The following is a 57,671-nucleotide window of genomic DNA, read 5'->3' as shown; positions in this document are numbered from 1 at the left end:
GGACACGCTTTACGGCATCGACGCGCAGCTGCAGCCGCAGCGGCAGATGGTCGAGTCCGAGGAGACTTCGGACGACGGCAAGATCTGGACGTTCAAGCTGCGCCCCGGTCTCAAGTTCCACGACGGCGAGCCGGTGCTGAGCAAGGATGTCGTCGCGAGCCTGTCGCGCTGGGCTGCGCGCGATCCGATGGGGCTGATGATCCTCGCCAACCAGCAGGAATTGACCGTCGTCGACGACCGCACCTTCAAATGGGTCTTGAAGCAGCCCTTCCCGAAAATGCTCTACGCGCTCGCCAAGAACAACGCGCCGTGCTCCTTCGTCATGCCCGAGCGCATTGCCAAGACGGATCCGTTCAAGCAGATCACCGAGTATGTCGGCTCCGGGCCGATGAAGTTCGCCAAGGGCGAATGGGTGCCAGGCGCCAAGGCCGTGTTCGAGAAGTTCACCGACTACGTGCCGCGCCAGGAGAAGCCGTCGTGGCTCGCAGGCGGCAAGCAGATGCAGCTCGATCGCATCGAATGGATCGTGATGCCGGATCCGGCCACCGCGGCCGCCGCCCTGCAGAACGGCGAGGTCGACTGGTGGGAGAACCCGATCGCCGATCTCGTGCCCGTGCTGAAGAAGAACAAGAACATCAGCGTCGATATCGGCGATCCCCTCGGCAATATCGGCTCGTTCCGCATGAACCATCTGTTCGCGCCGTTCAACGACGTGCGGGCGCGGCGCGCGGTGCTGATGGCGATGAGCCAGGAAGACTACATGCGCGCGATCGTCGGCGACGACAACGCATTGTGGAAATCGCTGCCTGGCTTCTTCACGCCGGACACCCCGCTCTACAGCGAGTTGGGTGGCGAGATCCTGAAGGGCAAGCGCGATCTCGATGCGGCCAAGAAGCTGCTGGCCGAGAGCGGTTATTCCGGCCAGCCGGTGACGTGCCTCGTGGCGCAGGATCAGCCGATCACCAAGGCGCAAGGCGACGTCACCGCGGATCTCCTGAAGCGGCTCGGCATGAATGTCGACTTCGTCGCGACGGACTGGGGCACGGTCGGCTCGCGCCGCGCGGCGAAGACGCCGCCCGGGCAGGGTGGCTGGAACATGTTCCACAGCTGGCATGCCGGCGCCGACTGCATCACGCCCGCCGCCTACACCGCCATCCGCGCCAATGGCGAGAAGGCCTGGTTCGGCTGGCCCAATAGCCCGAATACCGAGAAGGAGATCACGACCTGGTTCGACGCCAAGAATCTCGAGGAGGAGAAGGCGGCGATCGGGCGGGTCAACAAGGCCGCGCTCGAGGATGTCGTCTATGCGCCGACCGGCTTCTTCCTGACCTACACAGCCTGGCGCAAGAACGTCTCCGGCATCACCAAGGGGCCGCTGCCGTTCTTCTGGGGCGTGTCGAAGTCTGCATGATCGTGCGTTGAGGCCAGATGCTCTCCTACATCCTCCGTCGCATCGTCGCGACCCTGCCGGTCATGGCCATCGTCGCGCTGTTCGTGTTCAGCCTGCTCTACATCGCGCCGGGCGATCCCGCCGTGGTGATCGCGGGCGACCAGGCGAGCCCGGAGGATGTGGAGCGCATCCGCCAGAGCCTCGGTCTCGATCGCCCCTTCCTGGTCCAGTTCGGAAGCTGGGTCTGGCGTATCCTGCACGGCGATCTCGGCACCTCGATCTTCACCAATTTGCCGGTCTCGGCGATGATCGGGCAGCGCCTCGGACCGACGCTGTCGCTGATGATCGTCACGCTGCTGCTCACGATCGTGGTGGCGGTGCCGCTCGGCGTGGTGGCGGCCTGGAAGGCCGGCAGCCTGATCGACCGCGTCATCATGGGCTTTGCCGTGTTCGGTTTCTCGCTGCCCGTCTTCGTGGTCGGCTACATGCTCGCCTACATCTTCGCGCTCGAGCTCGAATGGCTGCCGGTGCAGGGCTATACGCCGCTCAACCAAGGCTTCTGGCCCTGGCTCGAGAACCTGATCCTGCCGGCGATCGCCCTCGGCTGCGTCTACATTGCCCTGGTCGCGCGCATCACCCGCGCCGCCATGCTCGAAGTCTTGCAGCAGGACTATATTCGCACCGCCAAGGCCAAGGGCTTGGGGCAGGGCGGCATCCTGTTCATCCACGCGCTGAAGAACGCGGCGGTGCCGATCGTGACCGTGATCGGGATCGGTATCGCGCTGCTGATCGGCGGCGCGGTGGTGACCGAGAGCGTGTTCGCGATTCCCGGCCTCGGCCGGCTCACGATCGATGCCATCCTGCGCCGCGACTATCCCGTCATCCAGGGCATCGTCCTGCTGTTCAGCTTCGTCTACGTCCTCGTCAATCTGATGATCGACGTCATTTACACGCTCGTTGACCCGAGGATCCGCTATTGACCGATACGACCGTCAATCCGCAATCGCTTCCGGCCGGGCTCGTTCTTGCGCCACAACTGCCTGAAATCCTGCGGCCGGTCACGATCCGGCGCGGCTTCGTCGGGTTCTTGCGCGGCCATCCCACGGTCGCGATCGGCGGCGCGCTGCTGCTGGCGCTCGTCCTGATCGCGATCTTTGCGCCCTATCTCTGGACGGTCGACCCGACCGCGCTCGCCCCCGCCAAGCGCACCCGGGCGCCGTCGGCCGATTTCTGGTTCGGCACCGACGTGCTCGGCCGCGACATCTATTCACGCGTACTGTTCGGTGCGCGGGTCTCGCTCACGGTCGGCCTGTCGGTCGCTATCTTCGCATCCGTGGCCGGCCTGGCCATCGGCATGGTCTCCGGCTTCATCCGCTGGGCCGACGGCATTCTGATGCGCTTCATGGACGGCTTGATGTCGATCCCGCCGATCCTGCTGGCGATCGCGCTGATGGCGCTGACGCGGGGGAGCGTCGGCAACGTCATCCTCGCCATCACCGTTGCCGAGATCCCGCGCGTTTCGAGGCTCGTGCGCAGCGTGGTGCTGTCGTTGCGCGAGCAGCCTTATGTGGATGCCGCAATCGCCTGCGGCACGCGCACGCCGATGATCATCCTGCGCCACATCCTGCCCAATACGCTTGCGCCCATGCTGGTGCAGGCGACCTATATCTGCGCCAGCGCCATGATCACCGAGGCGATCCTGTCCTTCATCGGCGCCGGCACGCCGCCGACCATTCCGTCCTGGGGCAACATCATGGCCGAGGGCCGCGCGCTGTGGCAGGTCAAGCCCTACATCGTGTTCTTTCCGGCGGCCTTCCTCTCGGTCACCGTGCTTGCGGTGAATCTACTCGGCGACGGTCTCCGCGATGCGCTCGATCCGCGCATGGCCAAGCGTCTCTGACCGGGGTTGATCGCGATGGCGCTGCTCGAAGTCGAAAACCTCCAGACCCACTTTCGTACCCCGGGCGGCATCAACCGCGCGGTGGATGGGGTGTCCTTCCATGTCAACGAGGGCGAGACGCTCGCCATCGTCGGTGAATCCGGCTGCGGCAAGTCGGTGACATCGATGTCCTTGATGCGGCTGATCCCGGAGCCGCCGGGCAGGATCGCAGGCGCGATCCGCTTTGCAGGGAGAGACCTGCTGCAACTCTCCGATCGCGAGATGCGCGCGATCCGCGGCAACGACATCTCGATGATCTTTCAGGAGCCGATGACGAGCCTCAATCCGGTGCTGACCGTCGGCCGGCAGATCCGCGAGACCTTGATGATCCATCAGGGCCTGGACAAGCAGGCCGCCGAGGCGCACGCGATCGAGATGCTGACGCTGGTTGGCATCCCCGAGCCGAAACGCCGCGTGCGCGAATATCCGCACCAGCTCTCCGGCGGCATGCGCCAGCGCGTCATGATCGCGATTGCGCTGGCCTGCAATCCCAAGCTTCTCATTGCCGACGAGCCGACCACCGCGCTCGACGTGACGATCCAGGCGCAGATCCTGAAGCTGATGCTGGACCTCAAGCGACGGGTCGGCGCGGCCATCATCCTGATCACCCACGATCTCGGCGTCGTCGCGGAGATCGCTGAGCGCGTCATGGTGATGTATGCGGGCCGCAAGGTCGAGGAGGCGCTGGTGGCAGAACTGTTCCGCGCGCCGCGGCATCCCTATACGCAAGGCTTATTAGGTGCGGTGCCGCGGCTCGGCTCGTCGCTGACGGGCACGGCAAGACGGCTCGCCGAAATTCCCGGGCAGGTGCCCGATCTCAGAAAGCCGATCACCGGCTGCGTCTTTGCCGGCCGCTGCGCGCTTGCGACCGATCTCTGTCGTCAATATGCGCCGGGGCTCGAAGAGAAAGGCCCTCGTCACGTCGCCGCCTGCCACTATGCGGCCAAGGGAGCTGTCGCGGCATGAGCCCTCCGCTGCTCCAGGTCAACGACCTCAAGAAGCACTTTCCGGTCAAGTCCGGCCTGTTCGGCCGCAAGTCCGAATTCGTCTATGCGGTCGATGGCGTCTCCTTCGAGATCGCGCGCGGCGAGACGCTGTCGCTGGTCGGTGAGTCCGGCTGCGGCAAGTCGACGGTCGGGCGCGCCATTTTGCGGCTGTTCGACATCACCGCAGGGCAGGTCATCCTCGACGGCCAGCGTATCGACGACGCACATCCGGGCACGATGCGCCAGATGCGCCGGCGCGTGCAGGTGGTGTTCCAGGACCCGTTCTCCAGCCTCAATCCGCGCATGCGGGTGCGCGACATCCTGGCCGAACCGATCCGGAATTTCGGCCTCGCCAAATCCGCCGAGGATCTCGAGGTCCGCGTCACCTCTCTGATGGACACCGTGCGCCTGCCGCGCGAGGCGCTGAACCGCAGGCCGCACGAGTTCTCCGGCGGCCAGCGCCAGCGCATCGGCATCGCCCGCGCGCTCGCGGCCGAGCCCGAGCTGATCGTGTGCGACGAGGCGGTCTCGGCGCTCGACGTCTCGGTCAAGGCGCAGATCGTCAATTTGCTGCAGGATCTCCAGAGCGAGTTCGGCCTCGCGTTGCTGTTCATCAGCCACGACCTCGCGATCGTCGAGCACATGACCCACCGCGTGGCCGTGATGTATCTCGGCAAGATCGTCGAGATAGCGCCGCGCCGAGAGATCTTTGCCGCGCCAAGGCATCCCTACACCAGAGCGCTGCTGTCCGCGGTGCCGCTCCCCGAGCCCGGCGCCCAGCGCAATCCCATCATCCTCAAGGGTGACGTGCCGAGCCCGATCAATCCGCCGAAGGGATGCCGCTTCCACACCCGCTGCCCGCTCGTCTTCGATCGCTGCCGGGTCGAAGAGCCGGTGCTTCGCGCAGTTGGGACCGAGCAGTGGGTGGCCTGTCATCTCGAAGACGGAACTGTGGCGACGAGCGGCTGAAGGGTGAGATTCGCGCCGGAAATTCGTCAGCAAAAACAACCCCATTCTACTGTGCATGGGGTTGTTCTCGCATTTTTGATGGGGCCCGGCCTCAACCCTGCCGGCGCAGGAAGCCCGTGATCGTCACCTTTTCCCAGATGCCGGCCGCGGCAAAGGGGTCGGCACGGTTGAAGGCCTCGACGTCGCCACGGCCGGGGGCCTCGATCAGGAACAGGCTGCCGATCATGGTTTGACCATCGTCGGAGACGAGCGGCCCCGACATCACGATCTTGACGCCGAAGCGCGAGGTGTCGCTCAGGAACGCCTTGTGGGCATCGTAGTTGGCGAGCCGGGTCGGCAGCGCGCCGGCGCGGTCGACGGCGTGAATGGCGAACAGCATGGTGGTCTCCGTTTCTTGACTTTGGTTCTTGGGACGGCCGCGAGAGGCGGCCGTCCGGACGTGATGGGTGGACTTACTTCGCGCTGAGCTTGCCGGCATCCTCGAAGGTCGGGCAGGTCCGCTGCTCCAGCGGCACGTCGAAAGGCCCAAAATTGTCCTTGGTGATGACGGTCGGCTTCAGCACGATCTCGGCGATGACCGGCTGATTGCGCAGGGACCGGATCGCCATCATGGTGCCGAGGCAGCCTTGCGCAAATCCGTTATAGTCGCCGCTGGCGAGCAGCTTGCCGGATTTGATCGCGTCGATGGCCTCCTTGGTGCCGTTGATGCCGATCACCTGGGCCTTGCGGTTGGCGCCGTCGAGCGCCTCGATCGCACCGACCGCCATGGCGTCGTTGGCCGCCAGCACGCCGTCGATCTGCGAATTCGACTGCATTAAATTTTCCATGACCTGGAGCGCCTGGAGCCGCTGGTAGTTGCCCGGCTGCGAGGCCAGGAGTTTCGCACCGGGGGTCTCCTTCAGCGCGTCGTTGAAGCCGCGGACGCGGTCGACATTGGTCAGCGAACCCTTGACGCCCTCGATGATGACGATGTTGCCCTTGCCGCCGAGCGTCTTGAGCAGGAACCGCGCGGTCTCGAGCCCGAGGCTGTAATCGTCGGCGCCGACGAAGGAGAGGAACTTGCCGCCCGCGGAGCGGTCGGTGATGTTGACGACGGGGATCTTGGCTTCGTTGATCTTCTCGACCCCTGGCACCATCGCCTTGTAGTCGACCGGCGTGAACACGATCGCGCTCGGCTTCTTCACCACGACGTCCTCGATCTGGCTCAGCTGCTCCGGGATCGAATCCGGCTTGGTCGGGATGTATTGCAGCGTCTTGGCGTTCAGCGTCTTCGCCATGTTGTCGGCGCCGACGCGCACCGTCTGGAAGAACGGGTTGGTCTGGTTCTTGGTGAAGACGGCGATGGTCTCGCCGTCGGCGCGCGCCTGCGTGGTGAACGCGGCCGCCATCAGCAACGGCAGCGCCAGATAGCCCAGTTTCTGTCTCATATTGCCTCCATCCCTCGTTTTGCTTGTTGGATATCGAAAAACACTTACTGCGCGCGGCGGCGGGTCTTCATGTCGAGCCAGACCGCGAGAATGACGATGATGCCGGTAACCAGCGGCTGCCAGTTGGCGCTGACCGAAAGCAGGTTCATGCCGTTCAGCACCAGCGTCAGGATCAGCGCCCCGATGAAGGTGCCGAACACGGTGCCGACGCCGCCGAACAGCGAGGTGCCGCCGATCAGCACGGCCGCGATCGCGGGCAGCGTCAGGCTCTCGCCGATATCGGCCTCGGCCGAATTGAGCCGCGACAGGAAGATGATCGATGCAAGGCCCGCCATGGTGCCCGAGACCGCGTAGACCAGCAGCAGGCGGCGCGCGACCGGGATACCGGAGAGGCGGGCCGCGACCGGATTGGCGCCGATCGCATAGATCTCCTGGCCCCAGATCGTGCGCTGCGCAAACAGCGTCCCGATCCCGAGGAACACCAGCAGCAGATAGACCGGGATGGGCAGGCCGAACAGATAGCCGCTACCGATCTGGCGGAAGCCCGCGGGGAAGCCGTGAAGGGTCTCGCCCGCCATGTACCAGTAGGTGAGGCCGTTCAGCACCCACAGCATGCCATAGGTGGCGATGAAGGAGGGGATGCGCAGCGCAGTGACCATGATGCCGTTGAGCAGGCCAACGATGCCGCCGCAGGCAAGCCCGGTGAGGATGCCGAGCGCGGGCGAACCGGTCTTGTGGATCACAGTGCCGGCGATGCAGGCCGACAGCGCAACATTGGCGCCGACGGAGAGGTCGAGGCCGGCGGTCAGCACCACCAGCGTCAGGCCGGAGGCGATGAAGAAGGTCAGGCTCGCTTGTCTCAGCACATTGAGGATGTTGCCGAGGCTGAGGAAGGAATCGCTGAGCACGGCGAGCACCGCGCAGATCAGGAGAGCTGCGAGCAGGCGATAGAACACCTGGATCGCGTCCTGCGACACGAATGAGCGGGGCGGCATCATTGCCTCTTTGGTGATGTCGGTCATGCCCGGCTCCTGAGACCATCGAGGAACAGCGCGACGATGACGAGCACGCCGACGCTTGCGACCTGCACGGAGGAGGGCAGCGAGATCAGGTTGAGCCCGTTGCGCAACACGCCGACGGAGAGGACGCCGAGCAGGGTACCGAGCAGCCAGCCATTGCCGCGCTCGAACGAGGTGCCACCGACGGCGACCGCGGCGATGGCATCGAATTCGAGGCCAAGGCCGGCGGTCGGGTGGCCGGAATTCATCCGCGCGGTCATCAACAGGCCCGCGATGCCGGCCATGGCGCCGCCGAGCGCGTAGACCGCGATCAGCAGCTTGTTCGGCGAGAGGCCGGCATAGCGCAGGGCCTCGCGGTTGCCGCCGAGCGCGAAGATGTAGGTGCCGAAGCGGGTGTGATAGAGCAGGCCGTGAAACGCAGCGTAGGTGACGAGCGCCATCACGATCGGCACGGGAATGCCGAGCAGTGTCGCCGAATAGATGTCGCGGACGCTGTGGGGGATGCCGACCACGCTCTGGCCGTCGCTGACGATCAGCGACAGGCCCTGGGCCATGCCGAGCGTGCCCAGCGTCGCGACGAAGGGCGGAATGCCGAGGATGGCGACCAGCCAGCCGTTGGCGACGCCGAAGGCCGCACCGACCAGCAGGCCGGCGCCGAAACCCAGCAACATCGATTTGGTGGCCAGCGAAACGATCGCGACGCAGAGCGAGGTCAGGGTCAGCACCGCGCCCATCGACAAGTCCAGCCCCTCGGTCATGATGATTAGGGTCATCGGCAGCGCGAGCATGGTCAGGATGGTCGACTGCACCAGCACGTTGGAGAGGTTGGCGACCGACAGGAAGCCAGGCGCGATCACGCTGAACAGCGTGATCAGGAGCACCAGGACGATGGCAACGCCGGGAATGCGTTGCAACGGATTGGGTTGTGAAACGACCGCGGCCTCACGCATGATGCATCCCCAATCGCACGATGTTTTCCTCGGTCAGTTCGTTGCGGTTCAGGTGGCCGGCGATGCGCCCCTCGCGCATCACATAGGCGCGGTCGCAGACATGGCAGATCTCGACCTGCTCGGACGAGATCATCAGTGCCGCCGCGCCTTCCGCGACCAGACGGTCGATCAGCGCAAAAATCTCGGACTTGGCGCCGATGTCGATGCCGCGCGTCGGCTCGTCGAAGATGAAGAGCTTTGAGCCGGCCGCCAGCCATTTGCCGATCACGACCTTCTGCTGGTTGCCGCCCGAGAGCAGGCCGACGGTCTGACGCGCACTCGGTGTCGCGATCCTCAATTGCCGGATCAGGCCGTCGGACGTGCGCTGCGCACCGCGCTGGTCGAACAGCCCGCTCGGGAACAGTTTTCGCAGCGCCGAGACCACCAGATTGTCGCTGACCGAGCGCAGCAGCGCGAGGCCCTCGCTCTTGCGGCTCTCCGGGATCAGCGCGATGCCCCGGCGGGCGGCGAGGTCAGGCTCGCCGGAGATGGTCTTGCCGTCGAAGATGATCTCGCCGGCGCTGACGGGATCGGCGCCGAAGATGGCGCGCGCGACTTCGCTGCGGCCCGAGCCGACCAGGCCGCACAGGCCGACGATCTCGCCCCGGCGCACCTCGATGTTGATGTCGGAGATGCCGGTCGAGGCGGTCAGACCCTTGACCTCTAGCAGCAGATCGCCGGGCTTGTCGGCAAAGTTGCGCGGATAGGTCATGTCGACGTTGCGGCCGACCATCATGCGGACCAGTTGGTCGGGCGTGACGTCGGCGGGCCGGACGCCGTCGATGCGCCGGCCGTCGCGCAGCACGGTGATGCGATCGCCAAGCGCGAACACCTCGGCCATCCGGTGCGAGATGTAGACGATCGACACGCCGTCGGCCTTCAGCCGCGCGATCAAGGCGAACAGCAGCTCGGTCTCGCGGTCGGACAGCGCAGCGGTCGGCTCGTCCATGACGAGGATGCGGGCGTTCTGGCTGATCGCCTTGGCGATCTCGACCATCTGCTGCTGCGCGACGCCGAGCTTATCGACAATGGTGGAGGGATCGATGTCGAAGCCGATGGTATCGAGCACGCGCTTTGCGTCAGCCAGGATCTTGCGGCGGTCGATGGTGCCGGGGATGTGGCCTTTCGGCTCGCGGCCGAGGAAGATGTTCTGTGCGATATCGAGATAGGGGACGAGCGAGAATTCCTGGAAGATCACGGCAATGCCGAGCTTCTGCGCATCGGCGGTCGAGGAGATCGCGACCTTCTCGCCCTTGTAGTAGAACTCGCCGGCATCGGCGCGGTAGGCGCCGCACAGCACCTTCATCAGGCTCGACTTGCCGGCACCATTCTCGCCCAGCAGCATGTGGACCTCGCCGGGGTGAACGGCAAAGGACACGTCATCCAGCGCCTTGACGCCGGGGAACTCCTTGCTGATGCCGCGCAGCTCCAGCAGCGGCGTCGGCGAGGTGACTTCGATGGGGAGCGCGTCGCTCATGCTTTGGCTCCGCTCGCAAAGATCTTTCCAGGGTTCATCAGACCATTCGGATCGAGCGCGGCCTTGATGGATCGCATCACATCGACGGCTTCGCCGAGCTCGTCGGTGAGGTAATCGATCTTGCCAAGCCCGATCCCGTGCTCGCCGGTGCAGGTTCCGTCCATGGCGATGGCGCGGGCAACCATGTGGGCCTGCAGCGCCTTGGCGCCTTCGGCCTCCTCGGGCTTTGTCGGGTCAATCAGGATCAGCATGTGGAAATTGCCGTCGCCGACATGGCCAACGATCGGCGCGGTAAAGCCGTGCTCGTCGGCGTCGCGCCGCGTCTCGGTCAGGCATTCCGCCAGCCGCGAGATCGGCACGCAGACATCGGTGATCACGGCGCGCGCGCCGGGCCGGAGGCCGAGGCCGGCATAGAGCGTGTTGTCACGGGCGTGCCAGAGCCGGCTGCGGTCTTCCGCGGCCTTTGCCCAGGCAAAGCCGTGACCGCCGTGGTCGGCGGCGATGGCCTGGGCGGCCTCGGCCTGCTCGGCGACCGAACTCTCGGAGCCGTGGAATTCGAAGAACAGGGTGGGCGCTTCGCGATAGCCGAGCTTGGCGTAGGCATTGATGCCGCGCATCATGACGTCGTCGAGCAGCTCGATGCGCGCGACGGGGATCGCGGACTGGATCACGGAGATCGCGGTGTCGACGGCATTATGGAGTGTGTCGAAGCTGCAGACCGCGGCCGAGATCGCCTGCGGCACCGGATGCACCTTCAGCGTGATCTCGGTGATCACGCCGAGCGTGCCCTCCGCGCCGACGAACATGCGCGTCAGATCGTAGCCGGCGGCCGACTTGCGCGCACGCTTCGCGGTCCGGATCACGCGGCCATCGGCCAGCACCACCTCGAGCGCCATGACATTGTCCTTCATCGTGCCGTAGCGAACCGCCATGGTGCCGGAGGCGCGCGTGGAGGCCATGCCGCCAATCGAGGCGTCGGCGCCGGGGTCGATCGGGAAGAACAGGCCGGTATTGCGCAGCTCCGCATTCAGCTGCTTGCGGGTGATGCCGGGCTGCACCACGACATCCATGTCGCTGTCGTGCACGCTGAGCACCTTGTTCATGCGCGCGAAGTCGAAGCAGACGCCGCCGGCGACGGAGGCCGCATTGCCTTCAAGCGAGGTGCCGGCGCCGAACGGAACGATCGGCATGCCCGCGCTCGCGCACAGCTTGACGATCTCCGCGACCTCCTGCGTGGTCTCAGGGAAGACGACGATGTCGGGCGGCAAATTGCGATAATGCGACTCGCTTTGCCCGTGCTGATCGAGCACGCCGCGCGCAACGCTCGCGCGCGGGCCGATCATGCCCGTGAGGCGCTCGGCCAAGATGCTCGTGCTGACCCGCGGTCCCATCCTCAGCTCCCGTCTGCTCCCTGTTGCCGGACTCTTGCTGGTCCGTCGCCGCTCTAGCTTAAGCGGCTCTTGCGTTGCTCGCGGCCTGCTTCAGGCCGAAATCATAGTTGAGATGGAAATACTCGCTGTCCACCATGCGACCATCAGGCGCACGGCCGGCCGGATGTCTCGCGAATTCACGGATCAGGCTGTCCTTGACGCCGAACACCACGTCCGAATCGAGATACTGGTCGCCGGCGACGAACACGTGTGTCACGAGCTGCTCAAAGCCGGGCGCGGAAATCATGAAATGCACATGCGCTGGCCGCCAGGGATGACGGCCCTGCGCCTCCAGCATCTCGCCGACCGGCCCGTCATGCGGAATGGGGTAGGCGGCCGGCTTGATCGACCAGAAATGAAATCTGCCGTTGGCGTCGGTGTGGAAGCGCGCGCGCATCGCGAGATCGCCGATAGCGTCGAGCTGCTGCACGTCGTAATAGCCGTCATCGTCGGAGTGCCAGACGTCGACGACGGCCCCTGCGAGCGGCTTTCCGTCGACGGTCGAGACCGAGCCGGTGACCAGCATCGGATCGCCCTCCATCGGACCGGAGATATCCGCGCCGCTGTCCTTCTCCGGTGCGGCCTGGACGAAGAACGGGCCGAGCACCGTTGTCTCGGTCGCGCCCTCCGGCACCGGGTGGTTGATCGCATCGACCAGCATGGAGACGCCGAGCGTGTCCGACAGCAGGATGAACTCCTGGCGCTTGTCGTCGCACATGTGGCCGGTGCGGGTCAGGAAGTCGATGCCGAACTCCCATTCTTTCTGGGTCGGACGGATCTCGCGGACGAAGGCATGAAGGTGTCGCACCAGCGCTTCGCTGACCTGCTTGATGCGCGGATCGGTTGCGTCCTTGATCCGCTCCAGCACCGCGTCGGTGATCGTGTTCTCGTTGAAATTGCGCATATGTGCCTTCCGCCGATCAGAGTTTGGGCTCGCCGAGCCCGGACAGCCGTTCGAGGTGCTTGACGGTCGCGATGAAGTCGGTGTCGCCGTCGCCTTGCGCGACCAGCGAGCCGTAGGTCTCGCGCACTTGCGCCGCGAGCTGCAACGGCACGCCGACGGCATGGCCGGCCCCCAGGATCAGGTCGAGATCCTTGGCCATCTGCTTGCAGGAGAAGGTCGACTCGAAATCGCGGGTGCGCAGCGGTGCGGTCTTGTATTTCACCATCGGCGAGGCAACCGCGCTGTCGTCGAGCACCTTCAAGATGTCCTGCCAGGCGATGCCGCCCTTGCGCGCCAGCGCCAGGCTCTCCGCCATCATCGCCGCCGATACCGCGATCATCAGATTGACCGAGAGTTTCGCGTAACGGGCTTCCTCGGCCGGCCCGAGATAGGTCTGCGCGCGGGTGAAGGCGGCGAACAGCGGCTTTGCGTTTTCGAAGGCGTCTTTCGGCCCCGAGACGAAGCAGGTCAGCGCGCCCGTATGAACGATGCTGGCGTTGCCGGAGACCGGTGAACGAAGATAGGCAATGCCGCGGGCCTGCGCCGCGGCCGCAACTTCAGTGGAAGCCTCGACGCTCACAGTGCTGGTTTCGATCAAACTGGCGCCCGGCGCCATGGCGGCGATAATGCCGGTGGTGCCGAGCAGGGCGCCGCGCAACGCGACGTCGTCGGGCAGGGAGGTGACGACAGCCGCCTTGCCGCTCACGGCCTCGGCCGGCGATGCGGCAATCGCAATGCCTTGCGTGCGTGCCTCGTTGATCCGCGCCGCGCTCTGGTCGAACGCGGTGACGGCATAACCGGCCTTGGTGACGAGCGCCGACATCGGCAGGCCCATCTTGCCGATCCCGATGAAAGCGATGTTTTTCGAGGTGTCTGTCATTGTTGTTGTCCGTTGGCGCCTCAGGCGGCGCGTCCCTGTCGTTCGATGTCCTGCACCAGCCGCCGGCCGGATTGCGCCAGCAGCTCTTTCTTCGTCTCCAACCCCTCAGCCAGCAGTCGTCCGTTCCGCTTCTTCCAGGCGCCGCCGATCATGACGGCCTCGATATTGGCGAGGCTCGTCTGCATCATCACGGTCGCAACGGCATCGTGCACCGGGACGAGGTTGAGATCGGAGGCGTTGATGATGACGAGGTCGGCAAGTTTCCCGGGTGTCAGCGAGCCGATCTGATCTTCGCGGCCGAGCATGCGGGCGCCTTCCGTCGTGATCCAGCGCAGCGCCTCGCGCACGGGAATCGTGGTCGTTGCGGGGATGGTGCCGCTGGTCTTGCGGGACTCCGCATTGTCGAGCGATCGCTGCATCGAGAGCGCAATGCGCGCGGCGGAGAACAGGTCGCCGGCCAGGATTGATTCGAGGTCAATGCCGATGGTCGGTCGCACGCCACGCCTGAGCAACCGTCCGGTGATCGGAAAGCCATGGCCCTGGATCATCTCGTTCTCGGGCGTCACCGAGAAGGAGACGCCGAGATCGACGAGACGATCGAGCAGATCGTCGGGCAGATCGTTGCCATGGACGATGTTGATGCCGGTGCCGACGAGGCCGGCTTCGATCAGCTTCTCCCAACCGCCGGGTGTCTTGGCCGGACCGCCGCCCTGATGCATCGATGCAATCAGCTTGAGCTCGCGCGCCATGCGGAAGTCATGCATGGCGACCTCGAGCGTCGAATAATGCGGGCCGAGGATCGCAAGCCCGAGCGTGACGAGGCCGTCGCGGTCGGCGAGGGGACCGGCCAGCAGCCGCTCGACCTCGCGGCGCGGATGCGGCACTTCCGAGAAATGCGGCTCGCCGGGCTTTGGTTCCGGTTTTGGCGAGCCATGGAAGAAGGCGGCGCGAATACCGCTCTTGATCAGGCCGCGCACGGCGGCGTCGGTATGATCAGGCGTCGGATTGTTGTGGCACCAGTCGACCAGCGTGGTGGTGCCGCAATTGATCTGGTTCAACGCGCCCACGAGGGTTGCGATGTAAATGTCGTCGGGCCGGAACACGGTCGCAAGGCCCGCATGCATGCGGCGGAAATATTCCAGCAGCGTCCAGTTCGCGGCATAGCCGCGCAGGCCGGTCTGCCAAGTGTGCATATGCGCGTTGATCAGGCCGGGGATGACGATGCGCCCTGCGCCGTCGATGACCTCGGTGTCGGCCGCAACGTCGATCGATGGCCGCACCTCGACGATGCGGTTGCCCTCGACCAGCACGTCGCCGTTGCCGAGGTCGCCGATCGCGTCATCCATGCTGATGACGGTCGCGGATCTGATCAAGGTGCGCTGCATCGTCAAGCCGCCGCCTTGATTGGGGCCGGCGGCTCGCCAGCCCAGGCGCGCGCGATCAGGTCGCGGATGGCGCCGCGCTCGAGCGGGCGCGGATTCCAGTAGGCGTTGGTGACGGCAAGATCCGCCGCCTTGTCGATGCCGCCCTCGGGCATCCCGATATCGCGCAGTGCCGTCTTCGCACCCAACCGCTTCGCAAGCTCGAAAAGTCCCTGCGATGCATCGGCAGCGCCGATTGCGCGCGAGACGCGTGCCATCGCGTCGGGCACGGCTGGCGCGTTGTAGGCGAGCGCATGCGGCAGCACGATGGTGTGTGTCTCGGCATGCGGCAGGTCGAAGGTTCCACCGAGCGTGTGGCAGAGCTTGTGATGCAGCGCCATGCCGACGGTGCCAAGACAGACGCCGCATAGCCATGCACCATAAAGTGCTTCGGTGCGGGCCTCGCGGTCGTCGCCCTTGGCCGCGATGGCAGGCAGGGCGCGGGCCAGTGCGCGGATGCCTTCTTCCGCCATCAGCGAGGTCACGGGATTGGCATCCCGCGCATAGAGGGCCTCAACGGCATGGGCGATCGCGTTGATGCCCGATGTCGCGGCCAGGCTCGCCGGCAGCGTCAAGGTGAGATCGACATCGTAGATCACGGTCTCCGGCAGGATTGCCGCATCGCGCACCGTGGTTTTCAGGCCGTTCTCGGTCTGGCCGACGATCGGCGTCATCTCGGAGCCTGCATAGGTGGTGGGAATGCAGAGCTGGTTGATTCCGGTGCGCAAGGCCAGCGCCTTGCCGAGGCCGGTGGTTGAGCCGCCGCCGAGCGAGACGACGCAATCGGCCTCGCACGCCTTCATCGCCGCCAGCGCACGCTCCGTAACCTCAACAGGCGTGTGCATGGTGGCGCCGGAAAACAGTCCGGCATAGAGCGGGCCGAGCGCCGCCCCCAGGCTCTTGCCCTGCGCCTCCTGCTGCGGCGTCGTCAGCACCAGCGCACGCTTGCCGCCGAGCCGCTCGACCTCGGCCTTCGCGGAGCCAAGCGTTCCGCTGCCGAACACGACGCGGCAGGGCAGGTTTTCAAAGGTGAACGAACCGATCATGCGCCGGTCTCTTTGATGGGATAATCGACCTGGAAGCGCCCGATCCGCAAGTCGCCAAGCGCCTCGCGCACGCGCAGATGTTCCGGATGGTTGGCATAGGCCGAGAGCGCGGCCTGGTCGGTGAATTCGGAGAACAGCACCACGTCGCAGGCGTAGTCGACGGCGCTGACATCCATGCCGACTTCGATATGGGTGAGACCGTCGATCCGGCCCTTGAGGCCCTCGAACAGGGTCTTGACCTTGACCCGGGCGGCGGAGCGCTCCTCGGGGCTTTCCCCGCGCAGCCGCCACATCACGATGTGCCTGATCGGGCCCGACATTTCCTGATTTCCTCGCCTGCCATTGTGCTTTGTTGGCGCTATTTTGCCTTGCAGAAATCGGAAATAAAGGCCAAAATTTGTAAGTCTCTTTTCCTATTTTCGCAAAAATGGACCGGCTGCTCCAACTCGAAGTCTTCTCCAAAACCGCCGAGCTCGGCAGCCTGTCCAAGGCCGCCGAAATCCTGCGGATGTCGAACGCGGCCGCCAGCCGCCACCTCAGCGCGCTGGAGGAACGACTCGCAGTCCGGCTGATCGAGCGCAACACGCGCCGCCTATGGCTGACGGAGGCAGGGCAGGAGCTCCTGCAGCGGTGCGGCACATTGTTGAACGAGCTCGCCGAAGCCGAGGATGCCGTCTCCGACCGCGCGCTGTCGCCGAAGGGCATGCTGCGCGTGACGAGCTCGCTGTCCTTTGCGATGATCTATCTCGCGCCGATGCTGCCCGCCTTCCGCGCGCTCTATCCTGATCTGAGCGTGCAGATCATCAGCGCAAACCGCTACCTGGACTTCATCGAGGCCGGCATTGACGTCGCGATCCGCACGCGCGAGCACGAGCCGGACTCCAACATCATCGTCCGCCGTATCGGCCAGATGCACCGCGTGCTCGCGGCGGCCCCGTCATATCTGGAGAAGCACGGCCGGCCGGAGCACCCTGCCGATCTCGCCCGCCACAACATGCTGATCTACAATCTCGCCAACGATCCCTATTCGCTGCGGCTCAGCCAGGGCAGCACGACGCAGACGGTGCGGATCGCGCCGACGCTCGACAGCAATGATGGCCAGATCATCTGCGGTGCGGCACGCGCGGGGCTCGGCATCCTGATCCAGCCACTTTACATCGTGCAGAGCGATATCGCGGCCGGCCGGCTCGTGCCTGTCCTGATGGGCTGGGAGCTGCCGCTGCTCACCATGAACATCGCCTATCAAAACCGCGTCCGGCTGCCCGCCAAGATCAGGGTGTTTTCCGACTTCCTGGTCAGCCACATCCGCGAGCATTCGGAGCCGGGGATCTGGATCGACGCGGCGAAGTGAGCGGAAGCATCCATGTATCTCGGCATCGATCTCGGCACCTCCGCAGTCAAGACCATTCTCGTCGACGGTGCCCAGCGCGTGATTGCAAGCGAGAGCCGGCCGCTGACGATCACCTCTCCGCAATCAGGCTATTCCGAGCAGGATCCCGCGCAATGGATCGAGGCGACCTTCGCCACGCTCGATGCCCTGAAGGTATCGCATGGAAGAGAACTCGCGGCGGTCGAGGGCATCGGGCTGTCCGGACAAATGCATGGCGCCATGCTGCTCGATGCGAGCTTGAGACCGCTGCGGCCTTGTATCCTCTGGAACGACGGACGCGCCGCCGCCGAGTGTCGCGTCCTGGAGCAGCGCTGGCCCGCCTTGCGTGCAGTGACGGGCAACAAGGCGATGCCGGGATTCACCGCGCCAAAACTGCTCTGGATCGCGAGGCACGAACCTGAAGTCTTTGCAGCGACGAAGTTGGTGCTGCTGCCAAAGGCCTACCTGCGCCTGGTGCTATCAGGCGAAGCCATCGAGGACGTCTCGGATGCGTCGGGATCCCTGTGGCTCGACGCCGCGCGCCGCGACTGGTCGGACGCAGCGCTCGCCGCGACTGGACTGTCGCGCGATCACATGCCGCGTCTGGTCGAGGGATGCGCGCCTGCAACGACGCTGCGCAGCGAGCTCGCGGAACGCTGGGGTATGACCCGGCAGCCGGTGATCGCGGGCGGCGCCGGCGACAATCCGGCCGGCGCCGTCGGCATCGGCGCGATCGAGCCGGGAACCGCATTCATCTCGCTGGGAACCTCGGGTGCCTTGCTGGCCCCGACCAACAGGATAGCCGCCAACCCCGACCGCGTCGTGCACACGTTCTGCCACGCCATTCCCGGCATGTGGATTCAAGCCGGCGCGATCCTGTCGGCTGCCTCCTGCCTTGCCTGGGCCGCGCGCGTGTTCGGCGTTACCGAGGCTGAATTGCTGGCACCGCTCGGATCGCGCCCGCGGGCACCTTCGCCCGTGAGCTTCCTCCCGTATCTCGCGGGTGAGCGGACGCCGCACGACGATTCCGTCGTGCGCGGCATGCTCGATGGCTTGAGCCATGGCACCGATCGCGGGATGATCGTGCAGGCGGTGCTCGAGGGCGTTGCGTTTGCGCTCGCCGATTGCCGCGACGCACTCGCCGATGCTGGCATTGTGATTGCGGAAGCCGATGCCATTGGCGGTGGTTCACGGTCCGGCTTCTGGCTCTCGGTGTTGGCGAACGTGCTGAACGTTCCGATCCACCGCTTCGCCGGAGGTGAGACCGGCGCCGCGTTCGGTGCGGCGAGATTGGGGCGACTTGCTGTCACGGGTGAGGCAATCGAAACCGTGTGCACGCGGCCGCAACGCATCGAGACGTTCGAACCTGACGCTGGGCTGACGGATGCTTATGCCGAGCGGCTTCCCGCGTGGCGCGAACTGTATCGGCCGCGCCACTAGCATCGCCTCGATGCTACATTCCGGCCTGTTCGGTATTGCCCTGTGCCGCGGCCTTTTGTTTAATGCGCAAGCCGCGCTGACAGAATGATTGAGACGCGGGTGGGAAACGCATTGTGCGCCGGGAGGCACGATGAACGATCCGATCCTCGAGATGCGTGGGGTCTCAAAATCCTTCTTCGGCATCAAGGCGCTGCGTGCCGTCGATCTCACCGTCTATGCCGGCGAAATTCATGCGTTGATGGGTGAGAACGGCGCCGGCAAGTCGACGCTGATGAAGATCCTGTCCGGCGCCTACAGACCCGATCCCGGCGGCGAGATCCGCATCGAAGGACATCCGGTACGGATCGAAGGCCCGCTCGGCGGCCGCGCGGCGGGCATCTCCATCATCTATCAGGAGCTGTCGCTCGCGCCCAATCTCAGTGTTGCCGAGAATATCTATCTGGGACGGGAGATATCGCGGACAGGCTTGCTGGCGCGCGGTGCCATGCGCGAGGCCGTCGGTCCGATCCTGAAACGGCTCGGCGCTGACTTCCAGCCGTCGACGCTGGTGGCGCATCTGTCCATGGGACAACGGCAGCTGGTCGAGATCGCGCGGGCGCTGCATGCGAGATCAAAGATCCTGATCATGGACGAGCCGACCACCTCCTTGTCGGCCGCCGAAAGCGAGCGGCTGTTCGCGCTGATCCGCCAGCTCAGGGCGGAGGGGCTCGCCATCATCTACATCTCGCATCGCATGGACGAGGTCTACGCGCTCGGCGACCGCGTCACCGTGCTGCGCGACGGCCGGCTGGTCGGCTCGCTCGACAAGGCCGAGATCCGTGCCGACACCATCGTGCGGCTGATGGTCGGGCGCGACGTCTCATCGTTCTACAAGAAGGACCATGATCCGGAGGCAGGACGCGGCCATCCCGTGCTCGCCGCGATCGACATGGCCGATGGCCTGCGCGTCAAGGGCTGCTCGGTCACCGTGCACGCTGGCGAGGTGGTGGGCCTCGCCGGCCTGATCGGCGCCGGCCGCACCGAGCTTGCGCATCTCATCATCGGCGCGGCGCACAAGACGTCGGGACGTCTCGAGCTGGAGGGGCGTCCGGTCGAGATCCGTACACCGGGTGAGGCGCTCGAGGCCGGCATCGCCTACCTGACCGAGGACCGGAAGGCGCTCGGCTTGTTCCTGGACATGTCGTGTCTGGACAACATCAACCTCGCGGTGCTTGGCCGCGATGCGAAGCTCGGCTGGTTCCTGGATCGTGACAAGGCACGCGAGCGCGCCGATCGAGCATTTGCAGGGCTCAGCATTCGCGCCGCCAATGTCGGCGTCCCCGCCGGTGGCCTGTCCGGCGGCAATCAGCAGAAGCTGCTGCTGTCGCGGCTTCTTGCCATTGCGCCAAAGGTGCTGATCCTCGACGAGCCGACGCGCGGCGTCGACGTCGGCGCCAAGTCCGAGATCTATTCGATCATCGACAATCTCGCCAAGGCCGGCACCGCCATCCTCGTCATCTCGTCCGATCTGCCGGAGATTATCGGCATCTGCGACCGCGTCGTCGTGATGCGAGCCGGGCACATCGCCGGCGAGGTCAGGCGTGAAGCGGCGGTCGCGCTGAACCAGGAAGACATCATGGCGCTTGCGACGGGGATGGAGCATCTCGATGCCTGACAATGGTGCTTCGCAGGCCAAGCCGGCATCGACGACGACCAACGGTGCTGCCGCAGAGTCAAAGCGCCAGCGGGTGAGGGTGCTGATCAGCGCGCTCGGCATGCTGCCGGTGCTGCTGATCCTGTGCGGCGGTTTCCATTTCCTGTCCGAGGGCCGCTTCTTCACCGGACAAAATCTCGGGATTGTGTTGCAGCAGGCAGCGGTGAACACCGTGCTCGCCGCGGGCATGACCTTCGTCATCCTCACCGGCGGCATCGACCTTTCGGTCGGCTCGATCCTGGCGGCTTCCGCGATGGCCGGGTTGACGCTCTCCAAGATGCCGGAGCTCGGGATGCTGTGGCTGCCGGCCGCGCTGCTCACCGGCCTTGGCTTCGGCGTCGTCAACGGCGCGTTGATCGCGCTGCTCCGATTGCCGCCCTTCATCGTCACGCTCGGTTCGCTCACCGCCGTGCGCGGCCTGGCGCGACTGCTCGGCGCCGACACCACGGTGTTCAATCCCTCGATTCCCTACGCCTTCATCGGCAACGGCTCGCTGACACTCATTCCCGGCGTCGTCTCGATCCCATGGCTCTCGGTGATCGCCCTGCTCGTTATTCTCGTCTCGTGGCTGGTGCTGCGCCGGACCGTGCTCGGCGTGCACATCTACGCGGTTGGCGGCAATGAAAGCGCGGCGCGGTTAGCCGGCATCAAGGTCTGGGCCGTGCTGATCTTCGTCTACGGCGTCTCCGGGCTTTTCGCCGGGCTCGGCGGCGCCATGCAGGCGGCGCGGCTCTACGCCGCCAACGGCCTGCAGCTCGGCCAGTCCTACGAGCTCGACGCCATCACCGCCGTGATCCTCGGCGGCACCTCATTCGTCGGCGGCATCGGCTCGATCTGGGGTACGCTGGTCGGCGCGCTGATCATCGCGGTGCTGTCGAACGGCCTGATCCTCGTCGGCGTCTCCGACATCTGGCAATACGTGATCAAAGGCCTCGTGATCATCGGCGCCGTCGCGCTCGACCGCTACCGGCTGCAGGGCTCCGCCAGAACGTGAAAGGTTCCGGTGCGGCTACTGGTCTGCCGTGCCTGACATGAAGACAGACCAGGGAGGAAGCCAATGTTGAAGACGATCACGCTCGCCGGCGCCGCGACGGCACTTGCCCTAAGCACCGCGCCGTCCTTCGCCAAGGAGCTCAAGTCGATCGGCGTCTCGCTGGGGTCGATGGGCAATCCGTTCTTCGTCGCGCTGTCGAAGGGCGCCGAGTTCGAGGCGAAGAAGACCAATCCCAATGTGAAGATCACGACCGTCGGCTTCGAATACGACCTCGGCAAGCAGGTCACCCAGATCGACAATTTCATTGCCGCCGGCGTCGACCTGATCCTGCTCAATCCGGGCGATCCCAAGGCGATCGGGCCGGCGATCAAGAAGGCGCAGGCGGCGGGCATCGTCGTCGTCGCGGTCGACACCGCGGCCGAAGGCGCCGATGCCACCGTGACCACGAACAACGTGCAGGCCGGCGAGATCTCCTGCCAGTACATCGTCGACAAATTGGGCGGCAAGGGCGATGTCATCATCGAGAACGGGCCGCAGGTCTCGGCGGTGATCGACCGCGTCGTCGGCTGCAAGAACGTCTTCTCGAAGAACGCCGGCATCAAGGTGTTGTCCAACGACCAGGACGGCAAAGGCTCGCGCGAAGGCGGCCTCACCGTCGCGCAGGGTTATCTGACCCGCTTCCCCAAGATCGACGCCATCTTCGCCATCAACGATCCGCAGGCGATCGGCACCGACCTTGCGGCGCGCCAGCAAAACCGCAGCGGCATCGTCATCACCGCGGTCGACGGCGCGCCCGATATCGAGGCCGCGTTGAAAGATCCGCAGTCGCCGCAGATCCAGGCCTCGGCTTCGCAGGATCCGTTCTTCATGGCACGGCGGGCCGTGCAGGTGGGTGTCGGCATCCTCAACGGCCAGAAACCGGCCTCGACCGTTGAGCTGCTGCCGTCCAAGCTCGTGACCCGGGACAACGTCGCCGAGTATAAGGGCTGGACCTCGGATCGTTCGCAGTAAGATGCGGTCCCGTGCCGGGAGCGATTGAAACGGGGATGACGGGCGGCGTTTGAAACCACGCTGCCCGTCATGCCAAAGCCGATGCACGTGCCGATCTGCTGTACGAGCGGGCGGGCTGCCTCTTGTGTTAGCCTCGCGCAACCTCGACCGGTCGAATCGGAAGCAGATCTCGTGAAATCCAGGACATCCGGCACCGCGTGGCGGCATGCCAATATCGGCCGCCTGCTCAACAACGCGGTTCGCCGCTTCGAAGGCCGCGTCTTCGAATTGATGGGCGAGCGGGGACACGACGAGACGCGCATTGCCCATGTCAGCCTCACCCGCAATCTCGACGTGGAGGGGACGCGGCTCACCGAGCTCGCCCGCCGTGCATCCATGAGCAAGCAGGCGATGGGCGAGCTGGTCGATCAATGCGCCGAGCTCGGCCTGGTCGATCGCATCGCCGATCCGACCGACCGGCGCGCCCGCATCGTCATGTTCACGCCGGCCGGGCGCAAATGGCTCGACGCGTTCCGCGATGCGGTCGACATCGCCGAGCAGGAGATGCGCGTCGAGCTCGGCAAATCCGCCATGGACGCGATCCTGAAAGGGCTGACGGTCTACGGGGCGAAGTTCGACACGCTCGACGATATCGATTAGTCAGGTAACTTGACGATATCGTCAGGCAGCCTTACCATGCGAGATAATGCTGGTGGGGAGAAGCCTATTGGAAACACGTCTGACGGCCTCGGTGCTCATCGTGGGCGGGGGGCCATGCGGGCTGATGCTGGCCAACGAGCTCGGCCGGCGCGGCGTGTCCGCGATCTTGGTCGACGAGAAGCCGGGCACCGCATTCAATCCGCAAGCCAACGCAACGCAGGCGCGCTCGATGGAGCATTATCGGCGGCTGGGTTTTGCCGACGAGATCAGGCGCGAGGGCCTGCCCGCGGACTACCCGACCGACGTTGCGTATTTCACCCGCTATACCGGTTACGAGCTGGCGCGCTTTGCATTGCCGTCATCGTCCCGCGCGAGCGAGCTGATCAAGGGCATGTCGGGCTCCTGGAGCGCAGCGGAGCTGCCGCATCGCGTCTCGCAAAAATATGTCGAGGCGGTGCTGCGCGGCCATGCCGAGCGGCTTCCCGGTATGCAGCTCAACTATGGCCACCGGCTCGTCGGTTACACCGAAAACGATGACGGCATCGTCGGCGAGATCGAATGTCTCGATGATGGCAGGCGCTTTCAGGTCCGGGCCGACTTCTTGGTCGGCGCCGACGGACCCCGCTCGGCGGTTCGCCAATCGCTCGGCATCGTCTATGGCGGCGAGACCGGGACGCAGCGCGATTTCATGGGCGGCCGCATGCTGGCTGTGTATCTCCGCGCGCCGGAGTTCTACGCCAGCATCCCGCACGCCAAGGCGTGGATGTACAATTGCTTCAATGGTGACCGCCGGGCCTTCATGGCCTCGGTGAACGGACGCGACGAATTCGCGTTTCACACCCAGCTGCGGCCGGGTGAAGATGAGAGTGCGATCACGGTCAACGAGGCCAAGGCCGCGTTCCAGCGCGCCTGCGGCGCGCCGATCGAATGCGAGGTGCTGTCGTTCGTGACCTGGACCGCAGGTCACGCGCTGGTCGCGAACGGCATGCAGCGGGGCAGGGTGTTCCTCGGCGGCGACGCGGCACATCTGTTCACGCCGACCGGCGGGCTCGGCTACAACACTGCGATCGAGGACGCGGTCAACCTCGGCTGGAAGCTGGCAAGCGTCGTCAAGGGCGTAAGCCCGGTATCGCTGCTCGACAGCTACGAGGTCGAGCGGCGTCCGGTGGCGCTCCGCAACACCGATTATGCCCGGCGCTTCGCGGACTCCCTTGGTCTGTTCGCGCCCGCGCCTGACATCGAGGACGCCACGGACGAAGGCAACGAAGCGCGGCGGACGGCAGGCGTCTATCTCGAGCAGCACGCTCGTGCCGAATTCAACATCCCCGGTGTTACCTTCGGTGGGCGTTACGACGGTTCGCCAATCATCGTCTCCGACGGCAGCCGGCCGCCGCCTGATGCTGCGAACGTCTACATTCCCAGCGCCTGTCCTGGCGGACGCGCACCGCATGCGTGGCTGGAGGACGGCGTGTCCTTGTACGATTTATTCGGATTCGAATGGACGTTGCTCCAGTTCGGCGAGGCCGCGCCGGCGCCCGCTGCGGTCGCCGACGGCGTCCGCGCGCTCGGGGCGGATGTGAAGCTCGTCAAGCTGCCGGGATCCTTGCGCGAACTCTATGACGCCGACCTTGCTTTGATACGCCCCGACCAGATCGTGGCCTGGCGTGGCAGCGCGTCACAGGTCGGAACGATCGGGCATGTCCTCGCCCGCGCGCTTGGGCACGGCGCAAGCGACGGCGCGCCGGCGGCTTCAGCCGGCGGTGTATGAACTGGTGCGCGGAGACTGAACGGCGGACGGAAGTTTGCTCGCGAAGGCGCGGGTCTTGGGTTGGACACGCGATCCGTCGATCACCTCGAGCCGGCCACAGCGGTTCAGGGTGTGCAGCTTTCTGCCGGGCCACACCGGTCCGGGCTTGAGGGAATGGCGGACGATCTGCTTGAAGGCCGTCGGCGACAGCTCGATGACTTCCGCCAGCGCGAGCGCCGCACCGTATCCGTCGGCACAGTTCTGGACCGGGCGCCACAATTGGTCATTGATGGTCACGAAATTCCCCGCCGGCCGCGTGCTTGCACGGTCGATCAGGACCGGATTGCTGGCGTGCGGCAACCAGGGTCCCAGGAGGTGCTCGGCGTAATAGATCGCCAGCGAGTCCGAATAACCGCCGGTGCCATCGCGCCAGGCGCCGAACAGATAATGCAGGCCGTTGTGCCGCGTGATCGTGACGTCGGCGAGCTCAAGGCCTGACAGCAGCGTCGCGTGTCGCTCCCATTTGTCCGGGAAGCGAACGCATTTATAGAGGGCAACGTCGCCGTGGATCGAGCTCTCCGGGATCATCCACAAATCGCCGCCGTCTTCGATCAGAAAGGGATAGGAGAGGTGCCAGGGCTCCTCGAGCACGGGCACGACCTCGCCGGTCGGCCCATTGTCACCGAACTCGATCGCCGAAATGATGCCCTTTCCAACCCGGTGATCGAGGTCTTCGAAGAAGACGAATGTTCGGCCATGCCACGTGACGGGAATGGGATCGGCGTAGAAGTGATTGCCGGGATCGGGAAGAATGTTCCAGCCTGGTCCAGACAGGTCGCCCGTCTGCCAGACGCCTGCGCCGTCGTTGAAACGCCACCCGATATGCCAATGCGGGGCGTAGCAGCAGAGGCGATAGATCTCCTTGGCGATCGACACGGCAAGGCCGCGCGCGACATAGCCGGCGGGACCCCGCCGCGAGCCATCTCCGGCGGGACGCGCCAGTTGCGGCACAATCCGCGGCCGTCCCGACAGGATCGCCGACACCATAGTCAGCGTTCGCGCCATGACGGTTTCGAGTGCGCCGCTGAGGCCTGCGGCGATTTCGCCGGAAGGATGGCCGCGATCGACGACCGAGCCGTCGACTTCGTTGACGATGTCGATCACCGGCAGGTCGCCGGCCAGGATGGCGGCGAGCGCGGCGTTTTCGCCTGCAACTCCATTGAACAGCGGACGGAGATACAGCCGGGCCGAGCCGTTCGGATTGCGCGCGCCGCCGGTGAAATCGACGATCACGTCGGCCGTCCCGGTGGGCGCCTGCGTCCGTTCCGCAACAATGTTCAGCCTGTTGGCGCCGCTGTGTTTGCCCTTGTGCAACACCAGGCGTTCGAGCTCGAACAGGGCGTCGAGGCCTGTGGGACGCGGCTCTGCAGTCGCCGTCCACGCGATTTGAACCGGAACGTCCCGGCCGTCGATCGACAGTGTCTGGCGATCCATCCACCGCCGCGCGTAGTCGCGTTCACAGCGAAACTCGATGATCATGTCGAGCCCATCTATTCCAACGTATCAGGTCAAGTGACCTGGCCGAGAATTCGAACGTATTCCTCCACCATGGCATCTACCGAATAGCGCAGCCGCAGGCCTTTGGCGTTTTGTCGCAGTTGGTCGCTCAAATGTTGGTCCGTCAACAGCCCGGAGACGGCTGCAGAGAGCTTCGCTTGATCGGAGGCATCGACGAAGAGCGCAGTCGGTCTTCCTTCGTAGGACAACACTTCGCGCAAGACGGGAAGATCGTTGACGACGGAGGGAACACCGGCGTTCGCAGCTTCGACCGCGGCCAGACCGAAGGTCTCGGCCTGTGTCGGGAATACGAACACGTCGAGGCAGGCGAGAAACTCCGCCATCCGGCTGGGCGGGATTTCCCCCAGCAAATGCAGCCTGTCTGACACCTTCAATTCACTCGCGAGCAGCTTCAGCCGGGCCTCGTCGGCTCCCTGGCCGGCAAGCGCGAGGTGCCAGGACGGTTGATCCGGCAGCAGACGTATCGCCAGGTCGAGACGCTTGTGCGGATGCAGCCTCGCTGCGCAGCCGAGCAATATACGATCCGGCGGCAGGCTGAATTTTTGTCGTGCGGCTTCCTTCGACAGGATCAGGGCCTTGTCATCGAAGCCGTGCGGGACATGCACCATGCGCGACCGGTAGGCCGCGGGGTAGCGCGAATATTCGCGCTCCATGTCTTGCGAATTGAGCGTGATGCGATCGAAGAAGCCGAGGCTGCCCATGGCGATGTCGGCGGTGCGGACCGGCCAGCTCATCGACAATGCGGATGACACCTGATTGGCGATGACAGGTGCGCGGCTGACGAGGCGCGTCACGCCGCCGCCGATGACGTTGCCGAAATGCTGGAAGGTCAGGACGGCGTCGGGCCTGATGGTGCTGATATGGCGGCCGAGCGCCCACAGCATCCGCAGCAGTGCCACCGGATTGCCGGGTCGGCTCGGTGCGCAATAGAGCGTATCGGGCGGCTCGTCGAAGGAATCCGATTTGCGGAAGAAAAATAGATTGGTGACGCGGTAGCCACGCGCGGTCAGCCCGGCGCCGAGAAGCCTGGAGATCTCCTGCGCACCGGCGTTCTCGGCTTGGGTCTGCGCGAGAAGCACGTGCAGCTTTCGTCCGCCGCCGTTCGACCGCGCGGGTGCCGTCGCGGTCGTCTCGCCCAATTCCTTGTTCGGCTGATAGTGGAGCACCGATCCCGACCCGCTAAAGAAACGAAATCTTCACCTTCTTAACTCCGTACCTATCATGCGGGCATCGCGCGGACACCGACTAGCAACAAACGGAGTTAATGCCAGGCCTGGCCGCCGACATCGCTCCCGCAGGCATTTCACGGGTTCCAGGATGCTGCGCAGCGAGCGCGTTAACCAATCGATCCCGAGCGCTACCAGCGCGTGATCGCGAACTGCCGGGGGAGGGCGTGATTGAGGCCTAGTCGCTGGAGTCGGCGCCGCGCACTGCATAATTGCCGCGCTTCAAGGCGGAGAAGCGCAGCAGCACGAGGATCGAAGGATCCACCCCTGTTCGGCGGCGGCAGAGGACGTTCAGGGCAATGGTCGCGAGCGCCAGCGATACGGTCGCCGAAATCGCGGCGCCAAGCACACCGAGCCAGGGAATGAGGATGAGAAATCCCACGAGCCGCAGCGCGACATTGGCGGCAACGACGGGGACGTAGATTCGTTCATGGCCGGTCAGTTGCAGGATCGCAGCAGACGGGCCGCCTGCGGCCTGGATGGCCGTCCCGATTGCGAGCACGATCAAGACCGAGTGCTGCGCGGTGAAATGAGGTCCGAACAGGTTGAGGAGATAGGGGCCGCCGATCCAGATCGTTGCCAGCCCGGCGATCACGCATAGCGCGGTCACCTCCGCCATCAGCTGCAAGGTTCGCTCGAACTCCCGGTGGTTCTTGCTGAAATACAGCGAGGGAAGCCGGCGGGCTCCGAACGTGTATAGCGCTGCCGACAGCATGGCGAAGATGTTGGCAAGGCGCGATGCGGCAAAGTAGATACCGGCAGTCACCGGATCCAGCATCCAGTACACCAGAATGACGTCGAAATACTGGTTTGCAGCTTCAAGGATGGATGCAAGCCAGAAGTGCAGGGCGCTCGAGCGCCAGCGGGACGTTTCGGAGCGCGCCGGAGTACCGCGCAAATCCGGCAGCACGCGCGCGATCGAAACGATTTGCGCAACCAGGCCCACCGATATGGCAAGTGTCATCACCGCCATCAACTCGGCGGGATCGAGTTGCCGATGACCGAGCAGCATGGCGAGCAGAAACAGGACGACGATGACTCGCCAGAAGAACTCGCGATTTCCTTCGCCCGTGAGAATGCTGACCAGGGAGCGTGCGATCTGGCTGCCAAGCATCACTCCGGCAGTCGCGGCCGTATAGGCCGACACCGCAAGTATGAGCAGCCACCCGTCGCCTCTCATGTCCGCCGCGATGGCGATCCCGATGATCACAATCAGCATTGCGACCGAGGTAATCTTGAAGCTCGACAGGAGAACACCTTTGGTGAGGTCCGGCCTGTCGCCGACCTGATACTCGTTCAGGAACCGCACCAGCAACGATTCCTGGCCGACCAGTCCCACGACGGCGGCGATCTGGGCAACCGAAAGCCAGGTCGCAAAGATACCGAAGCCGTCGGGCGACATCGTTCGCGCCGCCAGCGAAAACAACGCAAACGCGAGCGCGCCGCTACCAACCTTGAGCAGGATGGTACCGACGACACCGCGCGTGACATCGCGCCGCATGAGCTGGAGGATGGATTTAATCATGGAAGTTTAAGGAGCTGCTCTCCCCTGAAAAACATGTTCCGATATCGGTGACAACCTAGCATGCCGAAAAACAGCGAGTGTTAATGCGGGCGTCCAGGATCTCGCCCGCGGCTCGATACCGCGATGATGCCGGTTGCTCCACTGTGGAACATCGCCTTCCCCGTTGTCCCAAATAGAGCAGCGCCGAGCTCAGGCCGACTGACGGCATAGTGCCGCATCGACGGCCGATAAAGGCGAGATCAGGCGCTTGAATGCGGAATGGCTCGCCGGGATCGGCCGCAGAACTGCCGGAAGCCGGAATTTACCGAGAATCCCGAGCAAGAGGCGTGCCGGTTATCGTCTGGGTAGCCCGGCTCTCTGCTTCATTAACCTCGATACCGAGAAATGATCGCGTTTGGTCCTGCGATGCGACATCAGGCCGGAGAATTGCACGTGCGGCTTTGGTTGACCGTGGGAGCCTGGATCATGACGGCGGATAGAACTGTGACCGAGCCGATCGGCGCAGCTGGCACTTCGACGATCGTTGCGGACATCGCGATCGTCGGTGGTGGCCTTGCGGGATCGCTTGCGGCGGCCGTGCTGGCGCGGGCAGGGCATCGCATCGTCCTGATCGACAAGCGGGCAGTCTATCCGGACGAGTTCCGGGTCGAAAAGATCGGCGGCCATCAATTGGCGATGCTCCGCAAGCTGGGCTTCCTCGATGCGCTCGAAAATGTCGCTTGTCGATATGATCAGGTGCTCAATATCCGGGAAGGCAAGGTGGTCGATGTCAGCGTCGGCCAGGCCTACGGATTTCCCTATGCCGATCTCGTCGCCATGGCGCGCAGCCGGATCCCCGATCCATCCGATCTGATCGTCGACGAGGTCACCGCGATCAGCTGCAGCGACGACGTCCAGCATCTCGAGCTGGCCTCCGGACGGCGCGTGACTGCGCGCCTCGTCGTTCTGGCCACGGGCATGGCGGCGGCTCTCGGTTACAAACTCGGTATCAAGCGGCAGATTCTGGCCGAACGCCATTCGGTCTCGTTCGGCTTCACGATCGCCCGCCGCGATGGCGCGCCGTTCGATTTCGAGGCGCTGACCTGCTATGGCGAGCGCACCGCCGACGGCATCGACTATCTCAGCCTGTTTCCGGTGCGCGCCGGCATGCGGGCCAATCTTTTCATGTTCCGCGACCCGACCGATCCGATCATGCGCGAGCTGCGTCGTGAGCCGGAAGCGACAGTTCTGCGTCTGCTGCCGGGATTGCGGCCCTATCTCGGCGATTTCCGCGTCACTGACCGTGTCCAGAACTGGGTGATGGATCTGACCGTGGTCGAGGGACATCTCCAGCCCGGCATCGTGCTCATCGGCGATGCGTTCCAGACCAATTGTCCCGCCGCCGGCACGGGCGTCGCGCGCCTGCTGGTGGACGTCGATCGTCTGTGCACTGAATATGCTCCGAAGTGGCTCGCGACCCCAGGCATGGGCCTGGACAAGATCCCGCAGTTCTATTCCGACCGCGACAAGATTGCGGCGGACCAGCAGTCCCTGAAGATGGCGCGCTTCCGCCAGGCCCTGACATCCCGCAACGATATCGGCTGGGATGTCCGGCGCCGGTTGCACTTCCTGCGGCGCAGCCTGGCGCACCGCGTCGATCAAATGCATCCCGGCTGGCTCGGGCGAGTTCGCGGGGCGTTGCGCGCCTGAGCTCCGTAGCCCTTCGCCTGCCGTTTTTCAGCGCGTGGGCGTTGGAGTGCGGGCGGGCAGGAGCCGCAAATCCGACAGCCGCTTGGCCGCCAGTTTGAGCCAGGGAGCCTGCTTCAGCGCGAACAGGGCGACGGCACCTGCGGTGCTGCCGGCTTTCGTGATCGCCCACATCGGCGAGGGCTGTCCGCCGAACAGTTTCTTGTATGGCTCGTCACCAATGGTGAAATCGAGCATCTGATCGCCGCGCTCGATACAATCCCGCGCGACCTGCTCGAACATCAGCGCGCCGAGCGACTGGCTCTTGTACCCGGCAATGTCGAAGGCGCTCATGATGATGAGGAAACTGCCCTGATGGCAGAGGCCGAGCACGGCGGCGATCACTTCGCCGTCCATCTTCATGGCATAGAGACGCACAAAGGAGCCGAGACCACGAAGGGCCACGTCGGAATAGAAGCCGAAATATTCGGGACGCTGGAGCAGATCTCCGTCGCCTTGCGCCTGAAAGCGCGGACCGCGAAACTTCCTCATCACATCCAGCGCTTCGAGCACGGAGGCGCTGTCATTGCAGCATGAGAAGCTCAGTGCGCCTTTTTTCTGGAGCTGACGATATTTCTTTGCAAGCTCCTTCTGATAGGAGCGATCGATCGCGCTGGCCCGCCATTGCTCGAACGGCGCGACGAGCACCGTCGCGTAGGCATTGGTGTCCATCGATACGCGGCGGGACGTAGCCAGGAGGTTCTCGATCGGAAGCCGCCCGTCGGGCAGCTTGGTCATCCGGAGCAGATCGAAAGGACGAACGAGGCGCCGGATCTCCGCGCATGCTTCGGCGTCGTCGAGCAGTTGTGAAAACAATTTCGGGCTGCAAACCGGCGCCAGATAATCGGAGACACGGAGGTCGGCGAACTCGACGGTTCGGATCGGACCGCGCCGGATCCGGAGCAAGGGCAGCACCATCGCAAGGGCGCCCGTCGCGCGGTGGCGGACCACGACGACCAGAGGTGTCGCACCCGCATCCGACGCGAGCCTGGTGTAGAGGCTGTGCAGCCAGATCGGATGCTGGAACGCAGTAGCAGCCGAGCGATCAAACAGCTCGGCATATTCCGGAGACAGAAAGTCGAACGCCTGCTCGATGACGATGTCGAACGTGTTGCTAAGCTTGTTCATGCGCAATCAGGGAAACCGGATAATTCGCGAAGTCGATCGAGCCGTGGCTACGCCTTATAGCAGGCCGTTACGGGCAAGACACCGGCGGCGTGCGATTTGCATTAACGCGCTCAACCACGTTCGTATCGTTACCAAATTCTTAAATTCCAGAGCCGTTTGGGCTTGGTCTCAGGATGAGATTGTGCAGAGGCGGCCTGATGCCAGACAAGGCTCCGGGCAGCTGAAGTTCACCCGCCCCAACGAAACCTCGTCGTTGACGCCGGTGGTGGTCGTGAATGTGCGCTTGCGCCAAGCGCGGCAGCGATCGTCCTGCACGGATTTCCAAGGTCCCTCATTCGTGTATGATGACCAGCTCAGTTCGGAATATGCGGAAGATGTCCCCCCTTTCACGGCGAGAGCTGTTCGATATGGCGGCGCGGATCACGGCGCTGGCCGCATGGCCCGGCTGCGCTGCCGCCGACGATTATCCCTCCCGTCCCATCAAGCTGGTCATTCCCTATACGGCTGGCGCCGCTGGTGATCAGATCGGACGTCCCTGGGCGGACAGGATGGGCTCGCTGCTGGGGCCGATCTATGTCGAGAATATCGGCGGCGCCGGTGGTGCGATTGGATCCGCCGCGGTGGCGCAGAGCGCCCCCGATGGCTATTCGATTTTGCTCGGTAATGGCAGCACGCAGGTGATGATTCCGTTATCGTCGCCGCAACCCGCCTACGACACGGTTCGTGATTTCCGCGCCATCTATCGCCTGATTACCAGCACGCTCGCATTCGCGGTTCATCCCTCCTTGCCGGTGAAAGATCTGCAGGAACTGATAGCCTTTGCGAAGGCTCATCCGGGCAAGCTCTCCTACGGCACTCCAGGCGTCGGCACCGGCAATCATCTCGTCGGGGAAATGTTCAGGCTGCAATCCGGCCTCGCAGCGGACGTCGTCCACGTCCCCTATCGGGGCATGAGCCCCGCTACCAACGACCTGGTCAGCAACCAGATCTCTGCCGTCATTGCCGTGGTATCGAGTCAGATCCTGCAGTTGCACCTTGCGGGCAAGCTGCGGCTGATCGCCGTGACGAGCGAACAGCGGTTGAGCGGCGCGCCGGAGATTCCGACGGTGGCTGAATCCGGCATGCCGGGCCTCAACTACGCCGGCTGGTTTGGCTTGTTCGCTCCAAGAGCGACCCCGGATACGATCGTGGAGCGGATCGCAGCGGCGACCCGCACGGCGATGGCCGATCCTCAGTTGCAGGAAAGCTATCGCTCACAAGGTCTGGAGCCGGACATCGATTCGGGTCCCGACAAGTTTCAGCGCCTGGTCGAGGACGAACTGGTCCGCCTGGCTCCCATCGTCAGGTCGACCGGGCTCAAGCGCGATTGAGATCGCGCCAGGCCTGCGTGTGAAGCCGGAACCAATGCCGACGGAAGCCGTCGCTGAGCGAGAGCTCTTCGGGATGTTCTGCCGGTGGCGGTCAGTGCCATCGGGTCTGCCCGCTGCATCAAACTGCCAGCCTTACCGCGCTCGTTCGATATGAGCCCGGATCGCCTGTCGCTCGGCATCGATCCAGCCATGCTGGCGCGCCTTGGCTACCATCTCCGCATAGCGCCGATCCCAGCTTGCGTCATCGGGGCGGCCCGCCAGCGTAGGGACCAGATCGATCGAGACGAGCGCATCACGATCGTCGAGAAGCGTGATCCCTTTCCAGCCCTGCGTTTCGGAATTCGCGTCGGCATGCAGCGCCAGCTTGAAGTTGCGGAAGTCGAACGGCTCGGTGAGCCGGACAATTCCGCCGTCGAAGCATTCGATGATCACGATGCCGCTCCAGTGTTCTGGCCCTCGGGCGACGATGCCGATTTGGTACCGCCGGAGCCGCCTATGCTTGAGGCAAGGCCCGCAGTGCGCCCTGAAAGTTGACGAGAGGATCGCCGTCCCCGCCGCGCGTCGCCACGATCCTGCCGATGAAGAGACCATGCGTGCCGACCATCTGGTGGTGGTGCAGCACGCATTCCAGGACGCCGATCGCCGGTTCGAGCAGCGGCACGTCAAGGACGCCTTGTGCCCATGGCGCCGTCGCGAAGCGGTCAATGCCCTTGGCGCCGCCGGCGAAACGCAGCGCCAGATCTTCCTGTCCGCTGCCGAGGAGGCTGATGCCAAAGCAGCCATTGGCGAGGATGGCGGCATGCGTTTCGGAGCTCGCATTGACGCCGACGAGCAGACAGGGCGGCTCCATGCACAGCGAGGTGACGGAGCTGACCGTCAGCCCGCGCCGTGCGGTCCCCGTTCCCGTCGCCACGATCGCGACGCCGCTCGCGAGGTTGCGCATGGCCAGGCGGAATTCGGCAGCTTCGACTGAGCGGACGTCGGTCATTTGAGTGATCTGGCATCCCATGACGTACCTCCGGGCTCGCCCTGGCGCCGCGCTATGCCGAAACCGTATCGCCCGCGATCATGCCGCGCCCGGCAGGGGCGGATTTCAGCTCTTTCCGGATCGCGGGGATGATCCTGCTGCCCCACAATTCGATCTGGCGCAGCATCGTGCGCTGATCGAAATCGCCGAGCTGGGTCTGAAGCGCGATATGGGACGGCTTGAGAATGCTGATCTCTTCCAGCATACGGTCGATCACCTGGTTGACGCTGCCGACGGGCAGGTTGCTGCGCATCGTTTCCAGGCTCATATCGTTCGGGCCGGCCTCTTCCTTGATCAGATAACCGTCGTCGCTCTGGGCGCGTCGGAATTTCAGGCTTTCGGAGAGCCGGCGCTGGAAGCGCGCATTGTCCAGATAGGACTGGATCTCACTGTCATTGTCGCTGGCATAGGCGCAGCGCAGGAAGCCGAAATGCGTGTCGTCGATGGAACGGCCTTCCTTAGCCGCGATCCCCTCGAGACGTTCGCGCAGCGCCTTGATGGCGTCGAGGCCGTTGAGCAGCGCAGTGACGAACAGATTGTGGTTGTCACGTATGGCGCGGCCGAGGGTCTCGCCATGGCCGGACGTGACCCAGATTGGCGGCATCGGTTTCTGCACGGTGCGCACGGCGATCGCGGTCGGCGGCATCTTCAGGTGCTCGCCGTCATAGGAGAAGATGCGTTCGCGCATGCCGGCCTCGAGCACGTCGTAGAACTCGGCGAACAGCGCGTGCGAATGATCGAGATCGACTCCGAAGCGATCGAACTCGAATTTCTGGTAGCCCGAGCCGATGCCGAGATCGAGGCGGCCGTTCGAGACGGTGTCGGCAAAGCCGATCTCGCCGAGCAGTCGCGCCGGATTGTACAGTGGCAGCACGCAGACCGCAGTGCCGAGGCGGATGCGCCTGGTCAGGCCGGCGCAATGCGCGACCATTATCAGCGGCGAGGGGCAGAGGCTGTAATTGTTGAAATGATGCTCGGCGTACCACGCCGTGTCGAAACCGGCGTGCTCGGCGGTAACCGTCTGCTCGACGGCGTTGTTGATGACCTGCTGCGAGCTTTGATGATAGCCGCGCTGCTGCGCCAGAATGAATACGCCGAATTCCATCGATTGCGTCCTCCACCGGATTGCTTCTCGGCCGCGCTTGCGGCCGCTCGTCGCTTTTGCGACGCGTTCTCAGCAAGCTAGGGGCTTGAGCTTTTTCGAACAATTGACGTAATCTGAGCATGTCCTTTGCAAAATCTGAAAAGATCGAATGAATCGCCTTCAGGCCATGGAATTGTTCGTCAGCGCCGTCCGTGAAGGCAGCTTTTCCGCGGCCGGGCGCCGCGTCGGGCTCTCGCCGGCGTCGGTGTCGCGCTACGTGGGCGAGCTCGAGGCGCAGCTCGGCGTGCAGCTGCTGAACCGCAGCACGCGCCATCTCGGATTGACCGATGCCGGCAAGATCTTCTTCCAGCGCACCGAGCAGGTGCTGCACGGCATCGAAGATGCCGAAGCCGCGGCGCTTGCGCTTCAGACTGCACCGCGTGGAACCCTGCGGGTGCACTCGCGGACGCTGTTCGGCATCAAGGTGCTTTCGCCCCTGATACCGGGCTTTCAGAAGCTCTATCCGGAGCTGAAGGTGGAGCTGCGTCTGTCCGAGCGGCGTCCACAGCTTCGCGAAGATGAATTCGACGTCGACTTCCAGATCCAGGCGGCGAAGGACGCGGGCCTCATGCAGCGAAGGCTGCTGAGGAGCGAGCGGATTCTCGTGGCTTCACCGGACTATGTCGGCCGGATGCCGAAATTGCGAGAACCGGGGGACATCACCCGCCACAATTGCCTGACCTACTGGATGGGTCCCGACGACGTGGTCTGGAAGTTCATGCGCAAGAACCGGCTGCGCGAGATCGTCGTGCCTTCGTCCCTCAGTAGCAACAACGGCGTGGTGCTGTGCGATCACGCCGTTTCCGGGCACGGCATTGCCCTGCTGGACGACTACACCGTAGCGGAGGAGTTGAAGAGCGGGCGTCTGATCCGCCTGCTGCCGGGCTTCCGGGTGACGAACTCCACCTTCGATGAAGGCATTTACGCGACGTTTCTCCAGAGCAGCTATCTGCCGGAGAAGATCAGGGTGTTCGTGGACTACATGGCGGAGAACGTACCGAAGCAGGTCAAGCGATCGCAGTAATCGAGGTCGCGCTTAGCCCGAAGCAAACCTGTGCGCCGGCAGCCCGCGCACGCCGAGGCCTTCGATCGCGAACAGGCCGCCGGCATCCGGGTGATCGTCGGCGAGTGCGTGGCTGCGCGAGATCGATGTCACGTAGAGGACGTCGAGATCGGGTCCGCCGAAGGCGAGGCTGGTCGGGTGACGGATCGGCATGTCGATCGTCCGCACCATCGTCCCGTCAGGTGCAAACCGCGCGATCTTGCCGATGCGCACGAGGACGGACCAAAGATAGCCTTCCGAGTCGATCGTTCCACCGTCGCAACCCGACTGCTGCGCCTCCGTCTCGACGAAGACGCGCTTGTTCGCGAGGGGGCCCTCCGCCCTGTAGTCATAGGCCCAGATCATCCGTCTTGCGCTGTCGGCGAGATAGAATGTCCGGCCGTCCGGGCTGAAGCACGGTCCGTTGCTCACGGCAAGGTCGGTCTCCAGCAGTTCCACCGCGCCTGTTGCGTCCAGCCGGTAGAGACCGCCCAGCGGCGTCTCATCCTGGGCGCGGTCACTGTGCATCGTGCCTGCCAGGAAGCGACCATGGGGATCGGCCTTTCCGTCATTCAGCCGCAGCTTCGGGTGGTCCAGCCCGATCGACGGTCCCTCGATCAGTGTGCGCTTGTCGAAATCGTAACCGGCAAATCCGTGGCGCATGGCCAGCACCGCGCCGCCATCGTCTCGCAGGGCCATCGAACCGATCGGCGCAGGCACGCTGAACGCGTCCGCCGTCCCGGTGGCGGGATCGCGCATGCGGATCAATCCGGCCAGCGCGTCGATCCAGAAGAAGCGCTTGCGGCGCTCATCCCATACCGGGCTCTCGCCGAGTTGGTCCTTTGTCGCGCCGACGCGCATAATCCGGATTGCGCTCATGGTTCCTCTCGAAGGGGTCGCCGGGCTTGACCGATCGGTCTGTGAAAAACTAGTTTCATTCCAGGGTTCTCTGGTTGGCGCCGGGCCGCCGAATGGATTGCAGGCTTCATGACTGAACTGTCAACGATGAAGGACGGCGTTGCGAACCAGGCCGAGGCCTCCGACCGCGTGCTGCAGATTCTTGCCGAAGCCGGGCGGCTGTTCGCCAGCAAGGGATTCGAGGGAACGTCGATGCGCGATATCGCGCTCGCCTGCGGCATCTCCAAGTCGCTGCTCTACCACCATTTCGCCAACAAGGACGAGATCTACGCGCGCGTGGCGGTCGGCTCGACGCTCGAGCTCTATCTGTTCGTGCGCGATCGCATTCCCGACGGGGCGCCCTCGCAGAAGATCCGCGCGTTCATGGTCGCCACGGCCGAATACTTCCGGCGCTATCGTTGGGCCTGGATCGCCTCCACGACCGCCTTCTGGAACGATCCCGATCGCCACAGGCACAAGGAGCGGCTGACGCGCCGCGACCGTTTCGAGAATTTTCTCCGCGGCCTGATCCAGGAAGCCATCGATGCCGGCGAAATCCGCAAGGTCGACGTTCCCATGACCGGGCGGCTGATCCTGTCCTCGCTCAATTGGATGCATCGCTGGTACAACCCCAACAAGTCCGCGACCCCCGAGCAGATCGCGGAGATCTTCTTCGACATGATCTTCAATGGGCTACGAAGCGGCGAGCTGGTCGAGCTTCCCGGAGCGGTGCCACCCAAGGAGCCGCTCAAGACAGGCCGGCGCAAATCGCGCTGAGCGGCGGCTGGCGGCCGGGCCTCATTCCAACACGATGTTTTGCGCCTTGATCACCGGTCCCCAGAGCGCGGCATCCTTGGTCAGCTGCGCGTCGAGCCGGTCCGGTGCGCCGGTATCGGTGATCAGGCCGTCGGTCTCGAGCTGCTTTGCGATCTCGGGCTTCTGCATCGCGGCGTTGGCCGCCGCGTTCAGCCGCGCGGTCGCATCGCGCGGCGTGCCCGCAGGCGCGTGCAGCGCGGTCCAGAATGATGCCGTCAGGTCGGAATAGCCGGATTCGGCCAGGGTGGGGATCTCCGGGAAGCTGGCCATGCGTTTGTCCGAAGAGACCGCGAGGATGCGAAGCTGACCGCTGCGCGCGTGCTCGATGACTGCGGCGGGCGTTGCGAAATTGAGGTCGCATTCTCCCGACAGCGTTTCCATGATGGAGGCCGGATTGTTGCGATAGGCGACGTCGGTGACGGCAAATCCCATCGACTTGCTCATCATGATTCCGAACAGATGCGTGACGCTGCCCGGACCGAGGGTGGCGTAGAACAGCGGCTTGTCGCGCCCTTTGGCATAGGCGACGAAGCTCTTCACGTCGGCGACGGGCGTCCGCGCGTTGACGGTCAGCGACAGCGGGCCGTTGCAGAGCATGGCGACGGAGGCGAAATCCGCGAGCTTGTAGGGCAGGTTCTTGCGCAGCAGGACGTTCAGCGAAATCGGGCCGGTGCCGCCGGCCAAGAGAACCGATCCGTCCTTCGGCGCGCGCGCCACATATTGCGATCCGACGATGCCGTTGGCTCCGGGCTTGTTGTCGACCAGAACCGGTTGGTCCAGGTTTTCCGCCATCGCCTTCGCGATCGAGCGCATCAGGCTGTCGATGGAGCCGCCGGGCGCATAAGGCACAATGATGAAAACCGTCTGAGAGGAGCGCGCTCTCACGATGCCAGGTGCGGCAAGCGGAGCGGCGAGGGCGCCGGCGATCAGAGTTGCCGCCTGGCGTCGGCTGATCCTGGGCATGCGAGTCCTCCTCAAGGTCGTTCTTTGATTGCATGTGAATCTATCGGCTGACCGATCGGTCGGTCAATAGGACATCGGCAGGATATTGCCAGCTGCAACGTTCGGTGCTATCACCGCGAAAAGCTGACCGATCGGTCAGGAGATAACAAGCAAGACAAACCAGGCAAGCAGAAGCCCAGGAGGAAGCCATGTCAGGAGATATCGTCACCCTCGAAGTGTCCGACCACATCGCGCTGGTGACGCTGAATAGGCCTCCCGTGAATGCGCTCGATCGCGCGATGCGCGACCGCATCGTCGCCGTGTTCGACGAGATTTCCGAGCGCAGCGACGTCAGGGTCGCAATCCTGACCGGAGCCGGAAAGGTGTTCTGCAGCGGCGCGGATCTGAAGGATCGTCCGGATCCGACCAAGATCGGTGCGTTCCACAGCCACAACCGGATCACGCGCGAGACCGGCAATTGCATCCGCGAATGCTCAAAGCCCGTCATTGCGGCCATCAACGGCGTTGCGCTGGGGGCCGGCGTTGGCCTGATGGCCTCCTGCGACATCTTCTACGCCAGCGAAGAGGCCGTGTTCGGCATGCCCGAGATCAATGTGGGGCTCGCCGGCGGTGCGGCCATGCTGAACACCTTGTTCGGCCGCTCGCTGATGCGCCGCATGTTCTTCACCGGCTATCGCGTGCCGGCCGCCGAGCTTTACCGCCTCGGCATCATCGAGGCCTGCACGACCAAGGAAAACCTGATCCCCGAAGTGATGAAGCTCGCTCGGGAGATCGCGTCCAAGAGCCCGATCGCGATGGAATACGCCAAGAACGCGGCGAACATGGTCGAGCTGATGCCGCCGCGCGACGCTTATCGCTTCGAGCAGAACATCACCATGGCGCTGTCGAAGACGGAAGACGCCAAGGAAGCGCGGATGGCGTTCCTGGAGAAGCGCGCACCGGTGTTCAAGGGGCGCTGAGATGCGGCCGGGAGAAGGTCTCGACGCGCTGATGTCGCCGCGTTCGATCGTGATCATTGGCGCCTCGCAAGAGGCGACCAAGATCGGCGGCCGGCCGGTCGATCTGTTGCGTCGCCACGGCTACGCAGGCCGCATCTATCCGGTCAACCCGAAGGCCGCGATGGTGCAGGGCCTGAAGGCCTATGCTTCCGTTGCCGAGGTGCCGGAGGCGCCGGATCTCGCCATCATCGCGGTTGACGCGGAGCGCGCGGGCGAGGCCGTGGAGCAGTGCGCCGCGCGTGGCGTCCGCAGCGTCGTCGTGTTCTCGTCCGGTTTTGCCGAGCTCGGCCAGCAGGGCCGCGCGATGCAGGAGCGGCTGCGCGTCGCCGCGCGTAATGGCGGCATGCGCCTGCTGGGGCCGAACTGCCTCGGCGCGGTCAGCATCGCCGAGAAGAGCATCGCGACGTTTTCGATCGTGCTCGAGCACAGCATGCCGGTTGCCGGCTCGCTCGGAATCGTGTCGCAGAGCGGCAATCTCGGCAGCTACACCATGCGGCTCGCCAGCGAGCGCGGTGTCGGTGTCAGCCGCTTCATCACGACGGGCAACGAGTGCGACATCGACATCGCTGACGGCATCGCCTGGATGGCGCGTGATCCCGCCACCAAGGTCATCCTGTGCTGCCTCGAAGCCTGCCGTGACGCCGGCCGCCTGATCTCGGCGCTGGAAGAGGCGCGTGATGCCGGCAAGCCCGTCATCGCGATGAAGATCGGGACATCGGCGGCTGGGCAGGCCGCCGCGGCGTCGCACACCGGAGCGATGGCGGGGGCGGACGCCGTATTCGACGCACTGTTCGGCCGTTGTGGTGCGGTGCGCGTCCGCAGCGTCGACGAACTCATCGATCTCGGTCATGCCGCATCGATCCTGCTGCCGGATCGGCTGCCGAAGGGGCCGGGCGTCGCGATCCTCACGGCGTCGGGCGGTTTCGGCGTGCTGCTCGCGGATGCGGCACAGGCGGTTGGGCTGACCTTGCCGGAACTCGGACAGGAGACGCAGCGGCAGATTCTTGAGCTGGTGCCGTTCGCGTCGGCCCGCAACCCGGTCGACGCCACGGCGCAGATGTCGAGCCGTCCGGATCTCCTGGAAAGGATCATGTCCGCGGTCGTGGCGGACGAGAGCGCTGATGCGGTGATCCTGCCGTTGCCGTTCTCGCTGCACCTGCCGCGCCTGCGATCCATCTATATGGACACGCTGCGCAACATCCGCGCGCAGTTTCCGCACCGTCCCGTCATCCTGTGTGTCGACGGCCCTGAGGATGCGCTGACCGAGCTGCACGCACTGGGCTTTCCGACGGTGGAAAGCTTCGACGGCTGCTGCGCAACCATCGCTGCACTGGTGCGATTGCAGGCGGTGTCGAAGCACCCGCAGGAGGCGCCCGCGGCGGTCGAGCGAGCACGACCGCTTGTAACCGATGCGTTCCGCCACGAACTCGGAGCCAAGCGCGCGCTGGCCGAGGCCGGCGTTCCTGTCCTTGCCGAGCGTCTCGTGCAGGATGTCGATGCGGCGGCGCGTGCCGCCACCGAGATCGGCTATCCCGTGGTGCTCAAGATTGCCTCGCCCGATCTGCCGCACAAGACCGAGGCCGGTGGTGTGGTCTTAGGCCTGGGCTCGGAAGCCGAGGTCCGGCGGGCCTTTGCCCAGATGCGCGATCGCGTCGCCACCAGGGCGCCGCATGCAACGATTGATGGTGTGATCGTGGCGCCAATGGCCAAGGGCGTCGCCGAGCTCATCCTGGGCAGCCGCATCGATCCCGTCTTCGGACCGGTGGTGATGGTCGGCCTCGGCGGGATCTTCGCGGAAATCCTGCAGGACTCCGCCGTAGAGATGGCGCCGGTCAGCGAGACGCAGGCCATGGCGATGCTGAAATCGCTCAAGGCGTTCGCGGTGCTCGACGGCGCGCGCGGCCGGCCGCGGGCCGACCTCGCAGCTGCGGCCTCGGCCGTTGCCGCGTTGTCGCGTTTTGCCGCCGCGCATGTCGATGAGATCGCCGAGATCGACGTCAACCCGCTGCTGCTACGGGCGGAGGGCGAGGGGGCCGTGGCGCTCGATGCGCTGCTGATCCCGCACGGAGAGCGGCCGGTCCCACACTGAATCTAAACGAAGAGAACCGGCAGAAGCCGGTCCAGAGGAAGCGCGTCAAAGCAGGAGGAAACGGTGAAGAGATCGACGATCACTGCGCTCGGCATGATTGCCTTGCTGCTCACGAATGCGCCGCTGTCCGCACAGGGCATCTCCGGCGACGTCGTCAAGATCGGCATCATGAACGACCAGAACGGCCCCTATGCGGACAATTGCGGCCTCGGCTCGGTCGCCGCGGCGAAGCTCGCGGTTGGCGACTTTGGCGGAACGCTCAATGGCAAGAAGATCGAGCTCGTGATCGCTGACGACCAGAACAAGCCCGATATCGGCGTCGCCATCGCGCTGCGCTGGGTCGACAATGAAGGTGTCGACGCCATTGTCGGCTGCTCGGCGTCGTCGATCGCGCTGGCCGTGCAGGATATCATGAAGAACCGCAAGAAGCCTTATCTTCTGGCCGGCACCGCGGGCTCGTTCTTCACCAACGACAAATGCTCGCCGATGACCACGCAGTGGGTGGTTGATACCTATGCCCAGCCGAAGGCCACCGTGAAAGCCCTGCTCGCGCAAGGGATCGACAGCTGGTTTTTCCTGACGGTGGATTATGCCTTCGGCAAGGCCTGGCAGGCGGATGCAACCAAGTTCATCGAAGCGGGCGGCGGCAAGGTGGTGGGCTCGGTGCTGCATCCGCTCAACTCGTCGGATCTCTCCTCGTTCCTGCTGACGGCACAGGCCAGCGGCGCCAAGGCGATTGCGCTCGCCAATTCGGGCGCGGATTTCGCCAATGCGATCAAGCAGGCGCAGGAGTTCGGGCTGACCAAATCGCAACTGCTTGTTCCGCTCGGCCTCATGATCAGCCAGACGCATGGAATTGGTCTCAAGGATCTTCAGAACGTGCGGCTGACGACGCCGTTCTACTGGGACATGACGCCGGAGAGCCGGGCCTTTGCCAAGCGCTATGCCGAGGCGACGAATGGTCAGCTTCTCAACGAGGGCAAGGCCGCCACCTACAGCGCCATCACGCATTATCTGAAGGCGGTCGCTGCCGCCAGTTCCGACGACGGCGACGCCGTGATGCGGCAAATGAAGAACACGCCGATCAACGATTTCGAAATGAAGAATGTCAGCATCAGGGCTGACGGCCAGGTCATGCGACCGCTCCATGTCGCGCGCATCAAGGCTCCGGCGGAATCCAAATACACCTACGACTATTACGACATCACAGGCACGATCGCGCCCGAGGATGCATGGCGGCCGGCATCGGAAAGCGCCTGCGATCTTCTCAAGTCGCAGTGAAGGATAGGCGGCCGGGCAGGACATGTCGGCGGATATGACGAAAGCAGGAAGCGTGCGATGAGTGTGGTTGAAGCGGTATCGATGCAAGCCGTCGTGGTGGAGAACCTGACGGGTGAAGCCTATCGCGGCGCGATGCGTCGCTGGCTGCAAGGCAATCTGCCCGCCAGTTTCCGCAGCGACAGCGCCGCATTCGCATCGCCCACACTTCAGCAGTCCATTGCCTGGGAGTCGGCGATGTACCGCGCCGGGCTGACGGGCATTACCTGGCCGCAGGCCTATGGCGGGCACGGCCGCTCCTTGCGTGAGCACCTGATCGCCAATCAGGAGATCGGTGCGCTCGCGATGCCCGAAAGCGTCAACTCGATCGGCAAGGAGCTTGCCGGTCCCATCATTCTCGCAGTTGGGACCGAAGAGCAGAAGCAGCGTTTCCTGCCTGCGATCCTCGACATGCGCAACATCTGGTGTCAGGGTTTTTCCGAGCCCGAAGCCGGCTCCGACCTGGCGGGGCTCCGCACCCGCGCCACCCGGGACGGTGACGCCTGGCGCATCACCGGCCAGAAAATCTGGACCAGCGGCGCATACCGGGCTCAACGCTGTCTCGTGCTCGCCCGCACCGGGCCGCTGGAGGACCGCCATCGCGGCCTTGCGATGTTCGCGGTGCCGCTCGATGCGAAGGGCGTGCGGGTGCGGACAATCAAGTCGATCGATGGCCGCGAGAGCTTCTGCGAGGTCTTCTTCGACGAGGTCGAGGTGGCCCAGACCGATGCGATCGGCGCGCCCGACGAGGGCTGGGCCGCGGCGATCCGCGTGCTGGAGATCGAGCGTGCGACCAACCGCATGTATCGCGCCTGGCGCTTCGAGAACGAGCTGCGCCATCTGATTTCGGCCTGCAAGGCGGACGCTGCGCTGTCGCAGATGGTCGATGATCATCACTACGCGGTCAGGCTGGGCGAGGTCGCGGTCGAGATCGAGGTGCTGAAAGCGCATGTCGAGACCGCCGTCGAGGCGCTCGTCAACGGTGACAAGATCGGCGCGCGGGGCAGCCTTGCGAAGCTCTATTGGAGCGAATCGCATCAGCGCTTTGCCGCGCTCGCCCTGGAGCTGCTCCAGCAGGCCATGTTGCCGCAGCTCGCGGCGATCAAGGTGGCGCGGCGGCGGTTCGAGGCGATCTATCTGCAGGCCCGCGCAGAAACGATCTACGCCGGCACGACCGAGATACAGCTCGGCATCATCGCCGATCGGATCCTCCAGCTCTCGCGAGGCAAGTGATGATCGTGGCCGGTGAAGGACTTCAGCCCGCCGAATTCGCCGCAACCGCGACGCGTGCGGTCGTCGCCTGTGCGGGGCAGGAGATGCGGGCGCAGGCGCGCAATCTCGCCGGTGACGGACTGCTCGGCATCATCGCGGACGAGGAGGTCGGGGGACTTGCCCTTCCGCTCGGCTTCGCGGTGCCGGTGATCGCGGCCGCCCATTCCGGACTGCTCGGCTTTCCGCTGCTCGAGACGCTCTTTGCCGGCCGCCTGCTCCAGCAGTCGCTGCCGCATCTCGCCACCGCGATCGTCTCGGGCGAGACGTTGGTGTCCATCGCGTGGCAGGGCGAGGCTGTCGCCGAGCGGGAAGGGGAAGCTGTCGTGCTGAGCGGCTGGGTTGCGCGAGCCCCCTGCGCGGACAAGGTCGACTATCTGTTGGCCCGGATCGGCGAAGGTGCTGCGGCCTTGGTCAGAATCGATGCCGAAGGCGTTGTGGTGGAAGACGCGGCAGGCCTCGACCTGACTGTGCCGGAACACGCGGTGCGTCTCCAGAGGGTCCGCATTCCCATCGACTCGATCCTGCCGGCGAACACATGGGATATGCTCAGCTCAGACGCCAACGTACTGCGTGCCGCGGCCATCCTGGGATCTGCCGAGGCCTGCCTGTCGCTGGCGCAGGAGCATGCGTCGACGCGCCGGCAGTTCGGTCACGCTCTGTCCTACAATCAAGCCATTCGTCATGCGCTGGCGCGACAGAAGCTGGGACTGGAGAGCATTCGTCATGCGATCACGCGAAGCCTGTCCGAGGGGAGTGGTTCCGTTCAGCGCGATGCGGCGTTCCTGGCCGCGGCAACCTATGGCAGCTCGATCAGCGAAGGCGCGCTGCAGATCCATGGCGGTATGGGCTTCACCTGGGACATTCCGGTGCATCGTCATTTGCGCCGGATCCGCACGCTGCAAGCGCAGGGCGATGCCAGCGGCCTGATCAGCGCATTTGGCCGCCGTTACGTATCGGAAATTGCTCCGTTCACTGAGGCAGGAGCATGAAGGAGATGACCATGACCGAGACCAGGGATCAGACGCTCGCGGGCCGCGTTGCACTCGTCACCGGTGCCGGAAACGGCATCGGCCGTGCGACTGCGCTCAAATTGGCCTCACGCGGCGCGATTGTCGGCGTCAATGATCTGAAGCCGGAATTCGTGAACGGCACGGTCGATGCGATCAAGGCCTCCGGCGGCGAGGCGTTGGCCGTTACGCAGGACGTGTCCAGTCGCGACGGCATGCGGCAGGCGGTGCTTGGAGTGGCGGAGCGGCAGGGACGGTTCGACATCCTCGTCAACAACGCAGCCTGGGTCCGTTATCAATCGGTCGCCGACATCGCGCCGGAGACCGTCGAGCGCATGCTCAATATCGGCTTCAAGTCGGTGATGTGGGGTATCCAGGCGGCCGCGGAAGTCATGGATGCCGAACGTGGCGGCGCGATCGTCAACGTCGCTTCGGTGGCCGGTCTGCTTTCGGCCAAGAACAGCATCGTCTACAGCGGCATCAAGGCCGGCGTCATGGGCATCACACGCGCAGCCGCGGCGGAGCTCGGGGAGCGCAACATCCGTGTCAACGCAGTGGCGCCCTCGGCGATTCCGACCGAGGGAACCATGCGCAACCGCAACGCCGAGCTCGATGCGCGCCGGATCGCGCGAACGCCGCTGGGGCGGCTCGGCACGGTCGACGACATCGCCAAGGCGATCTGTTTCCTCGCCGGCGACGACAGCGGATTCATCTCGGCACAGGTGCTCACCGTCGACGGCGGGATCACCCTCACCAACATTGCCTGACGGTGCGATCGCCATGTCCAGTCTGACGCCGGAACAGCAGGTCCTGAAAGAGGCCTATATCAAGGCGCGCGGCTATTGGCGGCCCTGGACGGAAGGCCTGCTGCGCCTCGATCCCGAATTTCTTCAGACCTATGGCAAGTATGCGGGCTACGCCGCGGAGAAGGGGCCGCTGTCGCCCAAGATGCGGGAGCTGATCTACGTCGCGCTCGATGGCTCAGCGACGCATCTGTTCCGCTCAGGGCTCGCACTGCACCTCCGCCTCGCGCTTCAGGAGGGAGCGTCGGCGCGGGAGATCGTCGATGTATTCCGTCTCGCAACGGCCCAGGGGCTCGACGGCTGCAACGTCGGCGTCGGCATTCTCGCGGAAGAACTGGCAAGCGCGGGCCTGGAGGTCGATCAAGGCGAGCTCTCCGACGAGCAGAGGGTGCTGCGGGATGCCTATGTCGCGCGGTTCGGCGATTGGCCTGACTTCTGCGAGCAGTGGCTGCGACGTGATCCCGGCTATTTTGCCCTCTTGTTCGATCTCCTCGCGGGCGGAGCGGCCGGGGAGGGCCTCGACCAGCGGTCGCAATGTCTGATCTCGATCGCATTGAACGCCTGCTTCACAGCGCTCAACCCGCAAGGGCTGCGTGTGCAGATCAAACGGGCCCTGCGGCTCGGCATCGGCCAGCGAGAGATGCTTCAGGTTCTCCAGATGACCGCGCATCTAGGCGTTCATGCCTGCGCCATCGGCATGCCGGTTCTGATGGAAGCCCTCGATGAGCGTTCGTCGATGGCCGGCACAAGCGGGGAAGGGCCGGGCGAGGGAGAGCGAGCATGAAGGGATTGGCGATCCGCAATCACAGGGCCTTCGCGTCCGGCGCCCTGTTCCTCGCCTTTGCAATCTTCTTCTTCGTGGCGGCGCTCGGCTACCCCGCGGGCACGGTCGCGCGAATGGGGCCGGGCTATTTCCCGCGCCTGCTCGCGATCGTGCTCGCTGCCATCGGCCTCGTCGTGATTCTCAGTGCCATGAAGCCCGCCGCGGAACGGCAGCTGCTGCGCAAATGGGATTTCAAGGGGCTCGCCTGGGTGACCGGGTCCGTGGTCCTGTTCGCAGCCTTGCTGTTTCCGCTCGGTCTGGTCGGCGCCTTGTTCGTGCTGATCATGGTGTCGAGCCGGGCCAGCTCAGAGTTCACCTGGACAGGCGCGCTGGCGAATGCGGCGGTGCTGATTGCGCTGTGTCTTGCCGTCTTCGTCTACGGTCTCGGGTTGCAGCTGCCCGTCTGGCCGTCCCTTCTCAACTGAACGGGCCGATCGATGGATCTCGTCCACAATCTGGCGATCGGCTTTGCGACCGCCGCCCAGCCCGCCAACCTGCTCTACGCCTTCTTCGGATGTCTGCTCGGGACCTTGATCGGCGTGCTTCCCGGCCTCGGCCCGCTCGCAACCATCGCGATGTTGCTGCCGATCACCTATGCGCTGCCGCCGGACGCCGCGCTGATCATGCTCGCCGGAATCTATTACGGCGCGCAATACGGCGGCTCGACCACTGCCATCGTCGTCAATTTGCCCGGCGAGTCCTCCTCTGTGGTGACCACGATCGATGGCTACCAGATGGCGAAGCAGGGCCGCGCCGGCGTCGCGCTCGCCACCGCTGCCATCGGCTCGTTTTTTGCAGGATGCGTGGCCACGCTCGCGCTGGCCGCCCTTGCAGGCCCGCTGACCGCGACGGCGCTGCTGTTTGGCCCAAAGGAATTCTTTGCGCTCATGATCCTGGGGCTGATCCTCGCCTCGGTGCTGTCGAGCGGCCCGTTCATCGAGGGCATCGGCATGGTCGTGCTCGGCATGCTCCTCAGCCTCGTCGGCACCGATCTGAACAGCGGCAGCCAGCGCTTTGCCTTCGGCATTCCCCAGCTGTTCGACGGTCTCGATTTCGTGCCGTTGGCGATGGGCATCTTCGGCTTTGCCGAGATCGTCAAGAATCTCGAGCAGGACGACAAGCTGTCGCTGGTCACCCAGAAGATCACCAATCTGTTTCCGACCCGCGACGACTTCCGCCGCATGGTGCCGGCGATGCTGCGCGGTACGGCCCTGGGCACGTTGCTGGGCGTCCTGCCCGGCGGCGGTGCGGTGCTCTCGTCCTTTGCGTCCTATACGCTCGAGAAGAAGCTGTCGCGGCATCCCGAGCAGTTCGGCAAAGGAGCCATCGAAGGCGTTGCAGGGCCTGAATCGGCGAATAACGCAGGCGCGCAGACCTCGTTCATTCCGCTGCTGACGCTCGGCGTTCCCTCCAACGTCGTGATGGCCCTGATGGTCGGCGCCATGAACATCCACAACATCCACCCGGGCCCGGAGGTGATGACGAAGAACCCGACCCTGTTCTGGGGCCTCATCGTCTCGATGTGGGTCGGCAATCTGATGCTGCTGATCCTCAATCTTCCGCTCGTCGGGCTGTGGGTGAAGCTGCTCACCATTCCTTACCGATATCTGTTTCCGGCGATCATGGTGTTCTGTTCGATCGGCGTCTATTCCATCAACAGCGGAACATTCGAGGTCTACGAGGCCGCAATGTTCTGCGTGTTCGGCTACGTCCTGATCAAGCTGCAATTGCCGGCGGCGCCGCTGCTGCTGGGGCTGGTTCTGGGCCCTGCCATCGAGGAGAATTTTCGCCGTGCCATGGTGCTGTCGCGCGGCGACGTCACCGTGCTGCTCACATCGCCGCTCTCGGCGAGCCTCCTGGCCGCGGCCGCCATCGCGATTATCCTGATCATGCTACCCACGATCCGGGCGCGGCGCGAGGAGGCGCTGCAGGAATGAGATGAGGGCACCAGCCGGATCCACCAGCTCAACATCGCGCGTCTCACAACCAGAATGTCGCAACGCTCGGCAATTTTCGCCGACCTGAGCAGCCCCGTCAGTCCTGTCGCGACCCCAGACGTATCGGCATTGCAGCCACCATCAGCCGGATCATGATCTCGCTGAGATCGAGCGCGTCAGCGGCAGATGTCGTCGCAATAAAGGCCACAGCAACGAAGTGATGGCGCCGAAGCATTCCTGACGACCGCACTCCCGGCGAATCTTCCTGCGGCATTTTGACCGCACCGATCTGCAATCATCGAAAGCGCATTTGAATCGTTCCAGACATTCTCCTCCCGGTTGGCGATGATCGAGGCATTCTAAGTCGCGCGCACGCATTTGCGTTGCCGTCACAATGGCGTCTTTTTAAAGAGGCGATGCAGATCGCTGACATTCGAATGTTGCCGCCAAGACGAAGGCAGCAAACGCGCGTGCGCGTCTGCAGAGCAACTGATTGACGGGCCATGCATGCCGGCCGAGCTCGGATACGAAGAGCTGCTCTTCGATCCATGGTCGTTGCTGGCCAGACGCGGAAGCCGCTTCACGGCGGGCTGCGCACTATTGATGAAGGACTTTCTGGAATGCGACGTGCGGGTGGGGATAAGACGGTAGCTCGCTTCGGTGCGGCGCTGCTGGGTGGTGTGGCGTGGTTGACGTGGTTCGAATCGCCTGCTCAATCCCAAACGTCCCAGGGCGGTAATTCCCTTCCGCCCGTGACTGTCGAAGCCCCGACGCAACAGTCGGTTCGCCGTGCGCCAACCAGGCGAAACGACGCGCGGGTCCGATCGACCTCACGGCGCGCCCCGCAAGCCCCGACGGTCGCAGTGCAATCGCAACCGGCTGTCGTCCCGCCATTTGCCGGCGGGCAGGTCGCTCAAGGCGCACGACTGGGGATGCTCGGAAATACCAACACCATGAAGTCACCGTTCAGCGTGACGAGCTACACGGACAAGCTCATTCGGGATCAGCAGGCGGCAACGGGTGCGGATGCCCTGATCCTCGATCCCTCCGTGCGAAGTTCCCATCCGACCGGCGGTATCGTCGATTCCTTCAACATACGCGGCTTTCCGATCAACGAAGGCAATAACGGCGAGTTCGCCTTCGAGGGCCTTTACGGAATCGCGCCGACATATCGGATCTTCACGGACTACGTCGAGCGCATCGAAGTGCTCAAGGGTCCCTCGGCCGCGCTCTCGGGCATGGCGCCCAATGGCGGCGTTGGCGGCGTCATCAATGTCGTGCCCAAGCGCGCGGAAGAGGATTTGACCCGCTTGACCGCGAGCTACGGCTCGACCGCACGTTTCGGCGGTCACTGGGATGTTGCGAGGCGCTACGGCGATGGCAAGGAATGGGGCGTACGCGCCAGCGGAAGCGTCCGCGGCGGCGACACGCCCATCGACCGCCAGTCCGAGACGACAGGTGTCGGATCGCTGGCGCTCGACTATCAAGGCGAACGGTTCAGATCCTGGCTCTATCTCATCGCCCAGACCGATCGGTTCGACGCGCCGTCACGTCCCTTTCTGATGGCTCCCGGCCTGCAGGTGCCGAAGGCGCCGGACGGCAAGCTGAACGTGACCCAGCCCTGGGAATGGTCGCGCATCAACGACCAGTCCGCCTTGCTGCGGACCGAGTACGATCTCACCGAGCAGGTCACGCTGTTCGCGGACGTCGGCGGCTCCAAGACCAACGTCGAGCGGTTCTTCGGTCTTCCGACCATCGTCAGCACGAGCGGCAATACGACCTCAACGCCCCAGTACTTCGGCCTCAGCATCGATCGAACTACATATGATGGCGGTGTTCGCGCCCGCTTCGATACCGGCTTCGTCCACCATGCAGTCGCCTTCCAGGCCTCGGTCTATCACGACGCGCTGCACCGGCGGCTCACCAATGGCAGTCTGGTCACCTCGAACATCTACAGTCCCACTGTCGCGCCGACGCAGTTCGCGAACGAGATCAGCGACCGCCCCCGGCTCTCGGACAGCGAGCTTACCGGGCTCTCGATTGCCGACACCTTGTCCGTGCTCGATGAGCGCGTCCTGCTGACTTTGGGCGTCCGGCGCCAGGGCATTGAGGCGCACAACTACCTCTCCAACGTCGGGACACTGACGTCGTCCTATGACAAGAGCGCGGTCACCCCTGTGGTCGGCCTCGTCGTCCGGCCCGTGGATAATATTTCCCTGTACGCGAACTACGTCGAAGGTCTCGCCCGGGGCGACGTGGCTCCTCAGAACGCGTCCAACTTTGGCGAAGTGCTGCAGCCTTACGTCGCCAAGCAGTACGAGGCCGGCATCAAAGTGGATTTTGGCCGGGTTGCAACCACCTTCAGCGCTTTCGAGATATCGAAGGCGAGCGGCGAGCTGTCCGCCGGGCGCTTCGCGGCGACAGGCGAGCAACGAGTCCGCGGGCTCGAATTCAACGTATCCGGCGAGCTCACGCCGGATGTTCGTATCCTCGGAGGCGTTTCGCTGCTGGACGGCACCCTGACCAAGACCGCCGTCGCGGCCAATGTGGGCAACACACCGATCGGCGTTCCGAACATACAGGCCAATATCGGCGCGGAGTGGGACCTCCCGTGGATGAGAGGGCTCACCGTGAATGGAGCCGTGATCTACACGGGCAGGCAGTTCGTCGACGCCGCGAACAAGCAGCCGATTCCCGAGTGGACGCGGCTCGACCTCGGCGCTCGCTACACCACCGCGATCAACGGCAAGAAGACGGTTTTCCGCGCAAACATCCAGAACGTGACCGGTGAGAGTTACTGGTCCAGCGTGGCTTCGTTCGGAACGTTCTTCCTGGGAGCACCGCGCACATATCTCCTGTCGATGACCGTGGACATGTGATCGTTGCGCATTTCGCTTGCGTGAAACGCAGCCCAGCATTCCGCTCCGGCGCCGTGATGCGCCGGACTAGAAAAGTCTCCATTGAATCAACGAGGTGACTTCCGTCTCGGTGAGCCCTTTCGGCCGCCAGGCCGAAAAGTGGCGCGGCTCTTGCTCTTGCCAGTATGAGGGTTCTTGATAAACGTCATACTGCGGGATCAGGTGGATGGAGCAGGCGGTGAGGCGGACTTCGCGGGTGGTCGAGCCCGGAACGGTGGTGTTGTTCGGGGGGCTGATCGCCGCCAACATCGCCGCATGGGCCTGGGCCTTCGCGCTGTTCGGCGATCGGCCGACGGTGCTGGCGACTGCGCTGCTGGCCTGGGTGTTCGGTCTGCGCCACGCCGTCGATGCCGACCACATCGCCGCCATCGACAACGTCGTGCGCAAGCAGATGCAGACGGGTGGCGCGCCGCGCAGCGTCGGCCTCTATTTTGCGCTCGGCCATTCCACCGTAGTCGTGGTCGCGACCATATTGCTCGCGCTCGGCGTGGTGAGCCTTGGCGGCGACAGCCTGCTCAAGGAGATCGGGGGCCTCATCGGCACGTCGGTGTCGGCGCTGTTCCTGCTCGTGATCGCGGCCATCAATCTCGTCATCTTCGCCGGCCTGTGGCGGACGTTTCGCGCGGCGCGGGAGCAGGGGGTTCACGACGCCGAGGGTCTTGAGACGATGCTCGCCAACCGCGGCTTCCTCGCGCGACTGCTCGGACCGCTGTTCCGCCTGGTCACAAAACCCTGGCACATGTATCCGCTCGGCTTCCTGTTCGGGCTGGGCTTCGACACGGCGACCGAGATCGGCCTGCTCAGCATCTCAGCAACCGAAGCCGCGCGCGGCGCGTCAATCGCCGACGTGCTGGTTTTCCCTGCACTGTTCGCGTCGGGCATGGCGCTGGTCGACACCGCCGACTCCGCGCTGATGGTGAGCGCCTATCGATGGGCCTTCGTCGATCCCTTGCGAAAGCTCTGGTACAACCTCACGATCACCGGCGCCTCCGTGGCGGTCGCGCTGTTCATCGGCGGTATCGAGGCGCTCGGGCTGATCGCCGACCGGCTCGACTTGTCCGGAGGGATGTGGACGCTGGTCGAGGGCCTCAACGAGTCGCTCGCCAATGTCGGCTTTGCCGTGATCGCGCTGTTTGCAATCGCCTGGCTCGTCTCGGTCGTGCTCTATCGCCGCATCTTTGCGGACGGCCGGCACCGGGCCGCGACGAAAGCTCTGGCATGCGCCGATGCAACCGAAGCGGCATGAGCCCTTTCGTGGCGGCGGCGCGCTGACGACACTCTCGGTCCTGGTGCTGCTCGCGGATGATGGCCGCGCTTTGGCGCAGGGCGAGAGCACCTCACGCGAGCTGCCGGCAATCCAGGTCGGCCGCGGCGAGACGGCGGGGCGCAAGAAGCCGGTCGCATCGCGCCGGGCCGGCAAGCCGTCCCCGGCCGACCACCGCATCCCCGCGTATCCGGCAGCGGCGCAAGCGTCGGATGTGCGCAGCGTCGCCTCGGGTGCAAAGGGTCAGCTTGGCATGGCCAGCGAGATCTCCGTCGCGGGCGAGGAGATCAATGCACGCCCTTTCACGCGGCCGGGCGAAGCGCTCGAAGCCGTGCCGGGTCTCATCGTGACGCAGCATTCCGGCGAGGGCAAAGCCAACCAGTATTTCCTGCGCGGCTATAATCTCGACCACGGTACCGACCTTGCCATCACTGTCGACGGCGTCCCCGTGAACATGCGCACCCACGCGCACGGCCAGGGCTATGCCGATCTCAACTGGCTGATCCCGGAAACCATCGCCGCAGTGGACGCGCGCAAGGGGCCGTACTTCGCCGACGAAGGCGATTTCGCTTCGGCCGGCAGCGTCCATATCGGTCTGATCGACCGCACCAGGGGAATAGCGCAGGTGACCGCCGGCAGCTTCGGCTATCGCCGTCTGCTCGGCATGGACTCCGCGAAGGTCGGTGACGGCTCCTTGCTCGTGGCCGGCGAGATCGGGACCTACAACGGCCCGTGGGACAACCCGGACAATGTGCGAAAGCTCAACGGCCTCGTGCGCTACAGCCAGGGCACCGCGACCGACGGCGTCTCCGTCACCGGCATGGCTTACGCCAACAAATGGAATTCGACGGACCAGGTCCCGCAGCGCGCGATCGCATCCGGCTTTCTCGATCGCTTCGGCTCGGAAGATCCAAGCGACGGCGGCAACACCAACCGTTTCGCGCTCTCGGGCCGCATCGCGCAGAGCGACGACCTCGGCTCCTGGCAAGCCAACGCCTATGTCGTGAAGAGCCAGCTCGACCTCTTCAACAATTTCACCTACTTCCTCAGCGATCCCGTGCTCGGCGACCAGTTCCACCAGCACGACGATCGCCTGATGGCGGGCGCCAACATCTCGCGCACGCTGAACGGCTCGTTGGCGGGCTTGCCGATGCAGACCACCTTTGGCCTGCAGTCGCGCTATGATGCGATCGATCTCGCGCTCACCAACACTTTCCAGCGCGGCTTCCTCGCCAACATTCGCAGCGACAAGGTCGGCGAGGGCAGCGTCGGCGTCTATGCCGAAAACACAGTGAGATGGACCGATTGGCTCAGGACGACGGTGGGATGGCGCGGCGACTATTATGCCGCCGACGTCACCTCGCGGTTCAATGCCAACAACTCCGGCCGCACCGACGCCGCGCTCGGCAGCCCGAAATTCAGGATGGTGCTCGGCCCGTTCAACCAGACCGAATTCTTCTTCGGCGCCGGCTACGGCATGCACTCCAACGACGCCCGCGGCGCGACCACGACGGAGGATCCCAGCGATCCCGCGACGAGGCTGACGCCATCGCCGCTCCTGGTGCGCACCAGGGGTGCAGAGGTCGGCGTGCGCAGCAGGATCGTTCCCGGCCTCGACACCTCGCTCAGCGTCTTCATGCTGGATCAGGATTCCGAGATCCTGTTCTCCGGCGATGCCGGGGACACGTCGGCAACCCGCGCCAGCCGCCGCTACGGCTTCGAATGGACCAACCACTACCGGCCCAGATCCTGGATCGACATCGATGCCGATCTCGCAATGACTCATGCACGCTTCCGCGGCTATGACAGCGAGCAGGCGGACGTCTATGCCTCGCTCGCCGGCTATCCCGAGGCGCAGATCGGTAACGCGCCCGGCAACTACATTCCGAACGCGCCGGCGATGGTGGCATCGGCAGGCGTCACGCTGGGCGAGAGGACCGGCTGGTTCGGAACCTTGCGCTGGCGCTATCTGGCGTCGAGCCCGCTGACGGAGGACAACGCATTCCGTTCCTCTGCGACCAGCATTTTCAACGGCCGCCTTGGCTATCGCATCGACAATGGCTGGCACCTTCAGCTCGACGTGCTGAACCTCTTCAACACGAGGGCGAACCAGATCAGCTATGCCTATGGCTCCCTGCTCAAGACCGATACGCTTTACAACCTCTGCATATCGGGCACTGCGCCAACTTCAGTCTGTCAGAACGGCGTGATGGACTACGTGCTGCACCCCGTGGAGCCGTTGACGTTCCGTCTTACCATCGCCGGGACGTTCTAGGTCGCGGCAGGCCATGGGCCGCGAGAGTCTCCGCGCGAAAAAATGGTCCCGCAACGCGCGATGCGTTGCAGGCGAGGTGTGTTGTGGTAGTGAACGGCGAGGTTGGCGACACATCGCGGCCTGAAAGCCCAGCAGGGGGACCGTCGATGAACCGTGACCTCGATCTCGCCGACTTCGAACTGCACCCGCAGCGTGGTGCGGTGCTGGCCGAGGTGCATGCCCGCCCATTCACCCGGCTGACAGCGCCGGTCACGGTGCTGCGCTTTGCCTTTCTCGGCCAGGGCGAGGTCGCTGAGGCGGACCGGCAGAGCTTCGTGGCATTCTGCATGTCGCACGGCCAGGCGCCGCCGGACGCCGGAACCAAGCATCATCAGGTGATGATCGGTGACACCCAGCTCCGCTGGGAGCAACACTCGGAGTTCAGCACCTTCACCTGGATCCTGAGCAGCCCGCAGACGCCCGCGCGCCGGTTCGGCGAGATCGGTGAAGAGTCGGCCGCGTTGATCCGGTCTCTGCGCCAATCCGGCCAATTGCTGGTCGCCGTCAAGCTCGAGGTCGAGCAGACTTCGGCGGCGCTGGAGCGTGCGCAGCAGCTGTTCGAGAGAGGCAGTCTCGCCATTGCCGCGGTCCGCAGCGGACCTGCCGTCGTCGCATCCGACTTTCGCACGGACGATCAGGGCTTCGTCCGCATTCTCGTTTGCAACGACGGCCTCTCGCCCGGCCGGCTCGGTGCCCTCGTGCAGCGTGTGCTGGAGATCGAGACCTATCGCACGCTGGCGCTGCTCGGTCTGCCCGCCGCGCTTGAGCTTGCGCCCGCTGTCGATCATATCGGTAGGCGGCTCGTCGAAGTGCTCGAGGAGATGCAGGGCGCCGAGGATCTCAAGCTCAACAATCATCTCCTGACGGAACTGACCGCATTGGCGGCTTCGCTGGAAAGGGGAGCTGCCGGCAGCTCGTTTCGGTTCGGCGCCAGCCGCGCCTACAACGACATCGTGCAGGCGCGCCTCGCCGTGATCGAAGGCGGCGAGATCGCGGGCTATCCGACCTGGTCCTCCTTCCTCGCCCGCCGCATGGCACCTGCGATGCGCACCTGCGCGACGATGGAGGACCGGCAGGCCGATCTGTCGATCAAGCTCGCGCGCGCGGCCGATCTGTTGCGCACACGCGTCGATGTCGAGCTCGAGGAGCAGAATCGCGATCTGCTGCGCTCGATGGATGAGCGCACCCGATTGCAATTGAGGCTACAGAGCACGGTCGAAGGCTTGTCGGTGGCGGCCATCGGCTATTACGTCGTCAGCCTGTTCGGCTACCTCGCCAAGGGTGCCCATGACGGCGGCCTGCATGTCGAGCCTTCGCTTGCAACCGCGATCTTCGTGCCGGTCGCCGTGGCGGTGGTCTGGATCGTCACCCGCAATATCCGCAGGCGGCACTTGAAGCACGACGAAATGTCCGGCGCTCACGACTGAGGGCGCAAACGAGAGCCCTTGCGCTCCCGCGCTGTCCGGCTCGATGTCGCTGAACAGGTTCCGCGCGTCTGCGCCCATCGCTGTGCCGCGACTCGCGCCGATCCCGGATGTCGCTACGCTCATCCGGGCTCCGGGGCCGAGCCTGTGTCGCCCTCTGTCAATCCGCTTCGCTAAAAATATTCCACTTTACCGAAATTCGGTTTCGGCGTATGTGTCGTCCATCCCGGCTCACCCAAGAGGGGCGACTATGTG

The 57,671-nt window shown here is 64.6% G+C and carries 49 protein-coding genes (1 of these 49 running past the window's edge); 29 read left to right on the top strand and 20 right to left on the bottom strand.

Going from position 1 to position 57,671, the window contains the following annotated elements:
• The 5 genes in view from BM190_RS15340 to BM190_RS15320 are tightly spaced (at most 17 nt apart) and all read left to right on the top strand, a layout consistent with a single transcriptional unit that may run on beyond the window.
• On the top strand, nt 1–1,411 hold the 3' portion of the coding sequence (locus tag BM190_RS15340) for an ABC transporter substrate-binding protein (protein ID WP_092256119.1). The gene continues 191 nt to the left of window position 1, outside the view; 1,411 of the gene's 1,602 nt are visible here — the last part of the coding sequence; its start codon lies beyond the left edge, outside the window; its stop codon occupies nt 1,409–1,411.
• Nucleotides 1,412–1,428: 17 nt separating this feature from the next.
• Nucleotides 1,429–2,370 (top strand): ABC transporter permease, encoded by a 942-nt coding sequence (locus BM190_RS15335; RefSeq protein ID WP_018315994.1) that lies wholly within the window; start codon nt 1,429–1,431, stop codon nt 2,368–2,370.
• Nucleotides 2,367–3,290 (top strand): ABC transporter permease, encoded by a 924-nt coding sequence (locus BM190_RS15330; protein ID WP_018315995.1) that lies wholly within the window; start codon nt 2,367–2,369, stop codon nt 3,288–3,290. Before BM190_RS15335 ends, BM190_RS15330 begins: the two co-directional genes overlap by 4 nt.
• 15 nt (nt 3,291–3,305) lie before the next feature.
• A complete protein-coding gene (locus tag BM190_RS15325) occupies nt 3,306–4,295 on the top strand; it encodes an ABC transporter ATP-binding protein (RefSeq protein WP_092256116.1) in 990 nt (329 codons plus the stop codon).
• Nucleotides 4,292–5,284 carry an ABC transporter ATP-binding protein gene (locus tag BM190_RS15320; RefSeq protein WP_092256113.1) on the top strand — a complete coding sequence of 331 codons (993 nt, stop codon included), beginning with the start codon at nt 4,292–4,294 and terminating at the stop codon, nt 5,282–5,284. The genes BM190_RS15325 and BM190_RS15320 overlap by 4 nt, the downstream gene beginning before the upstream one ends.
• Nucleotides 5,285–5,375: 91 nt before the next feature.
• On the opposite strand, the gene BM190_RS15315 is transcribed toward BM190_RS15320, so the two are convergent.
• The 11 genes from BM190_RS15315 to BM190_RS15265 all read right to left on the bottom strand — a co-directional run bounded on the left by BM190_RS15315 (nt 5,376) and on the right by BM190_RS15265 (nt 16,236).
• Nucleotides 5,376–5,663: a YciI family protein gene (locus tag BM190_RS15315; RefSeq protein ID WP_038970499.1), complete on the bottom strand. Its 288-nt coding sequence runs from the start codon at nt 5,661–5,663 to the stop codon at nt 5,376–5,378.
• 73 nt (nt 5,664–5,736) lie between these two features.
• Entirely contained in the window at nt 5,737–6,711 is a 975-nt protein-coding gene (locus tag BM190_RS15310) for a sugar ABC transporter substrate-binding protein (RefSeq protein ID WP_092256110.1), read from the bottom strand.
• A gap of 44 nt (nt 6,712–6,755) precedes the next feature.
• Complete coding sequence (locus BM190_RS15305) at nt 6,756–7,733, bottom strand: ABC transporter permease (protein ID WP_092256108.1); 978 nt, start codon at nt 7,731–7,733, stop codon at nt 6,756–6,758.
• Nucleotides 7,730–8,680 carry an ABC transporter permease gene (locus tag BM190_RS15300; RefSeq protein WP_092256105.1) on the bottom strand — a complete coding sequence of 317 codons (951 nt, stop codon included), beginning with the start codon at nt 8,678–8,680 and terminating at the stop codon, nt 7,730–7,732. Before BM190_RS15300 ends, BM190_RS15305 begins: the two co-directional genes overlap by 4 nt.
• Nucleotides 8,673–10,196, bottom strand: a complete 1,524-nt coding sequence (locus BM190_RS15295) for a sugar ABC transporter ATP-binding protein (RefSeq protein ID WP_092256102.1) — start codon at nt 10,194–10,196, stop codon at nt 8,673–8,675. Before BM190_RS15295 ends, BM190_RS15300 begins: the two co-directional genes overlap by 8 nt.
• Nucleotides 10,193–11,587, bottom strand: coding sequence for an FAD-linked oxidase C-terminal domain-containing protein (locus BM190_RS15290; protein WP_092256099.1), 1,395 nt, complete (start codon nt 11,585–11,587; stop codon nt 10,193–10,195). Before BM190_RS15290 ends, BM190_RS15295 begins: the two co-directional genes overlap by 4 nt.
• Nucleotides 11,588–11,645: 58 nt before the next feature.
• A complete protein-coding gene (locus BM190_RS15285) occupies nt 11,646–12,530 on the bottom strand; it encodes an intradiol ring-cleavage dioxygenase (RefSeq protein WP_092256096.1) in 885 nt (294 codons plus the stop codon).
• Nucleotides 12,531–12,546: 16 nt separating this feature from the next.
• Nucleotides 12,547–13,449, bottom strand: coding sequence for an NAD(P)-dependent oxidoreductase (locus BM190_RS15280; RefSeq protein ID WP_092256094.1), 903 nt, complete (start codon nt 13,447–13,449; stop codon nt 12,547–12,549).
• Between the two features lie 20 nt (nt 13,450–13,469).
• Nucleotides 13,470–14,834 (bottom strand): amidohydrolase family protein, encoded by a 1,365-nt coding sequence (locus BM190_RS15275; protein WP_092256091.1) that lies wholly within the window; start codon nt 14,832–14,834, stop codon nt 13,470–13,472.
• Nucleotides 14,835–14,836: 2 nt separating this feature from the next.
• Complete coding sequence (locus BM190_RS15270) at nt 14,837–15,916, bottom strand: maleylacetate reductase (RefSeq protein WP_092256088.1); 1,080 nt, start codon at nt 15,914–15,916, stop codon at nt 14,837–14,839.
• Nucleotides 15,913–16,236, bottom strand: coding sequence for a Dabb family protein (locus tag BM190_RS15265; protein WP_038947956.1), 324 nt, complete (start codon nt 16,234–16,236; stop codon nt 15,913–15,915). The genes BM190_RS15270 and BM190_RS15265 overlap by 4 nt, the downstream gene beginning before the upstream one ends.
• A gap of 107 nt (nt 16,237–16,343) precedes the next feature.
• Between BM190_RS15265 and BM190_RS15260 the strand changes: the two genes are divergently transcribed.
• From BM190_RS15260 to BM190_RS15230, 7 genes are all read left to right on the top strand, one after another.
• Nucleotides 16,344–17,267 carry a LysR family transcriptional regulator gene (locus BM190_RS15260; RefSeq protein ID WP_018316009.1) on the top strand — a complete coding sequence of 308 codons (924 nt, stop codon included), beginning with the start codon at nt 16,344–16,346 and terminating at the stop codon, nt 17,265–17,267.
• 12 nt (nt 17,268–17,279) lie between these two features.
• Nucleotides 17,280–18,725 (top strand): xylulokinase, encoded by a 1,446-nt coding sequence (gene xylB, locus BM190_RS15255; RefSeq protein ID WP_092256085.1) that lies wholly within the window; start codon nt 17,280–17,282, stop codon nt 18,723–18,725.
• Nucleotides 18,726–18,855: 130 nt separating this feature from the next.
• A complete protein-coding gene (locus BM190_RS15250) occupies nt 18,856–20,379 on the top strand; it encodes a sugar ABC transporter ATP-binding protein (protein WP_092256082.1) in 1,524 nt (507 codons plus the stop codon).
• Nucleotides 20,372–21,412 (top strand): ABC transporter permease subunit, encoded by a 1,041-nt coding sequence (locus BM190_RS15245; RefSeq protein WP_018316012.1) that lies wholly within the window; start codon nt 20,372–20,374, stop codon nt 21,410–21,412. Before BM190_RS15250 ends, BM190_RS15245 begins: the two co-directional genes overlap by 8 nt.
• 63 nt (nt 21,413–21,475) lie before the next feature.
• Complete coding sequence (locus BM190_RS15240; protein ID WP_092256079.1) at nt 21,476–22,423, top strand: ABC transporter substrate-binding protein; 948 nt, start codon at nt 21,476–21,478, stop codon at nt 22,421–22,423.
• Between the two features lie 171 nt (nt 22,424–22,594).
• Nucleotides 22,595–23,062 carry a MarR family winged helix-turn-helix transcriptional regulator gene (locus BM190_RS15235; RefSeq protein WP_092256076.1) on the top strand — a complete coding sequence of 156 codons (468 nt, stop codon included), beginning with the start codon at nt 22,595–22,597 and terminating at the stop codon, nt 23,060–23,062.
• Nucleotides 23,063–23,108: 46 nt separating this feature from the next.
• A complete protein-coding gene (locus BM190_RS15230) occupies nt 23,109–24,830 on the top strand; it encodes an FAD-dependent oxidoreductase (protein ID WP_092256073.1) in 1,722 nt (573 codons plus the stop codon).
• On the opposite strand, the gene BM190_RS15225 is transcribed toward BM190_RS15230, so the two are convergent.
• From BM190_RS15225 to BM190_RS15215, 3 genes are all read right to left on the bottom strand, one after another.
• Entirely contained in the window at nt 24,813–26,348 is a 1,536-nt protein-coding gene (locus BM190_RS15225) for a glucosamine inositolphosphorylceramide transferase family protein (protein WP_092256070.1), read from the bottom strand. The genes BM190_RS15230 and BM190_RS15225 overlap by 18 nt on opposite strands.
• A 29-nt stretch (nt 26,349–26,377) precedes the next feature.
• A complete protein-coding gene (locus BM190_RS15220) occupies nt 26,378–27,553 on the bottom strand; it encodes a glycosyltransferase family 4 protein (protein WP_092256067.1) in 1,176 nt (391 codons plus the stop codon).
• 238 nt (nt 27,554–27,791) lie between these two features.
• The gene (locus BM190_RS15215; protein WP_026201580.1) at nt 27,792–29,138 is read right to left on the bottom strand and encodes a lipopolysaccharide biosynthesis protein; all 1,347 of its coding nucleotides are present in this window, start codon (nt 29,136–29,138) and stop codon (nt 27,792–27,794) included.
• 465 nt (nt 29,139–29,603) lie between these two features.
• On the opposite strand from BM190_RS15215, the gene BM190_RS15210 reads away from it, so the two are divergent.
• On the top strand, nt 29,604–30,827 hold the full coding sequence (locus BM190_RS15210; protein ID WP_177237089.1) for an FAD-dependent oxidoreductase: 1,224 nt from the start codon (nt 29,604–29,606) through the stop codon (nt 30,825–30,827).
• A gap of 27 nt (nt 30,828–30,854) precedes the next feature.
• On the opposite strand, the gene BM190_RS15205 is transcribed toward BM190_RS15210, so the two are convergent.
• The gene (locus tag BM190_RS15205) at nt 30,855–31,991 is read right to left on the bottom strand and encodes a GNAT family N-acetyltransferase (protein WP_092256063.1); all 1,137 of its coding nucleotides are present in this window, start codon (nt 31,989–31,991) and stop codon (nt 30,855–30,857) included.
• A 374-nt stretch (nt 31,992–32,365) separates the two neighbouring features.
• Here BM190_RS15205 and BM190_RS15200 point away from each other — a divergent pair, with 374 nt between their 5' ends.
• Entirely contained in the window at nt 32,366–33,361 is a 996-nt protein-coding gene (locus BM190_RS15200) for a Bug family tripartite tricarboxylate transporter substrate binding protein (RefSeq protein WP_177237088.1), read from the top strand.
• A gap of 132 nt (nt 33,362–33,493) precedes the next feature.
• On the opposite strand, the gene BM190_RS15195 is transcribed toward BM190_RS15200, so the two are convergent.
• From BM190_RS15195 to BM190_RS15185, 3 genes are all read right to left on the bottom strand, one after another.
• Nucleotides 33,494–33,793, bottom strand: a complete 300-nt coding sequence (locus BM190_RS15195; RefSeq protein WP_018316021.1) for a hypothetical protein — start codon at nt 33,791–33,793, stop codon at nt 33,494–33,496.
• Nucleotides 33,794–33,854: 61 nt separating this feature from the next.
• A complete protein-coding gene (locus BM190_RS15190; RefSeq protein ID WP_177237087.1) occupies nt 33,855–34,349 on the bottom strand; it encodes a flavin reductase family protein in 495 nt (164 codons plus the stop codon).
• 52 nt (nt 34,350–34,401) lie between these two features.
• Nucleotides 34,402–35,493 carry an LLM class flavin-dependent oxidoreductase gene (locus BM190_RS15185; RefSeq protein ID WP_092256053.1) on the bottom strand — a complete coding sequence of 364 codons (1,092 nt, stop codon included), beginning with the start codon at nt 35,491–35,493 and terminating at the stop codon, nt 34,402–34,404.
• Nucleotides 35,494–35,641: 148 nt separating this feature from the next.
• Here BM190_RS15185 and BM190_RS15180 point away from each other — a divergent pair, with 148 nt between their 5' ends.
• On the top strand, nt 35,642–36,556 hold the full coding sequence (locus BM190_RS15180) for a LysR family transcriptional regulator (protein ID WP_092256050.1): 915 nt from the start codon (nt 35,642–35,644) through the stop codon (nt 36,554–36,556).
• A 12-nt stretch (nt 36,557–36,568) separates the two neighbouring features.
• Here BM190_RS15180 and BM190_RS15175 read toward each other — a convergent pair whose 3' ends face one another.
• Nucleotides 36,569–37,453, bottom strand: a complete 885-nt coding sequence (locus tag BM190_RS15175) for an SMP-30/gluconolactonase/LRE family protein (protein WP_092256047.1) — start codon at nt 37,451–37,453, stop codon at nt 36,569–36,571.
• A 108-nt stretch (nt 37,454–37,561) separates the two neighbouring features.
• On the opposite strand from BM190_RS15175, the gene BM190_RS15170 reads away from it, so the two are divergent.
• The gene (locus BM190_RS15170; protein ID WP_026201583.1) at nt 37,562–38,248 is read left to right on the top strand and encodes a TetR/AcrR family transcriptional regulator; all 687 of its coding nucleotides are present in this window, start codon (nt 37,562–37,564) and stop codon (nt 38,246–38,248) included.
• A 21-nt stretch (nt 38,249–38,269) separates the two neighbouring features.
• On the opposite strand, the gene BM190_RS15165 is transcribed toward BM190_RS15170, so the two are convergent.
• Nucleotides 38,270–39,250, bottom strand: a complete 981-nt coding sequence (locus tag BM190_RS15165; RefSeq protein WP_177237086.1) for a tripartite tricarboxylate transporter substrate binding protein — start codon at nt 39,248–39,250, stop codon at nt 38,270–38,272.
• 188 nt (nt 39,251–39,438) lie between these two features.
• Here BM190_RS15165 and BM190_RS15160 point away from each other — a divergent pair, with 188 nt between their 5' ends.
• From BM190_RS15160 to BM190_RS15100, 13 genes are all read left to right on the top strand, one after another.
• Nucleotides 39,439–40,209, top strand: coding sequence for an enoyl-CoA hydratase/isomerase family protein (locus BM190_RS15160; protein WP_092256041.1), 771 nt, complete (start codon nt 39,439–39,441; stop codon nt 40,207–40,209).
• Between the two features lies 1 nt (nt 40,210).
• The gene (locus BM190_RS15155) at nt 40,211–42,337 is read left to right on the top strand and encodes an acetate--CoA ligase family protein (protein ID WP_092256037.1); all 2,127 of its coding nucleotides are present in this window, start codon (nt 40,211–40,213) and stop codon (nt 42,335–42,337) included.
• A gap of 63 nt (nt 42,338–42,400) precedes the next feature.
• The gene (locus tag BM190_RS15150; RefSeq protein WP_092256035.1) at nt 42,401–43,618 is read left to right on the top strand and encodes an ABC transporter substrate-binding protein; all 1,218 of its coding nucleotides are present in this window, start codon (nt 42,401–42,403) and stop codon (nt 43,616–43,618) included.
• Nucleotides 43,619–43,675: 57 nt separating this feature from the next.
• On the top strand, nt 43,676–44,887 hold the full coding sequence (locus BM190_RS15145) for an acyl-CoA dehydrogenase (protein ID WP_092256032.1): 1,212 nt from the start codon (nt 43,676–43,678) through the stop codon (nt 44,885–44,887).
• A gap of 83 nt (nt 44,888–44,970) precedes the next feature.
• A complete protein-coding gene (locus BM190_RS15140) occupies nt 44,971–45,915 on the top strand; it encodes an acyl-CoA dehydrogenase family protein (RefSeq protein WP_244550651.1) in 945 nt (314 codons plus the stop codon).
• Nucleotides 45,916–45,926: 11 nt separating this feature from the next.
• A complete protein-coding gene (locus BM190_RS15135; RefSeq protein ID WP_026201585.1) occupies nt 45,927–46,700 on the top strand; it encodes an SDR family NAD(P)-dependent oxidoreductase in 774 nt (257 codons plus the stop codon).
• A 13-nt stretch (nt 46,701–46,713) separates the two neighbouring features.
• A complete protein-coding gene (locus BM190_RS15130) occupies nt 46,714–47,520 on the top strand; it encodes a carboxymuconolactone decarboxylase family protein (protein WP_092256027.1) in 807 nt (268 codons plus the stop codon).
• Nucleotides 47,517–47,984 carry a tripartite tricarboxylate transporter TctB family protein gene (locus BM190_RS15125; protein ID WP_092256024.1) on the top strand — a complete coding sequence of 156 codons (468 nt, stop codon included), beginning with the start codon at nt 47,517–47,519 and terminating at the stop codon, nt 47,982–47,984. Before BM190_RS15130 ends, BM190_RS15125 begins: the two co-directional genes overlap by 4 nt.
• A 12-nt stretch (nt 47,985–47,996) precedes the next feature.
• Entirely contained in the window at nt 47,997–49,496 is a 1,500-nt protein-coding gene (locus tag BM190_RS15120) for a tripartite tricarboxylate transporter permease (protein ID WP_092256021.1), read from the top strand.
• A 953-nt stretch (nt 49,497–50,449) separates the two neighbouring features.
• A complete protein-coding gene (locus BM190_RS15115) occupies nt 50,450–52,375 on the top strand; it encodes a TonB-dependent receptor (RefSeq protein ID WP_244550650.1) in 1,926 nt (641 codons plus the stop codon).
• A 205-nt stretch (nt 52,376–52,580) separates the two neighbouring features.
• On the top strand, nt 52,581–53,660 hold the full coding sequence (locus BM190_RS15110) for a HoxN/HupN/NixA family nickel/cobalt transporter (protein ID WP_092256012.1): 1,080 nt from the start codon (nt 52,581–52,583) through the stop codon (nt 53,658–53,660).
• On the top strand, nt 53,641–55,953 hold the full coding sequence (locus tag BM190_RS15105) for a TonB-dependent receptor (protein ID WP_092256009.1): 2,313 nt from the start codon (nt 53,641–53,643) through the stop codon (nt 55,951–55,953). The genes BM190_RS15110 and BM190_RS15105 overlap by 20 nt, the downstream gene beginning before the upstream one ends.
• Before the next feature lie 146 nt (nt 55,954–56,099).
• Nucleotides 56,100–57,419, top strand: a complete 1,320-nt coding sequence (locus BM190_RS15100; RefSeq protein ID WP_018316040.1) for a DUF3422 domain-containing protein — start codon at nt 56,100–56,102, stop codon at nt 57,417–57,419.
• The last annotated feature ends 252 nt before the right edge of the window (nt 57,420–57,671 follow it).

Source organism: Bradyrhizobium sp. Rc3b, assembly GCF_900114915.1.
In the GTDB taxonomy this organism is placed as follows: domain Bacteria; phylum Pseudomonadota; class Alphaproteobacteria; order Rhizobiales; family Xanthobacteraceae; genus Bradyrhizobium.
This window is presented reverse-complemented; position numbering and strand designations above follow the sequence as displayed.

Excerpts from the sequence above, each read along its gene's own strand:
- BM190_RS15335 (WP_018315994.1), top strand. The coding sequence starts at position 1,429 with ATGCTCTCCTACATCCTCCGTCGCATCGTCGCGACCCTGCCGGTCATG.
- BM190_RS15325 (WP_092256116.1), top strand. The coding sequence starts at position 3,306 with ATGGCGCTGCTCGAAGTCGAAAACCTCCAGACCCACTTTCGTACCCCG.
- BM190_RS15320 (WP_092256113.1), top strand. The coding sequence starts at position 4,292 with ATGAGCCCTCCGCTGCTCCAGGTCAACGACCTCAAGAAGCACTTTCCG.
- BM190_RS15315 (WP_038970499.1), bottom strand. The coding sequence starts at position 5,663 with ATGCTGTTCGCCATTCACGCCGTCGACCGCGCCGGCGCGCTGCCGACC.
- BM190_RS15310 (WP_092256110.1), bottom strand. The coding sequence starts at position 6,711 with ATGAGACAGAAACTGGGCTATCTGGCGCTGCCGTTGCTGATGGCGGCC.
- BM190_RS15305 (WP_092256108.1), bottom strand. The coding sequence starts at position 7,733 with ATGACCGACATCACCAAAGAGGCAATGATGCCGCCCCGCTCATTCGTG.
- BM190_RS15300 (WP_092256105.1), bottom strand. The coding sequence starts at position 8,680 with ATGCGTGAGGCCGCGGTCGTTTCACAACCCAATCCGTTGCAACGCATT.
- BM190_RS15295 (WP_092256102.1), bottom strand. The coding sequence starts at position 10,196 with ATGAGCGACGCGCTCCCCATCGAAGTCACCTCGCCGACGCCGCTGCTG.
- BM190_RS15290 (WP_092256099.1), bottom strand. The coding sequence starts at position 11,587 with ATGGGACCGCGGGTCAGCACGAGCATCTTGGCCGAGCGCCTCACGGGC.
- BM190_RS15285 (WP_092256096.1), bottom strand. The coding sequence starts at position 12,530 with ATGCGCAATTTCAACGAGAACACGATCACCGACGCGGTGCTGGAGCGG.
- BM190_RS15280 (WP_092256094.1), bottom strand. The coding sequence starts at position 13,449 with ATGACAGACACCTCGAAAAACATCGCTTTCATCGGGATCGGCAAGATG.
- BM190_RS15275 (WP_092256091.1), bottom strand. The coding sequence starts at position 14,834 with ATGCAGCGCACCTTGATCAGATCCGCGACCGTCATCAGCATGGATGAC.
- BM190_RS15270 (WP_092256088.1), bottom strand. The coding sequence starts at position 15,916 with ATGATCGGTTCGTTCACCTTTGAAAACCTGCCCTGCCGCGTCGTGTTC.
- BM190_RS15265 (WP_038947956.1), bottom strand. The coding sequence starts at position 16,236 with ATGTCGGGCCCGATCAGGCACATCGTGATGTGGCGGCTGCGCGGGGAA.
- BM190_RS15260 (WP_018316009.1), top strand. The coding sequence starts at position 16,344 with ATGGACCGGCTGCTCCAACTCGAAGTCTTCTCCAAAACCGCCGAGCTC.
- xylB (WP_092256085.1), top strand. The coding sequence starts at position 17,280 with ATGTATCTCGGCATCGATCTCGGCACCTCCGCAGTCAAGACCATTCTC.
- BM190_RS15250 (WP_092256082.1), top strand. The coding sequence starts at position 18,856 with ATGAACGATCCGATCCTCGAGATGCGTGGGGTCTCAAAATCCTTCTTC.
- BM190_RS15245 (WP_018316012.1), top strand. The coding sequence starts at position 20,372 with ATGCCTGACAATGGTGCTTCGCAGGCCAAGCCGGCATCGACGACGACC.
- BM190_RS15240 (WP_092256079.1), top strand. The coding sequence starts at position 21,476 with ATGTTGAAGACGATCACGCTCGCCGGCGCCGCGACGGCACTTGCCCTA.
- BM190_RS15230 (WP_092256073.1), top strand. The coding sequence starts at position 23,109 with ATGCTGGTGGGGAGAAGCCTATTGGAAACACGTCTGACGGCCTCGGTG.
- BM190_RS15225 (WP_092256070.1), bottom strand. The coding sequence starts at position 26,348 with ATGATCATCGAGTTTCGCTGTGAACGCGACTACGCGCGGCGGTGGATG.
- BM190_RS15215 (WP_026201580.1), bottom strand. The coding sequence starts at position 29,138 with ATGATTAAATCCATCCTCCAGCTCATGCGGCGCGATGTCACGCGCGGT.
- BM190_RS15210 (WP_177237089.1), top strand. The coding sequence starts at position 29,604 with ATGACGGCGGATAGAACTGTGACCGAGCCGATCGGCGCAGCTGGCACT.
- BM190_RS15205 (WP_092256063.1), bottom strand. The coding sequence starts at position 31,991 with ATGAACAAGCTTAGCAACACGTTCGACATCGTCATCGAGCAGGCGTTC.
- BM190_RS15200 (WP_177237088.1), top strand. The coding sequence starts at position 32,366 with ATGTCCCCCCTTTCACGGCGAGAGCTGTTCGATATGGCGGCGCGGATC.
- BM190_RS15190 (WP_177237087.1), bottom strand. The coding sequence starts at position 34,349 with ATGACCGACGTCCGCTCAGTCGAAGCTGCCGAATTCCGCCTGGCCATG.
- BM190_RS15185 (WP_092256053.1), bottom strand. The coding sequence starts at position 35,493 with ATGGAATTCGGCGTATTCATTCTGGCGCAGCAGCGCGGCTATCATCAA.
- BM190_RS15180 (WP_092256050.1), top strand. The coding sequence starts at position 35,642 with ATGAATCGCCTTCAGGCCATGGAATTGTTCGTCAGCGCCGTCCGTGAA.
- BM190_RS15175 (WP_092256047.1), bottom strand. The coding sequence starts at position 37,453 with ATGAGCGCAATCCGGATTATGCGCGTCGGCGCGACAAAGGACCAACTC.
- BM190_RS15170 (WP_026201583.1), top strand. The coding sequence starts at position 37,562 with ATGACTGAACTGTCAACGATGAAGGACGGCGTTGCGAACCAGGCCGAG.
- BM190_RS15165 (WP_177237086.1), bottom strand. The coding sequence starts at position 39,250 with ATGCCCAGGATCAGCCGACGCCAGGCGGCAACTCTGATCGCCGGCGCC.
- BM190_RS15160 (WP_092256041.1), top strand. The coding sequence starts at position 39,439 with ATGTCAGGAGATATCGTCACCCTCGAAGTGTCCGACCACATCGCGCTG.
- BM190_RS15155 (WP_092256037.1), top strand. The coding sequence starts at position 40,211 with ATGCGGCCGGGAGAAGGTCTCGACGCGCTGATGTCGCCGCGTTCGATC.
- BM190_RS15145 (WP_092256032.1), top strand. The coding sequence starts at position 43,676 with ATGAGTGTGGTTGAAGCGGTATCGATGCAAGCCGTCGTGGTGGAGAAC.
- BM190_RS15140 (WP_244550651.1), top strand. The coding sequence starts at position 44,971 with ATGCGGGCGCAGGCGCGCAATCTCGCCGGTGACGGACTGCTCGGCATC.
- BM190_RS15135 (WP_026201585.1), top strand. The coding sequence starts at position 45,927 with ATGACCGAGACCAGGGATCAGACGCTCGCGGGCCGCGTTGCACTCGTC.
- BM190_RS15130 (WP_092256027.1), top strand. The coding sequence starts at position 46,714 with ATGTCCAGTCTGACGCCGGAACAGCAGGTCCTGAAAGAGGCCTATATC.
- BM190_RS15125 (WP_092256024.1), top strand. The coding sequence starts at position 47,517 with ATGAAGGGATTGGCGATCCGCAATCACAGGGCCTTCGCGTCCGGCGCC.
- BM190_RS15120 (WP_092256021.1), top strand. The coding sequence starts at position 47,997 with ATGGATCTCGTCCACAATCTGGCGATCGGCTTTGCGACCGCCGCCCAG.
- BM190_RS15115 (WP_244550650.1), top strand. The coding sequence starts at position 50,450 with ATGAAGTCACCGTTCAGCGTGACGAGCTACACGGACAAGCTCATTCGG.
- BM190_RS15110 (WP_092256012.1), top strand. The coding sequence starts at position 52,581 with ATGGAGCAGGCGGTGAGGCGGACTTCGCGGGTGGTCGAGCCCGGAACG.
- BM190_RS15105 (WP_092256009.1), top strand. The coding sequence starts at position 53,641 with ATGCAACCGAAGCGGCATGAGCCCTTTCGTGGCGGCGGCGCGCTGACG.
- BM190_RS15100 (WP_018316040.1), top strand. The coding sequence starts at position 56,100 with ATGAACCGTGACCTCGATCTCGCCGACTTCGAACTGCACCCGCAGCGT.